The sequence below is a fragment of the Pseudomonas sp. PDM20 genome (genome assembly GCF_014852575.3).
Taxonomy (GTDB): domain Bacteria; phylum Pseudomonadota; class Gammaproteobacteria; order Pseudomonadales; family Pseudomonadaceae; genus Pseudomonas.
The window spans coordinates 1-56,323 of record NZ_CM181224.1 but is presented as its reverse complement, the minus strand read 5'-3'; the positions used below and the strand labels follow the sequence as shown (position 1 = coordinate 56,323).

At 66.4% G+C, this 56,323-nt stretch carries 49 protein-coding genes and 1 pseudogene; 22 read left to right on the top strand and 28 right to left on the bottom strand.

Annotation, left to right across the window (positions count from 1 at the left end):
• Window positions 1–5 precede the first annotated feature (5 nt).
• The gene (gloA2, locus tag IB261_RS00250; protein ID WP_081518941.1) at window positions 6–392 is read left to right on the top strand and encodes an SMU1112c/YaeR family gloxylase I-like metalloprotein; all 387 of its coding nucleotides are present in this window, start codon (window positions 6–8) and stop codon (window positions 390–392) included.
• Between the two features lie 201 nt (window positions 393–593).
• On the opposite strand, the gene IB261_RS00245 is transcribed toward gloA2, so the two are convergent.
• Window positions 594–1,535, bottom strand: a complete 942-nt coding sequence (locus IB261_RS00245) for an AraC family transcriptional regulator (RefSeq protein ID WP_081518942.1) — start codon at window positions 1,533–1,535, stop codon at window positions 594–596.
• A 322-nt stretch (window positions 1,536–1,857) separates the two neighbouring features.
• On the opposite strand from IB261_RS00245, the gene IB261_RS00240 reads away from it, so the two are divergent.
• A complete protein-coding gene (locus IB261_RS00240; RefSeq protein ID WP_081518943.1) occupies window positions 1,858–2,175 on the top strand; it encodes an antibiotic biosynthesis monooxygenase family protein in 318 nt (105 codons plus the stop codon).
• A 58-nt stretch (window positions 2,176–2,233) separates the two neighbouring features.
• On the opposite strand, the gene IB261_RS00235 is transcribed toward IB261_RS00240, so the two are convergent.
• The 5 genes from IB261_RS00235 to IB261_RS00215 all read right to left on the bottom strand — a co-directional run bounded on the left by IB261_RS00235 (window position 2,234) and on the right by IB261_RS00215 (window position 7,683).
• Entirely contained in the window at window positions 2,234–4,618 is a 2,385-nt protein-coding gene (locus tag IB261_RS00235; protein WP_192383475.1) for a TonB-dependent receptor, read from the bottom strand.
• A 285-nt stretch (window positions 4,619–4,903) separates the two neighbouring features.
• Entirely contained in the window at window positions 4,904–5,836 is a 933-nt protein-coding gene (locus tag IB261_RS00230) for a FecR family protein (RefSeq protein ID WP_151188869.1), read from the bottom strand.
• Window positions 5,833–6,354 (bottom strand): sigma-70 family RNA polymerase sigma factor, encoded by a 522-nt coding sequence (locus IB261_RS00225; protein WP_081518946.1) that lies wholly within the window; start codon window positions 6,352–6,354, stop codon window positions 5,833–5,835. Before IB261_RS00225 ends, IB261_RS00230 begins: the two co-directional genes overlap by 4 nt.
• A gap of 103 nt (window positions 6,355–6,457) precedes the next feature.
• Complete coding sequence (locus IB261_RS00220) at window positions 6,458–6,790, bottom strand: DOPA 4,5-dioxygenase family protein (protein ID WP_192383476.1); 333 nt, start codon at window positions 6,788–6,790, stop codon at window positions 6,458–6,460.
• The gene (locus IB261_RS00215) at window positions 6,787–7,683 is read right to left on the bottom strand and encodes a choline sulfate utilization transcriptional regulator (RefSeq protein ID WP_192383477.1); all 897 of its coding nucleotides are present in this window, start codon (window positions 7,681–7,683) and stop codon (window positions 6,787–6,789) included. The genes IB261_RS00220 and IB261_RS00215 overlap by 4 nt, the downstream gene beginning before the upstream one ends.
• A gap of 129 nt (window positions 7,684–7,812) precedes the next feature.
• Here IB261_RS00215 and betC point away from each other — a divergent pair, with 129 nt between their 5' ends.
• From betC to IB261_RS00200, 3 genes are read left to right on the top strand one after another with little or no spacing between them, the layout of a single operon-like run.
• On the top strand, window positions 7,813–9,330 hold the full coding sequence (betC, locus tag IB261_RS00210; RefSeq protein ID WP_192383478.1) for a choline-sulfatase: 1,518 nt from the start codon (window positions 7,813–7,815) through the stop codon (window positions 9,328–9,330).
• 30 nt (window positions 9,331–9,360) lie between these two features.
• Window positions 9,361–10,299, top strand: a complete 939-nt coding sequence (locus IB261_RS00205) for a choline ABC transporter substrate-binding protein (RefSeq protein WP_192383479.1) — start codon at window positions 9,361–9,363, stop codon at window positions 10,297–10,299.
• Window positions 10,300–10,306: 7 nt separating this feature from the next.
• Window positions 10,307–11,866, top strand: a complete 1,560-nt coding sequence (locus IB261_RS00200; RefSeq protein WP_192383480.1) for a SulP family inorganic anion transporter — start codon at window positions 10,307–10,309, stop codon at window positions 11,864–11,866.
• Window positions 11,867–12,122: 256 nt separating this feature from the next.
• On the opposite strand, the gene aroE is transcribed toward IB261_RS00200, so the two are convergent.
• The gene (gene aroE, locus IB261_RS00195; protein ID WP_151188862.1) at window positions 12,123–12,944 is read right to left on the bottom strand and encodes a shikimate dehydrogenase; all 822 of its coding nucleotides are present in this window, start codon (window positions 12,942–12,944) and stop codon (window positions 12,123–12,125) included.
• Between the two features lie 116 nt (window positions 12,945–13,060).
• The gene (hemF, locus tag IB261_RS00190; RefSeq protein ID WP_081518953.1) at window positions 13,061–13,975 is read right to left on the bottom strand and encodes an oxygen-dependent coproporphyrinogen oxidase; all 915 of its coding nucleotides are present in this window, start codon (window positions 13,973–13,975) and stop codon (window positions 13,061–13,063) included.
• Between the two features lie 182 nt (window positions 13,976–14,157).
• On the opposite strand from hemF, the gene IB261_RS00185 reads away from it, so the two are divergent.
• Window positions 14,158–15,135, top strand: a complete 978-nt coding sequence (locus IB261_RS00185; RefSeq protein WP_192383481.1) for an NADPH:quinone reductase — start codon at window positions 14,158–14,160, stop codon at window positions 15,133–15,135.
• Between the two features lie 37 nt (window positions 15,136–15,172).
• Here IB261_RS00185 and tsaC read toward each other — a convergent pair whose 3' ends face one another.
• The 3 genes from tsaC to IB261_RS00170 all read right to left on the bottom strand — a co-directional run bounded on the left by tsaC (window position 15,173) and on the right by IB261_RS00170 (window position 18,029).
• Window positions 15,173–15,730 carry an L-threonylcarbamoyladenylate synthase type 1 TsaC gene (gene tsaC / locus IB261_RS00180; protein ID WP_081518955.1) on the bottom strand — a complete coding sequence of 186 codons (558 nt, stop codon included), beginning with the start codon at window positions 15,728–15,730 and terminating at the stop codon, window positions 15,173–15,175.
• Between the two features lie 41 nt (window positions 15,731–15,771).
• Window positions 15,772–16,872, bottom strand: a complete 1,101-nt coding sequence (gene dprA, locus IB261_RS00175) for a DNA-processing protein DprA (protein WP_192383482.1) — start codon at window positions 16,870–16,872, stop codon at window positions 15,772–15,774.
• 131 nt (window positions 16,873–17,003) lie between these two features.
• Window positions 17,004–18,029, bottom strand: coding sequence for a LysM peptidoglycan-binding domain-containing protein (locus IB261_RS00170; protein ID WP_192383483.1), 1,026 nt, complete (start codon window positions 18,027–18,029; stop codon window positions 17,004–17,006).
• Window positions 18,030–18,166: 137 nt separating this feature from the next.
• On the opposite strand from IB261_RS00170, the gene def reads away from it, so the two are divergent.
• The 6 genes from def (at window position 18,167) to IB261_RS00140 (ending at window position 24,455) form a co-directional block, all read left to right on the top strand.
• Complete coding sequence (def, locus tag IB261_RS00165) at window positions 18,167–18,673, top strand: peptide deformylase (RefSeq protein ID WP_045213670.1); 507 nt, start codon at window positions 18,167–18,169, stop codon at window positions 18,671–18,673.
• A 72-nt stretch (window positions 18,674–18,745) separates the two neighbouring features.
• Window positions 18,746–19,690 (top strand): methionyl-tRNA formyltransferase, encoded by a 945-nt coding sequence (gene fmt / locus IB261_RS00160; protein WP_192383484.1) that lies wholly within the window; start codon window positions 18,746–18,748, stop codon window positions 19,688–19,690.
• A complete protein-coding gene (gene rsmB, locus IB261_RS00155; protein WP_192383485.1) occupies window positions 19,687–20,997 on the top strand; it encodes a 16S rRNA (cytosine(967)-C(5))-methyltransferase RsmB in 1,311 nt (436 codons plus the stop codon). Before fmt ends, rsmB begins: the two co-directional genes overlap by 4 nt.
• Window positions 20,998–21,147: 150 nt before the next feature.
• Window positions 21,148–22,521 (top strand): Trk system potassium transporter TrkA, encoded by a 1,374-nt coding sequence (gene trkA, locus IB261_RS00150; RefSeq protein WP_017518880.1) that lies wholly within the window; start codon window positions 21,148–21,150, stop codon window positions 22,519–22,521.
• Window positions 22,522–22,648: 127 nt separating this feature from the next.
• On the top strand, window positions 22,649–24,100 hold the full coding sequence (locus IB261_RS00145; RefSeq protein ID WP_192225640.1) for a TrkH family potassium uptake protein: 1,452 nt from the start codon (window positions 22,649–22,651) through the stop codon (window positions 24,098–24,100).
• 37 nt (window positions 24,101–24,137) lie between these two features.
• Window positions 24,138–24,455 (top strand): tetratricopeptide repeat protein, encoded by a 318-nt coding sequence (locus tag IB261_RS00140; protein ID WP_192383486.1) that lies wholly within the window; start codon window positions 24,138–24,140, stop codon window positions 24,453–24,455.
• Between the two features lie 130 nt (window positions 24,456–24,585).
• On the opposite strand, the gene IB261_RS00135 is transcribed toward IB261_RS00140, so the two are convergent.
• The 9 genes from IB261_RS00135 to ehuR form a co-directional block, all read right to left on the bottom strand.
• Window positions 24,586–25,965: an aspartate aminotransferase family protein gene (locus tag IB261_RS00135; protein WP_192225642.1), complete on the bottom strand. Its 1,380-nt coding sequence runs from the start codon at window positions 25,963–25,965 to the stop codon at window positions 24,586–24,588.
• Window positions 25,966–25,981: 16 nt separating this feature from the next.
• The gene (locus IB261_RS00130) at window positions 25,982–27,439 is read right to left on the bottom strand and encodes an NAD-dependent succinate-semialdehyde dehydrogenase (RefSeq protein WP_192383487.1); all 1,458 of its coding nucleotides are present in this window, start codon (window positions 27,437–27,439) and stop codon (window positions 25,982–25,984) included.
• 134 nt (window positions 27,440–27,573) lie between these two features.
• Entirely contained in the window at window positions 27,574–28,224 is a 651-nt protein-coding gene (locus IB261_RS00125) for a 7-cyano-7-deazaguanine/7-aminomethyl-7-deazaguanine transporter (protein ID WP_081518964.1), read from the bottom strand.
• Window positions 28,225–28,476: 252 nt separating this feature from the next.
• A complete protein-coding gene (locus IB261_RS00120; protein WP_192383488.1) occupies window positions 28,477–28,953 on the bottom strand; it encodes an Lrp/AsnC family transcriptional regulator in 477 nt (158 codons plus the stop codon).
• A gap of 18 nt (window positions 28,954–28,971) precedes the next feature.
• Window positions 28,972–29,988, bottom strand: a complete 1,017-nt coding sequence (gene doeB / locus IB261_RS00115) for a N(2)-acetyl-L-2,4-diaminobutanoate deacetylase DoeB (protein ID WP_192383489.1) — start codon at window positions 29,986–29,988, stop codon at window positions 28,972–28,974.
• Window positions 29,989–29,992: 4 nt separating this feature from the next.
• On the bottom strand, window positions 29,993–31,183 hold the full coding sequence (gene doeA, locus IB261_RS00110; protein WP_192383490.1) for an ectoine hydrolase DoeA: 1,191 nt from the start codon (window positions 31,181–31,183) through the stop codon (window positions 29,993–29,995).
• Window positions 31,184–31,421: 238 nt separating this feature from the next.
• Entirely contained in the window at window positions 31,422–32,414 is a 993-nt protein-coding gene (locus IB261_RS00105) for a cyclodeaminase (RefSeq protein ID WP_192383491.1), read from the bottom strand.
• Window positions 32,407–33,381: a hydroxyectoine utilization dehydratase EutB gene (eutB, locus tag IB261_RS00100; protein ID WP_192383492.1), complete on the bottom strand. Its 975-nt coding sequence runs from the start codon at window positions 33,379–33,381 to the stop codon at window positions 32,407–32,409. The genes IB261_RS00105 and eutB overlap by 8 nt, the downstream gene beginning before the upstream one ends.
• 348 nt (window positions 33,382–33,729) lie before the next feature.
• Complete coding sequence (gene ehuR / locus IB261_RS00095) at window positions 33,730–35,124, bottom strand: MocR-like ectoine utilization transcription factor EhuR (protein WP_192210492.1); 1,395 nt, start codon at window positions 35,122–35,124, stop codon at window positions 33,730–33,732.
• A 431-nt stretch (window positions 35,125–35,555) separates the two neighbouring features.
• On the opposite strand from ehuR, the gene ehuB reads away from it, so the two are divergent.
• The 4 genes from ehuB to ehuA all read left to right on the top strand — a co-directional run bounded on the left by ehuB (window position 35,556) and on the right by ehuA (window position 38,669).
• Entirely contained in the window at window positions 35,556–36,410 is an 855-nt protein-coding gene (gene ehuB / locus IB261_RS00090) for an ectoine/hydroxyectoine ABC transporter substrate-binding protein EhuB (RefSeq protein WP_081518971.1), read from the top strand.
• A gap of 77 nt (window positions 36,411–36,487) precedes the next feature.
• The gene (ehuC, locus tag IB261_RS00085) at window positions 36,488–37,144 is read left to right on the top strand and encodes an ectoine/hydroxyectoine ABC transporter permease subunit EhuC (protein ID WP_138213443.1); all 657 of its coding nucleotides are present in this window, start codon (window positions 36,488–36,490) and stop codon (window positions 37,142–37,144) included.
• Window positions 37,144–37,800, top strand: a complete 657-nt coding sequence (ehuD, locus tag IB261_RS00080; RefSeq protein WP_081518973.1) for an ectoine/hydroxyectoine ABC transporter permease subunit EhuD — start codon at window positions 37,144–37,146, stop codon at window positions 37,798–37,800. The genes ehuC and ehuD overlap by 1 nt, the downstream gene beginning before the upstream one ends.
• Before the next feature lie 23 nt (window positions 37,801–37,823).
• On the top strand, window positions 37,824–38,669 hold the full coding sequence (gene ehuA, locus IB261_RS00075; protein ID WP_081518974.1) for an ectoine/hydroxyectoine ABC transporter ATP-binding protein EhuA: 846 nt from the start codon (window positions 37,824–37,826) through the stop codon (window positions 38,667–38,669).
• A 126-nt stretch (window positions 38,670–38,795) separates the two neighbouring features.
• Here ehuA and IB261_RS00070 read toward each other — a convergent pair whose 3' ends face one another.
• The 3 genes from IB261_RS00070 to IB261_RS00060 form a co-directional block, all read right to left on the bottom strand.
• Window positions 38,796–39,062 carry a PilZ domain-containing protein gene (locus tag IB261_RS00070; RefSeq protein WP_081518975.1) on the bottom strand — a complete coding sequence of 89 codons (267 nt, stop codon included), beginning with the start codon at window positions 39,060–39,062 and terminating at the stop codon, window positions 38,796–38,798.
• 57 nt (window positions 39,063–39,119) lie between these two features.
• A complete protein-coding gene (locus tag IB261_RS00065; protein WP_192383493.1) occupies window positions 39,120–40,433 on the bottom strand; it encodes an Nramp family divalent metal transporter in 1,314 nt (437 codons plus the stop codon).
• A 98-nt stretch (window positions 40,434–40,531) separates the two neighbouring features.
• Entirely contained in the window at window positions 40,532–41,419 is an 888-nt protein-coding gene (locus tag IB261_RS00060; RefSeq protein WP_081519185.1) for a lysophospholipid acyltransferase, read from the bottom strand.
• A 157-nt stretch (window positions 41,420–41,576) separates the two neighbouring features.
• On the opposite strand from IB261_RS00060, the gene IB261_RS00055 reads away from it, so the two are divergent.
• Both IB261_RS00055 and xrtQ read left to right on the top strand, forming a co-directional pair.
• Window positions 41,577–43,553, top strand: a complete 1,977-nt coding sequence (locus IB261_RS00055; RefSeq protein WP_192383494.1) for a VIT and vWA domain-containing protein — start codon at window positions 41,577–41,579, stop codon at window positions 43,551–43,553.
• The gene (gene xrtQ, locus IB261_RS00050) at window positions 43,550–44,890 is read left to right on the top strand and encodes an exosortase Q, long form (protein ID WP_192383495.1); all 1,341 of its coding nucleotides are present in this window, start codon (window positions 43,550–43,552) and stop codon (window positions 44,888–44,890) included. Before IB261_RS00055 ends, xrtQ begins: the two co-directional genes overlap by 4 nt.
• Here xrtQ and IB261_RS00045 read toward each other — a convergent pair.
• The gene (locus IB261_RS00045; RefSeq protein ID WP_192383496.1) at window positions 44,887–45,441 is read right to left on the bottom strand and encodes a DNA-3-methyladenine glycosylase I; all 555 of its coding nucleotides are present in this window, start codon (window positions 45,439–45,441) and stop codon (window positions 44,887–44,889) included. The genes xrtQ and IB261_RS00045 overlap by 4 nt on opposite strands.
• Before the next feature lie 193 nt (window positions 45,442–45,634).
• On the opposite strand from IB261_RS00045, the gene glyQ reads away from it, so the two are divergent.
• The 4 genes from glyQ to IB261_RS00025 all read left to right on the top strand — a co-directional run bounded on the left by glyQ (window position 45,635) and on the right by IB261_RS00025 (window position 50,054).
• Entirely contained in the window at window positions 45,635–46,582 is a 948-nt protein-coding gene (gene glyQ, locus IB261_RS00040) for a glycine--tRNA ligase subunit alpha (RefSeq protein ID WP_081518980.1), read from the top strand.
• Window positions 46,582–48,636 carry a glycine--tRNA ligase subunit beta gene (gene glyS, locus IB261_RS00035; RefSeq protein ID WP_192383497.1) on the top strand — a complete coding sequence of 685 codons (2,055 nt, stop codon included), beginning with the start codon at window positions 46,582–46,584 and terminating at the stop codon, window positions 48,634–48,636. Before glyQ ends, glyS begins: the two co-directional genes overlap by 1 nt.
• A 100-nt stretch (window positions 48,637–48,736) precedes the next feature.
• Complete coding sequence (gmhB, locus tag IB261_RS00030) at window positions 48,737–49,267, top strand: D-glycero-beta-D-manno-heptose 1,7-bisphosphate 7-phosphatase (protein WP_192383498.1); 531 nt, start codon at window positions 48,737–48,739, stop codon at window positions 49,265–49,267.
• A 13-nt stretch (window positions 49,268–49,280) separates the two neighbouring features.
• A complete protein-coding gene (locus IB261_RS00025) occupies window positions 49,281–50,054 on the top strand; it encodes a lysophospholipid acyltransferase family protein (protein WP_081518983.1) in 774 nt (257 codons plus the stop codon).
• A 64-nt stretch (window positions 50,055–50,118) separates the two neighbouring features.
• Here the strand turns inward: IB261_RS00025 and gyrB are convergent, their stop codons facing one another.
• From gyrB to dnaA, 4 genes and pseudogenes are all read right to left on the bottom strand, one after another.
• Window positions 50,119–52,536, bottom strand: a complete 2,418-nt coding sequence (gyrB, locus tag IB261_RS00020; protein ID WP_081518984.1) for a DNA topoisomerase (ATP-hydrolyzing) subunit B — start codon at window positions 52,534–52,536, stop codon at window positions 50,119–50,121.
• Window positions 52,537–52,539: 3 nt separating this feature from the next.
• A pseudogene (recF, locus tag IB261_RS00015) lies at window positions 52,540–53,642 on the bottom strand (DNA replication/repair protein RecF).
• A 9-nt stretch (window positions 53,643–53,651) separates the two neighbouring features.
• Window positions 53,652–54,758: a DNA polymerase III subunit beta gene (dnaN, locus tag IB261_RS00010; protein WP_024765010.1), complete on the bottom strand. Its 1,107-nt coding sequence runs from the start codon at window positions 54,756–54,758 to the stop codon at window positions 53,652–53,654.
• Window positions 54,759–54,787: 29 nt separating this feature from the next.
• Window positions 54,788–56,323: a chromosomal replication initiator protein DnaA gene (dnaA, locus tag IB261_RS00005; RefSeq protein ID WP_192383500.1), complete on the bottom strand. Its 1,536-nt coding sequence runs from the start codon at window positions 56,321–56,323 to the stop codon at window positions 54,788–54,790.

Sequence of the window (56,323 nt, the reverse complement as noted above, 5' to 3'; positions counted from 1 at the left end):
TGCCCATGGCCCTGTTGCAAAGCCTCCATCACGTCGCCCTGATCTGCTCGGACTACCCCCGTTCCAAGCACTTCTACACCCAGGTGCTGGGCCTGAAGGTGGTGGCCGAGACCTACCGCACCGCCCGCGACTCCTGGAAGCTGGACCTGGAACTGGGCGACGCGCGGCTGGAGCTGTTTTCCTTCCCCGGCGCACCGACGCGACCGTCCTACCCGGAGGCGCAGGGGCTGCGCCACCTGGCGTTCGCCGTGGACGACCTGGAAAGCGCCGTGGCCCACCTGCAGAGCCACGGCATAGCCTGCGAGCCGATCCGCGATGACGAGCTGACCGGCAAGCGCTTCACCTTCTTCGCCGACCCGGATGACCTGCCGCTGGAGCTTTACGAGCGCTGATGCCTGGCTTCAGGTGCCTGGGCATGCCCTCACCCTAACCCTCTCCCTCAGGGAGAGGGGACTGTCCCGAGCGCTCTGAAAACTCGGTGCTCGCCGACTGACTCCGCCGTCTCGCTGCACGCCAAACGGCCCCCTCTCCCTGAGGGAGAGGGCTGGGGTGAGGGGGAAAACCAGCACACCGATGCAGAACGGGACACGCACTCAGGCCGGTACCGCCTCGCTGCCCAGGGCCCCGCGCAGGCTCGCCAGATCGCGCAGCGGCGGCGCGCCGAACAGGCGGCTGTATTCGCGGCTGAACTGCGACGGACTTTCATAGCCGACACGGTGCCCGGCCACCGCCACCTCCAGTCCCTCCGACAGCATCAGCCGCCGGGCTTCCTGCAGGCGCAGCTGCTTCTGGTACTGCAGCGGGCTGAGCGCGGTCACTTCCTTGAAGCGGTGGTGCAGGGTGGACACGCTGAGGTTCACCTCGCGAGCCAGGTCCTCGATGCGCAGCGACTTGTCATAGTTGCGGTTGAGCCACTCGATGGCGCGGGTGACGCGGTGGGTCTGGCTGTCGGTCATCGCCAGGTCGTGCAGCAGGTGGCCCTGCGGGCCGCGCAGCAGGCGGTAGAGGATTTCGCGGACGAACAGCGGCGCCAGCATCTCGATGTCGCGCGGGGTGTCCAGCAGACGCATCAGGCGCAGCAAGGCATCGAGCACGGTGCAATCCAGGCGCTGCAGGTAGATACCTCGGCTGGCCGGGCGCGGCGCGGTGCCGGCAAGGCCGGCCTCGGCGATCAGCCGGGTCAGCTCGCCGGGGTCGATGTCCAGGCGGATGGACAGGTAGGGCCTGTCCGGCGAGGCCTCGATGACCTGGCCGGAGACCGGCAGCGTCACCGACACCACCAGCAGGTTGAGTTCGTCGTAGCGATAGACCTCGCTGCCCAGGCGCACTTCCTTGCAGCCCTGGGCGATCACGCACAGGGCCGGGCGGTAGAGCGTCGGCATACGGCCTTCGTTGGGGCAGTCGCCGCGCGCGACCAGCAGCGAATCGATGGCGGTTTCGAAGAGACCTTCACCCTGGCAGTGACGCTGGATGATGTCGGCCAGCTCCTGGCGGCCGGCGGCGATGGGATCAAAGGCGGGAACGGACTGGGACATGCACAGGACCTCCAGTGGCGGCGCACGAAGCTTACGCCCACGACGCATGCGCGCGTGTGACAGTAAGGCAGCCGCTGGAGGATCAGGCAAGCAATCGGCAGGAATGGACAAGCGATCCCGGCATCGGGTCGCGCACCGTGGCGGTGCAAGGGCCGGAAATGGCGCGGAAACACCCGGTTTCAGACTGCGGCGAATGTCCCGCAGGATCAGGCAAGAAGGTGACAGCATCCGGATAACGCCCGGTGCTGGCCGCGCCGTAAGCTTCCTGTCAGTCGTCCGAGGAGCCACCTCGGGCTTCTTCCTGGAACGCGGAGGACAGGACATGCACTGGCAAACCCCCATCGAACACGAATTGCAGATCCACCCCCGGCTCGGGCACGAGGCGGAACTGGGCGCCCTGATCGACAACCTGGTCGACGGCGCCCGCCGCGCGCCGGGATGCCTGCGCTGCCAGTTGGTAGCCGGCGAGAACGGCCAGCCGTGGCTGCTACAGGGCAGCTGGAAGGACGAGGAAGCGCTGCTGGACTACTTCGCCACGCCCTCGTTGCAGCTGCTCGGCGAAGTGCTTTTATGCCACTGCCGAAGCCTCAGCGGCGGCATAGTGGAAACCCTCGATCAGGCCACCGGAAAGGTGGCCTGAGTCTTTTCAGGTAGAGAGATTTGGGTAGAGAGCTTTCTGGCTCTGAATTTCCAGGCCCTCAGTATTCCAGGCTCCAGCCCAGGGTGAAGGTACGCCCGCGACCCTGGTAGTCATACAGATAGGCCGGACCGTAGGTCGGCGAATAGAACAGCGCGGCGCGCTGGCCCCAGACGGTGCTGTACTGCTTGTCCAGCAGGTTCTGGATACCGGCGCTGAAGGTGCCGAAACCGGTCTTCTGCTCGCCCATCAGGTCGAAGGTGGTGTAGCCGTCGATCTCGTGGTCCGCATCGTCCTTCAGGTTGAAGGCGTGCTGGCCCTGCAGGCGGGCACTGCGGGTGCCGTCGCTCCAGCCGACGAACGCGGTGGATTTGGACAGCGACGCATAGCGCGCATCGCGCTTGATCCAGTCACCGTCGGCATCCTCTTCCTCCGAGCGCACCAGGTGCAGCGTGGTGCCGCCCTGCCAGCCACTCTCGAAGTAGCGGGTGACCGCGCCCTCGAAGCCGAAGTCGCGGCTTTTCTGGTCCTGCACGTCGATGGTCAGGGTCGCCTGGTCGGTGGTGATGATCTTGTCCGACCAGATGTAATACACCGCCGCCTGGGTCTGCCACTGCATGTCGCTGTAGCGCCAGCCGGTCTCGACCTGGCGGCTCTTGATGCCGGCCAGCGGGTTGTCGTCCACCGACAGGCCGGCCTTGCCGTAGTACTTGGCCGGATCGGGCAGGTCGAAGCCTTCGCTGTAGTTGGTCCAGACCTGATGGCCGTTCTTGAAGTCGTAGATCGCGCCGAGGTTGAACAGGTTGACCTGGTAGTCGTTGCTGCCGCCGGGCACGCCTTTGAAATCGTCCACCTCCACGTCCATCTTCTGGTGGCGGGCGCCGCCGGAAATGGTCAGGTTGTCGGTGGCCTTCCAGTCCAGCTGGCCGTATACCGACAGGCCGTCGACGATGTAGCTGGGGTAGCGCGGCGCACTGCTGGCGGTTTCCAGGTCCAGGCCGCCACTCTCGGAAGACAGGCGCTGGTCGAAGACCTTCTGCTCGGCGTTGAAGCGTTCGTGGTCGAAGTCCACGCCGTAGGTGAACTTCAGCGAATCCCACTGCTTGCTGAAGAGTCCCTTCAGGCCGCTGACCTCGAAGTTCTGCTGCGAGGCGGCGAAGTACACGCCCTTCGAGCCGGTTGGCTTGCCGGTGTTGTAGTAGGGGAAGGGATAGAAGTTGTCGTCTTCCTTGCGGTAGTACGCCTGCAGATAGAAGTCCTGGTCCAGCAGGTTGTTGTGATGGTAGTTGGCATTGAGCAGCACGCGGCGGGTGCGCGGCTCGAGGTCGGTGTCCATGCCGCTGCGGATCTGCGCATCTTCCAGGTCCGAGGGCGCCTGGTACTTCAGGTTGGGAAAGTAGATGCCGGTGCTGCCATCGTTGCCCGAGTCGTAGTACTGCGCCAGCAAGTCGAGGCTCTGCTCATCGGTGAACTGCGCGGTGAGGTTGCCCATCACGTCGACGGTGCGGTTGTACTGCAGGTCGGTCTGGGTGTTGTCGATGAAAATCTGGTTGCCGGCGCCGTCGTAGAAGGCTTCGTTCTTCTCCGCCGAGACGCCCAGGCGGCCGACCACGCTGTCATTGCCACCGCTGATGGATTGCGCGGCGCGGGTCGACAGGTCGTCGCTGTTGTTGAAGCCGCTGCTGGCGCCCAGTTGTGTTTCGAAGCGGGTATCGCCGGCCGCGCCCTTCTTGGTGATGATGTTGATGATGCCGCCGGTGGCGCCGCCGCCGTAGATGGCGCTGGCGCCGGAGAGCACTTCGATGCGCTCGACGTTGAACGGCGAGATGCTGTCGAACTGGCGCGACAGGCCGCGCGAGCTGTTCTGGCTGACGCCGTCGATCATCACCAGCACGTTGCGCCCGCGCATGTTCTGGCCGTAGTTGGTGCGGCCTTCCGGCGCCAGGTCGAGACCGGGGACCAGCTTGCCGACGGCTTCCTTGAGGCTCACGCCGGTGTCCAGCTGCTCGCGCAGCTGGGTCTGGTCCACCACCCAGACGGTGCCGGGGATCGAGCTGATATCGGTGGGCGTGCGCGCCGCCACGCTGATCTGCATCGGTGCCAGGCTCAGGGCCGCGGAATCGTCCTTCTCGCGCTTGAGCAGCACGGTGCGCTCGTCGGTGAAGCGCCAGCTCACGCCGCTGCCGGACAGCAACTGGTTCAGCGCCTCCTCGGTGCTGTAGGTGCCGTCCAGCCCTTCGCTCTGCAGGCCCTGGATGTCCTCGGAATTGAACAGCAGGTGCAGCCCGGCCTGGTCGGCGAACTGGGTCAGCGCGCTGTCCAGGCTACGCGGGGCGATGTGCAGTTCGACGGCGGCGGAGCCGGCCGCGTGGGCCAGGGGAGCGGCGGCGCCGAGCAGGGAAGCCAGCAACAGCGCGCGGTGCAGCGGGGAAGGACGGTAATGCATGCGGGTGAAATCCGTTCTTGTGTGGGCAGGGTCGCGTAGTGAGAATTTTTCGCGTTCCTGCCTACGACGAAACGGCCGGGCAAACCTTGCAGTGCTAAATGCAAAAAATTTTCATTTTCTTGTGTGAGCGATCGCGGGCATGGGCTAGGCGCCCCCGCCCGTCCTACAGGGTGCGGCCGAACTATCCGGCGGACCGTAGGATGGCGTGGAGCGAAGCGATACCCATCAATCCCGTGCGCGACCAGCATGGGTATCGCTCCGCTCCACTCATCCTACGAAGAGCTATCAGGCCTTCGGGGCGGGGCGGATCAGTACCAGCCAGGGCAGGTGGGTAACGCTCACCGGCTGCAACCGCTCCAGGGTCTTGAGCAGGGCGCCGGGGTCCTGCAGGTCGAACACGCCGCTGACCTTGTGCTGGCGCAGCGCGCTGTCGGTCAGCACGATGCGACCGGGCACGTAGCGCTCCAGTTCATCGAGCACCTCGCCCAGCGGGCGCTGGTTGAAGATCAGCTTGCCGCGCTGCCAGGCACTGGCGCTGGACAGGTCCAGCGGCTGCACCGGTTCGGGCGCGGCGCTGTCGCGGTAGCTCAGGCGCTCGCCAGCGGAAAGCCGCACCGGCTCGCTGCCGGCGCTGTTCACCTGGACCACCCCTTCGGTCACGTCCACGCGCACCTGCGGCCCGCGGCTGTCGACATCGAAGCGCGTACCCACGGCGCGCACTTCGCCGCCCCTGGCCTCGACGATGAACGGCCGCGACGGGTCCTTGGCCACCTCGAACAACGCCTCGCCGCCATGCAGGCGCAGGCGCCGCTGCTGCGGGCTGAAGTCGACGGACAACGCACTGTCGCTGTTCAGCCAGACGCGGCTGCCGTCGGCCAGCTCCAGCATCCTCCGCTCACCGGTGCGGGTGGCGTAATCGGAGTACAACCCGGCCAGCGGCTCGGGCAGGGCGATGGTCAACGCAACGGCCGCAACGCACGCAGCGGTGGCCAGCGCCAGCAAACGACGGGGGCGCCGCGCACGCTGGCGATAGCGCTGGGCGCTACGGGTTTCCGGCAAGGCGCCCCACAGGGCTTCGGCCTCGCGGGCGGCGAGTTCGTGCTCCGCGCTCTGCCCGCGCCAGCGCAGGAAGTCCATGCGCTCGGCGGCCCCGGCGCTGCCCGAATGCAGCTGCACCAGGCGCTCGATGGCCTCGTCGGAAAGGTCCACGCGGCTCATGGCGTGCCCTCCTGACGCTGCGCCCAGTCGCGGCAATGACGCATGGCCTGAACGATGTACTTGCCCACCATGCTCTCGGAAACCCCCAGGCGCTGGGCGATCTGCGCGTGGGTGAGGCCGTCGAGGCGGTTCATCAGCAGCGCCTCGCGGGCGTTCGTCGGCAACTGGTCGAGGGCGGCGTCCAGGTGCTCCAGCGCCTCATGGGCGAGCAGGCGGTGCTCCAGCCCGGACGCGGGATCGCTCAGGTCGTTGGCGGCGGTTTCGTCGACATGCAGCTCCGCCAGCCGGCCCTCGCGGCGCAGGTTGTCGATGGCGATGTTGCCGGCCACCCGGAACAGGTAGGCGCGCGGGTCCTGCACCTCGGTTTCGGCGGGGTGGTCGGCCAGGCGCAGCCAGGTGTCCTGGGCAACGTCGGCCGCGCGCTGGTTGTCCCCCAGCCTGCGGGCGAGGAAGCGCATCAGGTCCGCGTAGTGCGCCTGGAAGCTCTGCAGCAGGGAGGAGGAGGCGAAGCGCCGCATGATGGCCGAAATACCCTGGAAAATCGGCCAACGTCTGTCAGGCCGATACGAAGGGTGGGCAGCATACACCGAATCGAGAATTATTATCGAATGCAAAAAAATGTCAGCTCGTGAACTGCGAGAGGTCCAGCGGCCGCACGGCGCCCATCCACATGGCGTAGTCGCGGTGATCGCGCAGGTCGTTGCCGGTGTTGGGGTGGACGAACACCACCAGGCCGTCACGGTTCAGCGCCAGCCACGGCACCAGGGTGGCGAAGGTGGCGTTGTCGAAAGCCAGCTGGCAGCTCCAGTCCGGGTGCGGGCCGACCGGCCGCTCGTGGACGCGGCCCATTTTCGCGCCGAAGCGGCGCGCGGCCTCCTCACACAGCGCGCGGGCGCGCTCGATGCTGCCGGCGTCGAAATAGACGTGGGCGTGGAAGTCCTGAATCTCGCTCATCGGTCCTGCTCCAGTTCCGCCTGCAGCCAGTCGACGAAACGCTGCACCAGGCGCATCCGCCGTTTGCGCTCGGGCAGCACGGCGTAATAGCCGAAGCGCGACTGCTGCGATCCGGCGATGGGTCGGCACAGTAACCCCTGTTCCAGCAGTTCGTCGACCAGATGCCGCCAGCCGATGGCCACGCCCTGCCCGGCGATGGCCGCCTGCACCAGCAGGGTGTAGTTATCGAAACGCAGCCCGGCCGGCGCCGGTGCACCGTCGATGCCCAGCGCGCGATAGACACCGCCCCAGTCGAACCAGCGGCTGGAGGCCTCGGGCTTGAGGTGCAGCAGCGGCAATTCGGTGAGTGCCTGGGGCGACAGCGGCAGCTCGCGACCCTCGAGCAAGCGTGGACTGCACACCGGGAAGACCTCTTCGCTGAACAGGCGCAGCGCCTCGCCATGCTTGAAGCGCCCGTCGCCGAAGGCGATGGCCACGTCGATGTCGCTGCGCAGGGCAATCGGGCTACGGTCGCTGCTGATCAGCCCGACGTCCAGCTCCGGATGCGCCTGGCGGAAGCGCGGCAGGCGCGGCATCAGCCAGTACGCGGCGAAGGCGAAATCGGTGGCGACCTGCAGTACCTCGTGGGGATGCTTCGCGGTGACCGCGGCGATACCGGCGTCGATGCTCTCCAACCCGACCTGAACGTGCTGCTGCAGCACCTGTCCACTTTCGGTGAGGGCAATGCCCCGGTGAATGCGGTCGAACAGGCGCACGGCGAGGAGCTTCTCCAGGCGCTTGATCTGCTGGCTGACCGCCGGCTGGGTGGTGCCCAGCTCGCCGGCGGCGGCGGTGAAGCTGAGCAGCCGCGCGGCGGACTCGAACACGCGCAGCAGTTCCAGCGGCACGCTCATGGCTTGCTCTCGCATAAGCAGGTGTTATCCGAAGCATGCCGCGCCATGCGCTTTACCCCTAATCCAGCAGCCAACAGACTCGTACCGCACAGCATCCCATAACAGCGCCAACAGGATAAGCCCAACGCCATGAAGCGCCAGCGCCCGAACATCCTCTTCATCATGGCCGACCAGATGGCCGCGCCGCTCCTGCCCTTCTACGACGCCCAGTCGCCCATCAAGCTGCCCAACCTCTCGCGCCTCGCCGGTGAAGGCGTGGTCTTCGACTCGGCCTACTGCAACAGCCCGCTCTGCGCGCCCTCGCGCTTCACCCTGGTGAGCGGCCAGCTGCCGACGAAGATCGGCGCCTGGGACAACGCCGCCGACTTTGCCGCCGACATCCCCACCTACGCGCACTACCTGCGCCGCCTCGGCTACCGCACCGCGCTGTCGGGCAAGATGCACTTCTGCGGTCCGGACCAGCTGCACGGCTACGAAGAACGCCTGACCAGCGACATCTACCCCGCCGACTACGGCTGGGCGGTGAACTGGGACGAGCCGGACGTGCGCCCGAGCTGGTACCACAACATGTCCTCGGTACTGCAGGCCGGCCCGTGCGTGCGCACCAACCAGCTCGACTTCGACGAGGAAGTGGTGTTCAAGGCGCGCCAGTACCTCTACGACCATGTGCGCGAACACCCCGAGCAGCCGTTCTGCCTCACCGTGTCCATGACCCACCCGCACGACCCCTACACCATCCCGCGCGAGTACTGGGACCTGTACCGCGACGAGGACATCCCGCTGCCCTCGGTGCAGATCGCCCAGGACGAGCAGGACCCGCACTCCCGGCGCCTGCTCAAGGTGATCGACCTGTGGGGCCAGGAGATGCCTGAAGAGAAGGTGCGCGCCGCCCGCCGCGCCTACTTCGGCGCGTGCAGCTATGTCGACGCGCAGATCGGCACGCTGCTGAGCACCCTGGAGGATTGCGGCCTGTCCGATGACACCCTGATCGTGTTCTCCGGCGACCACGGCGACATGCTTGGCGAGCGCGGCCTCTGGTACAAGATGCACTGGTTCGAGATGGCTGCCCGCGTGCCGCTGCTGGTGCACGCGCCCAAGCGTTTCGCCGCGCATCGGGTCAGCCAGTCGGTGTCCACCGTCGACCTGCTGCCGACCCTCGTCGGGCTGGCCGGCGGGCAGATCGAGCCCGGCGTCGATCTCGACGGCCGCTCACTGCTACCGCACTTGCAAGGCACTGGCGGCCACGACGAAGTGATCGGCGAATACACCGCCGAAGGCACCGTCAGCCCGCTGATGATGATCCGCCGCGGCGACTTCAAGTTCATCTACTCCGAGCAGGACCCTTGCCTGCTGTTCGACGTCGCCAACGATCCGCGCGAGCTGCAGAACCTCATGGATTCGCCGGCCCACGCCAACCTGGTACGCGACCTGCTGGGTGAAGCCCGCGCGCGCTGGGATGTGCCCGCCATCACCCGGCAGGTACTGGCCAGCCAGCGACGCCGCCGCCTGGTGGCCGACGCGCTGACCCACGGCACGCTGAAAAGCTGGGATCACCAGCCCCTGGTCGACGCCAGCCAGCAGTACATGCGCAACCACATCGACCTCGACGATCTGGAGCGCCGCGCCCGCTATCCGCAACCGAAATAACAACCACAACACGCCGAAGGGGAAGGGAGCATGACCAAGCGCACCGTACGACAAGCATCCGCACTATTGCTGGCCAGCGCACTGGCGCTGGGCGGCCCGCTGGCCCGGGCCGAAGATGAAGCCTGCAGTACGGTGAAGCTGGCCGACCCGGGCTGGACCGACATCGCCGTCACCAATGGCATCGCCGCTTTCCTCCTCGAAGGCCTGGGCTACAAGGTGAAGATCGACACCCTGTCGGTGCCCATCACCTACGGCGGCCTGCGCGACGGCCAGGTCGACGCCTTCCTCGGCAACTGGATGCCGGCGCAGCAGGGCTTCCACGACCAGTTCATCGCCAGCCAGCAGGTCACCCAGCTGGCGAAGAACCTGCAGGGCACCGAATTCACCCTGGCGGTGCCGACCTACGTGTGGAACGCCGGGGTGAAGACCTTCGACGACCTCGACAAGCACGCCGAGCAGTTCAACAGGAAGGTCTACGGCATCGGCTCCGGCGCGCCGGCCAACCAGTCGATCCAGAAAATGATCAGCGCCGACGAGTTCGGCCTGGGCGACTGGAAGCTGGTGGAATCCAGCGAACAAGCGATGCTCGCCGAGGTCGGCCGCGCAGTGAAGCGCGAGCGCTGGGTGGTGTTCCTCGGCTGGACGCCGCACCCGATGAACGTGAAGTACGACATGAAGTACCTCACCGGCGGCGAGAAGTACTTCGGCAGCACCGGCAGCGTGTTCACCGTGACCCGCAACGGCTACACCGAGCAATGCCCGAACAGCGGCAAGCTGCTGGCCAACCTGTCGTTCGACCTGAAGATGGAGAACGCCATCATGGCCGAAGTGCTGGAGAAGAACGTGAAGAACCCCGACGCGGTGAAAGCCTGGATCAAGGCCAACCCGCAGAGCCTCGACACCTGGCTGCAGGGCGTGAAGACCCGCGACGGCGGCGACGCGCTGGCTGCCGTGAAGGCCAAGCTGTAGGCCGTCGATGGAGCGCCTGATCCGCCTGCTGCCGTTCCTCGCCTGGCTGCCCCAGGTCAGCGCGCGCGACCTGCGCCGCGACCTGGGAGTCGGACTCTCCGGCGCGGTGCTCGCCCTGCCGCAGTCCATGGCCTACGCACTGATCGCCGGGTTGCCGGCGGAATACGGGCTCTACGCGGCGATGCTGCCGGTGCTGATCGCCTGTCTATGGGGTTCGTCGAAACACATGGTCGGCGGGCCGACGGCGGCGATCTCGGTGGTGCTGTTCACCGCCATCGCCCCGCTGGCGCCGCCGGGCAGCGCGCAGTTCATCCAGTACGCGCTGCTGCTGACCTTCCTCGCCGGGCTGTTCCAGTGGCTGCTGGGCATGCTGCGCTTCGGCGTGCTGGTGAACTTCGTCTCGCACTCGGTGCTGCTCGGCTTCACCTGTGGCGCCGCACTGGTGATCGTGATCGGCCAGTTGCCGTACCTGCTCGGCATCAGTGCAGCGGGGCAGGCCACCGCGCTGACCAGCGCCGCCGCGCTCTGGTGGAAGCTGCCGCAGTTCCACGGGCCATCGCTGCTGGTGGGACTGTTCAGCCTGGTGCTGAGCCTGATCGTCAAACGCCTGTGGCGGCGCGGGCCGGCATTGCTGGTCGGCCTGTTCGGCGCTGGCGCGCTGGTCTGGGCGATGCCGACGACCTTTGCCGAGGTGGCCAGGGTGGCTGCCTTCCGCAGCGCGCTGCCACCGCTCAGCGCATTGTCGTTCGACCTCTCCGCCATCGCCCAGTTGCTCCCCGCCGCCGTGGCCTGCGGTATGCTCGGGCTGGTCACCAGCCTGTCGATTGCCCGCGCCCTGGCGGCGCGCTCGCACCAGGCGCTGGACGCCAACCAGGAAGTGCGCGCGCAGGGGCTGTCCAACCTGATCGGGCCGTGGCTGTCCGGCACACTGTCCGCCGGCTCCTTCACCCGTTCCGGACTGAACCAGGATGCCGGGGCACGCACGCCGCTGGCCGGGGTCTTCTCGGCGCTGTGGGTCGCGCTGCTGGCAGTGGCCGGCGCCGGCCTGATCACCCATATCCCGCTGCCGGCGATGGCCGCCGGCATCCTGCTGATCTGCTGGAACCTGATCGATCGCCCCGCGCTGCGCGCACTGTGGAAAGGCAGCCGAGCGGAATCCCTGGTGATGCTGCTGACCCTCGCCGCCACCCTGCTGCTGCCGCTGCAGAACGCCATCTACGCCGGCGTGCTGGCGTCGCTGTTCTTCTACCTCAAGCGCACCTCACAGCCGCGCGTGCAGCAGTGGGAGAAGGAGGACGAGGCAGTGTTGCGCATCGAAGGCTCGATCTTCTTCGGCGCCTGCGACTACCTGCAGAAACTGATGCAGCACAGCCGTGGCGAGCGCCTGGTACTGGACGCCCACCACGTGAACTTCATCGACTTCGCCGGTGCGCAGATGCTCCAGCAGGAAGCCCGCCGCCTGGCCAGCGAAGGCCGCAGCCTGGTGCTGCGCAACGCCCGGCCACGGGTGCGCGCGGAGCTGGAAAGACAGATGGGGAAGGGCGGGGTGTTGCTGGTCGAGGAGTAGGTGTGCGCTTTTGCTTCGCACCTTTGGGGTTGGGGTGCCCCGTTACAGGAGCGCCCGTCCTTCACCGGATGATTCCGTGCTGGCGCTGTCCCCCGCACCCCAGCCCTCTCCCTCAGGGAGAGGGAGCAAATCGTGCCGGCTGACGCTGTGGTTTCATCCGGCACCGAACGGTCCCCTCTCCCTCTGAGCGGGGCGCGCAGCCAGGGTTAGGGTGAGGGCTGATCCGAGCGCAGGAGTAACCCAGGGGGAGCCCCGATCAGCCCTTGAGCTGACGGCGCAACTCCTCCAGCACCGGCGCCGAATCCGGGCGCACGCCGCGCCACAGCAGGAAGGCTTCCGCCGCCTGCTCGACCAGCATGCCCAGCCCGTCGATGCAGCGCGCCGCACCGTGTTCGGCGGCCCAGCGGTTGAAGGCCGTCACGTCCTTGCCGTACATCATGTCGTAGCAGACGGTATGCCCCGGCTTGATCAGCGAAGGATCGATGGGCGGCAGCTCGCCGGCCAGGGAGGCCGAGGTGCCGTTGACGATCAGGTCGAAGGGCTCGGCGCGCAGGTCGAAGCCGCCACCGCTCACCGGGCCCAGGTCCTTGAAGGCTTCCGCCAGCTGTTCGGCCTTGGCCGCCGTACGGTTGGCGATGACGATGCCGGCCGGCTGCTGGCCGAGGAAGGGTTCGAGGATGCCGCGCACCGCGCCACCGGCGCCCAGCACCAGGATGCGCGCACCACGCAGGACGACGCCGTGGTTCACCGTGAGGTCGCGGGTCAGCCCGGCGCCGTCGGTGTTGTCGCCCAGCAGCCCGCCACCTTCAAGCTTCTTCAGGGTATTCACCGCACCCGCCCGGCGCGCGCGCTCGCTCAGCTCGGTGGCCAGGCGGTAGGCGTCTTCCTTGAACGGCACGGTGACGTTACCACCCAGGCCCTCGGCGAAGAACTCGCGGGCGTTCCCGGCGAAGTCGTCCAGCGGCGCCAGTCGCGTGTCATAGCTCAGCGCCTGGCCGGTCTGCTCGGCGAACAGACGGTGGATCTGCGGCGACTTGCTGTGGCCGATGGGGTTGCCGAAGACGCAGTAGCGGTCCATTCAGAATCCTGGGACAAAAATGATGGAAAGGCTCGGGATTGCCGGGTTTCTACCAGCGTACCCACCCTGTAGGAGCGGGCCCATGGGGCGCTCCTGCAGGTTCGCGAGAGTTCGACTCAGGCCTGCGCCAGCCAGTCCCGATCGGTGAGGAAGTACTCGGTCAGGCGCGCCTCTTCGCTGCCCGGCTCGGGTTTCCAGTCGTAGCCCCAGCGCACCTGCGGCGGCAGCGACATGAGGATCGACTCGGTGCGCCCGCCCGACTGCAGGCCGAACAGGGTGCCGCGGTCGTAGACCAGGTTGAACTCGACGTAGCGGCCGCGGCGGAAAGCCTGGAATTCACGCTGCTGCTCGGTGTAGGGGGTGTCCTTGCGCTTGCGCACGATGGGCAGGTAGGCGTCGATATAGGCATCGCCGATGGCACGCAGGAAGGCGAAGCTGGTGTCGAAGTCCCACTGGTTCAGGTCGTCGAAGAACAGGCCGCCGACACCGCGCGGTTCGTTGCGGTGCTTGATGTGGAAGTAACGGTCGCACCATTCCTTGTAGCGCGGGTAGACGTCCTCGCCGAAGGGCGCACAGGCGTCGCGGGCGACCTGGTGCCAGAGCACACAGTCTTCCTCATGGGCGTAGTAGGGCGTCAGGTCGAAGCCGCCGCCGAACCACCAGACCGCTTCCTCGCCTTCCTTCTCGGCGATGAAGAAGCGCACGTTGGCGTGGGAGGTCGGCACGTGGGGGTTGGTCGGGTGGATCACCAGCGACACGCCCAGCGCCTGGAAGCCGCGCCCGGCGAGTTCCGGACGGTGCGCGCTGGCACTCGGCGGCAAACCGGCGCCGAACACGTGGGAGAAGTTCACGCCGCCCTTCTCGATCAGCGCGCCATCGCCGATCACCCGCGTCCGACCACCACCGCCCGCCGGCCGCTGCCAGGCGTCCTCGACGAAACGAGCGCTGCCGTCCTCGGCTTCGAGTGCGGCGCAGATGCGGTCTTGCAGGTCGAGCAGGTAGGCCTTCACGGCCTCGATGCGGTCGGTCACGAGAATCACCTTGGAGCGGGAAAGCCACGCGTGGCGCGGGCCGGAGCGGGGTTCAGGTACGAAAACGGGGGCAAGCATACCATCGGAGCTGGCAAAGCTGGTCTTGACGCCCGTCATGCGTGCGGCTTGGATGAAAGTCTTTTCCCCGGCGAGGCAGAGCCTCGCGCCCTCAGGAGAGCGACATGGCCAAGCGTGTTCAATTCGCCAAGACCGGCGGCCCGGAAGTCCTCGAAATCGTCGACTACACCCCGGCCGAGCCGGGCCCGAACGAGGTCCGGGTGCGCAACCGCGCCATCGGCCTGAACTTCATCGACACCTACTACCGCAGCGGCCTGTACCCCGCGCCGAGCATGCCCGCCGGGGTCGGCACCGAAGGCGCCGGCGAGGTGGAGGCAGTGGGTAGCGCGGTGACCAACGTGAAGGTCGGCGACCGCGTCGGCTACGCCACCGGCCCGCTGGGCGCCTACAGCGAGCAGCACACGCTGCCGGCGGCCAGCGTGGTGAAGCTGCCGGATGCAATCACCTTCGAGCAAGCCGCCGCGGTCATGCTCAAGGGCCTGACCGTGCAGTACCTGCTGCGCCAGACCTACAACGTGCAGCCGGGCCAGACCATCCTCTGGCACGCGGCGGCCGGCGGCGTCGGGCTGATCGCCTGCCAGTGGGCGAAGGCCATCGGCGCGCACCTGATCGGCACCGTGAGCTCCGCCGCCAAGGCGGAGCTGGCGAAGTCCCACGGCGCCTGGGCAACTATCGACTACAGCCACGAGAACGTGGTCGAGCGCGTGCTCGCACTCACCGACGGCAAGAAGTGCCCGGTGGTCTACGACTCGGTGGGCAAGGACACCTGGCTGACCTCGCTGGACTGCACCGCCCAGCGTGGCCTGGTGGTGAGTTTCGGCAACGCCTCCGGCCCGGTGGACGGGGTAAACCTGGGCATCCTGTCGCAGAAGGGCTCGCTCTACGTCACCCGGCCGACGCTATTCGGCTATGCCAGTACGCCGGAGCGCCTGCAGGCGATGGCCGACGACCTGTTCGGCATGATCACCAGCGGCAAGGTAAAAGTGGAGATCAACCAGCGCTTCGCCCTGGCCGAGGCGGCCAAGGCGCAAACCGAACTGGCGGCGCGGCGCACCACCGGGTCGACCATCCTGCTGCCGTAAGGAATGTATCCGTAGGCAGGACGGGGCCCTTACAGAGTCAGGAGGGCCTGACGGTCTCGCCGGTACGCAGATCGCGGATCAGGCTCGGATTACGGCGCCCGCCCAGGGCGCCACCGAGCACACCATCCAGCTCGCCACGGAAATACTGCTCGACGCGCAGGCGGCTGCGCGCGGCAGGGCGGCCGGCGGGGTTGGCAGAGGTGGAGATCAGCGGGCCGGTGAAGCGGCACAGTTCGCGTACCAGCGGGTGGTCGGTGACGCGCAGGGCGACGGTCTCGTGCTCGCCGGTTACCCACTCGGGCAGGCGCCCCTGGTGCGGCACCAGCCAGGTATTCGGGCCGGGCCAGCTGTTGGCGAGCTTGTCCTGCCAGGCCTCGGGCAGGTCTTCGAGGAGGAAGTCGAACTGGCGGATGTCGCCGGCCACCACGATCATGCCCTTTTCCACCGGGCGCGCCTTGATCGCCAGCAGGCGGTACACGGCGTCGGCGCTCCATGGGTCGCAGCCCAGGCCCCAGACGGCTTCGGTCGGGTAAGCGATCACACCGCCGTCGCGCACGACCTGGGCCATGCGCTGGGTACGCCAGTTGCTGTACATCGTGAAGTCCTCGGATCTGCGATGCGCGGCAGTTTACGTGCTCAGGGGGCTCGATGCACCCAGACGCCGGCCTCGCAGGCCACCCGCCCGTCCAGCTCCAGCTCGGTGAGTTCCGCCAGCAGCTGCGGCAGCTGCAGGCCGCTGCGCAACGCCAGCTGCTCGCTGCTTTGCGGTGCCGCGCGCAGCAGGTCGACCAGTGGGTGAGGCGGCAAGGCTGGCGCGACCTCTACTGTCGGCGCAGCGTGCGTCCACCCCTGCAAGCCTTCGAGGATGTGCTCGACCGTTTCCACCAGCATCGCTCCCTGGCGGATCAGCTCGTGGCAGCCACGCGCGCCGGGATGATGGATGGAGCCGGGAATCGCATAGACCTCGCGGCCCTGCTCTGCAGCCAGCCGCGCCGTGATCAGCGACCCGCTCGAGGGGCTGGCTTCCACCACCAGGGTGCCCAGTGACAGGCCACTGATGATCCGGTTGCGCCGCGGGAAGTTCGAAGCCTGGGGTGCGCAGTCCAGCGGCAGTTCGGAGATCACCGCGCCGCCCTGCTCGACGATGCGTTTCGCCAGCCCGAGGTGGCGACGCGGGTAGAGGTGCTCCAGGCCCGTGCCCAGCACCGCCACCGTCTTTCCTGCGGCCTCCAGCGCCCCTTCATGGGCTGCACCGTCGATACCCAGCGCCAGCCCGCTGGTGATCACGAAGCCTCCGCCGGCCAGGCTGCGGGCGAACGCCCGAGCGGTATCCAGGCCCGGCTTGCTGGCCCGGCGGCTGCCGACCATCGCCAGTTGCGGGCGTTCCAGCAGCCCCGGATCGCCAGCCAGAAACAACAGCGGCGGTGCATCATCCAGCTCGGCGAGCAGAGCGGGGTAACCGGGGGCGTCCCACATGACCAGATGATGCTCCGGTGCTTCCAGCCAGCGCAGCGCCTGCGCCGCCTGTTCACGGATGGAAGCATCGCGGCGTGGCTCTGCGCAGACGGCGGGCAACCCCAGGGAGCGCCAGGCAGCCGCGGGCGCACTCATCGCGGCGGAAGCCGAGCCGAAGGCCTCCAGCAGGCGGCGAAAGCGCCGGGGGCCCAACTCAGGCAGGCCGTGCAGGCGCAGCCGTGCTTCGAGTTCGGACGGGGAGAGAGTCGGGTCTTGGGGCATGGCGCAGTCCTGGGCGTGGGGCAGACGCCCGGACTATGCCGCGCCAGCCGTAGCCCCCGCTGTCGGACCCTTCCGGATCGCGCCCACAAAAAACCCCGCCGGAGCGGGGTTTTCTTCAGGTCATGCGCGCATCATGGATTCTGAACGCGGTCGTTGACCTCGAGCGAACGGGTGGCGGTCAGCACCAGGCCGTAGCTCAGGCGGTTGTAGGTGCGGAAGATCATCACCAGGCCCGAGCGCTCGTCCGGGATCTTCACCATGTCTTCGGTGACGCGGTCGCGCACGGTTTCGCCCAGCTTGTAGATCGCCAGCACGTTGCCTTCGGCCAGACCATCGCGGGCGCCCTTGTCGATGGTCACCACGTCGTACTTGCCGATCTGCGTCACGCCGCGCGGCACGTCGATGATGGTGCCCTTGATCGGGGTGCTCGGCTCGCTGGGCATGAAGGTCGAAGTGATCGCGCGTTCCTCGGTGGGGAACAGGCGGTCGCCCGAACGGACTTCCTGGGTGGTGCGGGTCAGGTTCAGGGTAGCGATATCGCGTTCCTTCGCCGTGACGTTGGCGCTGCCGACGTCCATGGCGTCGACGCCCAGGACTTCGTTGGTTTCCGGGTCAGTGTAGACCTTGGCCTGGCGGAAGATGCCGTAGCTGCTCTCTTCGGACAGCGAGTTGCCGCGAGCGTAGGCGCGGTCGCCGGCGCCGCTGATCACGCTTTCGGCGTCACCCGCAACCACATAGGGGGCGTTGGCGAATTCGTCAGAGCTGTCGACGATGCGGTTGGACAGCAGGAAGGCGTTGATCTTGTCCAGCGGGATGGTCGGGATCGCCTCGGCGATCGGGGTGCTGCGTACCCGCGGCGACAGCTTGATGGTCCCGCGCGACTCGCCGCGGTTGAGCATCAGGCGTGGCTGGCCGTCGATGTAAGTGAGGCTCAGCACGTCACCCGGATAGATCAGGTGCGGGTTCTGAATCTGCGGATTCACCTGCCAGATTTCCGGCCACTTCCACGGCTTGCTGAGGAACTTGCCGGAGATGTCCCAGAGGGTGTCGCCCTTCACTACGGTATAGCGATCCGGATGGCCTTCCTTGAGCTGCACGGCAGCCTGCGCCACCCCGCCTGCGGCGAGCAGCAGCAGGGCGAGTAGTGTTTTCCTCATGCGGTGAATCCCTTTATTATGTGTACACATGAAACGCCTGGAAGCCGCCCCTACCGCGCTTTCCAGCGTTTTTCGATGCTGCTCAGCATATTAGCAGCCGATTTTGACTTTATTCCACAAGTGCATCACAAACGTATATGGCCATTCTGAACATTCTCGAATTCCCCGATCCGCGCCTGCGGACCATCGCCAAGCCCGTCACGGTCTTCGATGACGCCCTGCGCACGCTGATCGACGACATGTTCGAGACCATGTACGAGGCGCCGGGTATTGGCCTGGCCGCCACGCAGATCAACGTGCACAAGCGCGTCGTGGTGATGGACCTGTCCGAGGACAAGTCCGAACCCCGGGTCTACATCAACCCCGAGTTCGAATTCCTCACCGAGGAAATGGACCAGTACCAGGAAGGCTGCCTGTCGGTGCCCGGCTTCTACGAAAATGTAGACCGTCCGCAGAAAGTGCGGATCAAGGCCCAGGACCGCGACGGCAATCCGTTCGAGGAAGAGGCCGAAGGCCTGCTCGCAGTGTGCATCCAGCACGAGTGCGATCACCTCAACGGCAAGCTGTTCGTCGACTACCTGTCCAACCTCAAGCGCGACCGCATCCGCAAGAAGCTGGAAAAGCAGCACCGGCAACAGGCGTGACCCCATCCCCCAAAGGCTTGCCCCGGCAAGCCCCGCCAGCTCTTTCATAGAGAGCTTTTTTGTGAGCCCGATATGAGTCAGAGACTGCGCATCGTTTTCGCCGGCACCCCGGAATTCGCCGCCGAACACCTCAAGGCCCTGCTCGATACTCCCCATGAGATCGTCGCCGTCTACACCCAGCCGGATCGCCCGGCCGGCCGTGGCCAGAAGCTGATGCCCAGCCCGGTCAAGCAGCTCGCCCTGGAGAACGGCCTGCCGGTTCTGCAGCCGCCTACCCTGCGCGACCCCGCCGCCCAGGCCGAATTGGCCGCGCTCAAGCCGGACCTGATGGTGGTGGTGGCCTACGGGCTGATCCTGCCGCAGCTGGTGCTGGATATCCCGCGCCTGGGCTGCATCAACAGCCACGCCTCCCTGCTGCCCCGCTGGCGCGGCGCCGCGCCTATCCAGCGCGCGGTGGAAGCCGGCGACGCCCAGAGCGGCGTGACCGTGATGCAGATGGAAGCGGGCCTGGACACCGGGCCGATGCTGCTCAAGGTCAGCACGCTGATTTCCGCCGATGACACCGGCGGCAGCCTGCATGACCGTCTCGCCGAGCTCGGCCCGAAGGCCGTGGTCGAGGCCATCGCCGGCCTCGCCGCCGGCACGCTCAAGGGCGAGGTGCAGGACGACGCCCTGGCCACCTACGCGCACAAGCTGAACAAGGAAGAGGCGCGCATCGACTGGTTGCGCCCGGCCGACGAGCTGGAGCGCCGCATCCGCGCCTTCACGCCCTGGCCGGTCTGCCACACCACCCTCGGCGAAGCCGCGCTGAAAGTGCTCGGCGCCAAGCCGGCAGAAGGCAAGGGCGAGCCCGGCCAGATCCTCGACGCCAGCCGCGAAGGTCTGCTGGTCGCCTGCGGTGAAGGCGCGCTGCTGCTGACCCGCCTGCAACTGCCCGGCGGCAAGCCGCTGGCCTTCGCCGACCTGTTCAACAGCCGTCGCGAGCAGTTCGCGCCAGGACAGGTGCTGGGCGCATGAGTACCAATCCCCGTCTGGCAGCCGCCCGCGCGCTGGCCGCCGTGCTCGCCGGCCGCGCCTCGCTGGGCAGCTCGCTGCCGACCCAGTTGGAAAACGTCGAGCCGCGCGACCGTGGCCTGGTGCAGGAGCTGGCCTTCGGCAGCGCCCGCTGGCAGCCGCGCCTGTCCACCCTCGCTGCACGCCTGCTGCAGAAGCCGTTCAAGGCCGGCGACCGTGACGTCGAGGCCCTGCTGCTGGTCGGTCTGTACCAGATGCTCTACACCCGTATTCCCCCGCACGCGGCGATCGGCGAGACCGTCGGCTGCGCGGACAAGCTGAAGAAGCCCTGGGCCAAGGGCCTGCTCAACGCCGTGCTGCGCCGCGCCCAGCGCGAGAGCGAAAGCCTGCTGGCCGAGGTCGACAAGGACCCGGCCGCGCGCCTGGCGCACCCGCGCTGGCTGCAGAAGGCCCTGAAGAAGTCCTGGCCGGAACAGTTCGAAGCGATCTGCGCCGCCAACAACGCGCACCCGCCAATGACCCTGCGGGTGAACCGCCGCCATGGCAGTCGCGATGACTATCTGGAAGAGCTGAACCGCGTCGGCTTCGAAGCGACCGCCTGCGCGTTCAGCCGCGACGGCATCAATCTTGTGCAGCCGTGCGACGTGCGCGAGCTGCCCGGCTTCGCCGAAGGCCGCGTCAGCGTGCAGGACGAGGCCGCGCAACTGGCTGCCGACCTGCTGGAGCTGGCGCCGAACCAGCGCGTGCTGGACGCCTGCTGCGCCCCCGGCGGCAAGACCTGCCACCTGATGGAAGCCGAGCCGGCGCTGGCTGGCGTGGTTGCCGTGGACCTGGAAGAAAGCCGCCTGGTGCGCGTACGGGAGAACCTTGCCCGCCTGCAGCTTTCGGCCGAACTGTTCGCCGCCGACGCCCGCGATACCGCCAAGTGGTGGGACGGCAAGGCGTTCCAGCGCATCCTGCTGGACGCACCGTGCTCCGCCACCGGTGTGATCCGCCGGCACCCGGACATCAAGCTGACCCGCACCGCCGAGGACATCGAGGCGCTGGCACAGCTGCAAGGCGAACTGCTCGACGCGCTGTGGGCGACCCTCGAAGTCGGCGGCGTGCTGGTCTATGCGACCTGCTCGGTGATGCCGCAGGAGAACAGCGAGCAGATCGCTGCGTTCCTCGGTCGCACCCCCGGTGCCCGCGAGCTGGACCTGCCCGGACCGTGGGGCGTCAAGCAACCCCATGGCCGCCAGCTGCTGCCGCAGGACGGCGGGCATGACGGCTTCTATTATGCCAAGCTCATCAAGATCTCGGCGCGCTAAGCAACACGGGCTGCTGCGCGTCGACGATACGTCGTCAGAGCACGGTTTCGAATGCTCATTTACATTCGTAAACTCCGCTTCCAAACCGCACTCTTCCTAGTCTCGTTCTAGCTCGCAATCCCTCCGTTAAGGAGTCAACAAAGAGCTCTCATGAAAATCATCATCCTCGGTGCCGGCCAGGTCGGCGGCACTCTGGCCGAGCACCTCGCCAGCGAAGCCAACGACATCACGGTCGTCGATACCGACGGCGAACGCCTGCGCGACCTCAACGACCGCCTGGACATCCGCACCGTCCACGGCAAGGCCTCGTTCCCCACCGTGCTGCGCCAGGCCGGCGCCGACGACGCCGACATGCTGGTGGCGGTGACCAACAGCGACGAGGTGAACATGGTGGCCTGCCAGGTCGCCTACACCCTGTTCAACACTCCCACCCGCATCGCCCGCGTGCGCGAGGCGGCGTACCTGACCCGCGCCGGGCTGTTCGACAACGAGGCGATCCCGGTCGACGTGCTGATCAGCCCCGAACAGGTGGTGACCAACTACATCAAGCGCCTGGTGGAGTACCCCGGCGCCCTGCAGGTGATCGACTTCGCCGAGGGCAAGGCACAGCTGGTGGGCATCCGCGCCTACTATGGCGGCCCACTGGTGGGGCAGGAGCTGCGCCAGCTGCGCGAGCACATGCCCAACGCCGATACCCGCGTGGCGGCGATCTACCGGCGCAACCGGCCGATCATTCCCCAGGGCGACACGGTGATCGAGGCCGACGACGAGGTCTTCTTCATTGCCGCCAAGGCCCACATCCGTGCCGTGATGGGCGAGATGCGCCGGCTCGAGGACAGCTACAAGCGGATCATCATCGCCGGCGGAGGCAACATCGGCGAGCGCCTGGCCGAGGCCATCGAGAGCCGCTACCAGGTGAAGATCATCGAGATGAACCCGGCCCGCTGCCGGCACCTGTCCGACAGCCTGGACAGCTCCATCGTGCTGCAGGGCAGCGCCTCGGACCGCGACCTGCTGCTGGAGGAGAACATCGGCGACACCGACCTGTTCCTCGCCCTGACCAACGACGACGAGGCCAACATCATGTCCTCGCTGCTGGCCAAGCGCCTGGGCGCGCGCAAGGTGATGACGCTGATCAACAACCCCGCCTACGTCGACCTGGTGCAGGGCGGCGAGATCGACATCGCCATCAGCCCGCAGCTGGCCACCATTGGCACCCTGCTGACCCACGTGCGTCGCGGCGACATCGAGAGCGTGCACTCCCTGCGCCGCGGCGCCGCCGAGGCCATCGAAGTGGTCGCCCACGGCGACGCCAAGTCGAGCAAGGTGATCGGCCGCAAGATCAACGAGGTGCAGTTGCCACCGGGCACTACGATCGGCGCGGTGATCCGCGACGACGACGTGCTGATCGCCCACGGCGAGACGAAGATCGAATCCGGCGACCACGTGATCCTCTTCGTGGTGGACAAGAAGCGCATCCGCGACGTCGAGCGGCTGTTCCAGGCCGGCCTGACCTTCTTCTGATCCTGGGGCGGGCCACCCTTGGGTGGCCCGCCAGATCAATCCGAGGCGGTTTCAGACAGGTCCTACTGCGCCAACCCGCTTCCCTTGTCACCCTGCGCGGCCTGTTCCAGCTTGCCTGCCTCCGGTCATGCGCTACTCCTCCATCGGTCGAATCCTCGGCGTGCTGCTGATGCTGTTCAGCGCCACGCACCTGCCGCCGCTGCTCGTGGACCTTCATTACGCCGAGCGTTCGTGGCAGCCCTTCGCGCTGTCGTTCCTGGTCACGCTGCTGACCGGCTTCGCCATCTGGTGGCCGTGCCGTCGGCACAAGCAGGATTTGCGCATCCGCGACGGCTACCTGGTGACGGCGCTGTTCTGGATAGTGCTGGGCTCGTTCGGCGCCTTGCCTTTCGCCCTGTCGGACGCACCGCACATGGGTGTGGTCGATTCGCTGTTCGAGTCCTTCTCCGGCCTCAGCACCACCGGCGCCACCGTGCTCACCGGGCTCGATACGCTGCCGCACGCGATCCTCTACTACCGCCAGCAGCTGCAATGGCTGGGGGGCATGGGCATCGTGGTGCTGGCCGTGGCGGTGATGCCGATGCTGGGCATCGGCGGCATGCAGCTGTACCGCGCGGAAATGCCCGGCCCGCTGAAGGACCACAAGCTCTCGCCGCGCATCGCCGATACCGCCAAGACCCTGTGGTTCCTCTACTGCGGCCTGACCCTGGCCTGCGCGCTGGCCTACTGGGCGGCCGGCATGAACCTGTTCGACGCGGTCGGCCACAGCTTCTCGACCATCGCCATCGGTGGCTTTTCCACCCATGACGCCAGCATCGGTTACTTCGACAGCCCGCTGATCGAGCTGATCTGCATGACCTTCCTGGTGATTTCCGGGATCAACTTCAGCCTGCACTTCCTCGCCTGGCGCCAGCGCAGCCTGCGGCACTACCTGAAGGACACCGAGTGCCGGGCCTACCTCGGCATCCTGCTGGTGCTGTTCCTGATCACCGCGGCGACGCTGATCCTCAAGCACCACTACGACTCGCCGCTGCAGTCGATCCGCTACGCCGCGTTCATGGTGGTCTCGGTGGCGACCACCACCGGCTTCGGCCTGGCCGACTTCAGCAGCTGGCCGACCCTGCTGCCCTACCTGCTGCTCTACAGCACCTTCATCGGCGCCTGCGCCGGCTCCACCGGCGGCGGCATGAAGGTGATGCGCATGCTGCTGGTGTACCGCCAGGGCATGCGCGAATTCCTGCGCCTGCTGCATCCCAACGGGGTGTTCCTGGTGAAGCTGGGGCGGCGCACCGTGCCTGATCGCGTGGTGGAGTCGGTGTGGGCGTTCTTCTCGATCTACCTGCTCACCTTCGTCAGCCTGATGCTGGTGCTGCTGGCGCTGGGCGTGGATCAGCTCACCGCGTTCTCCACGCTTGCTTCCTGCCTGAACAACCTGGGCCCGGCACTGGGCGAGGCCGCAGTGCACTACGGCAGCCTGCCGGCCAGCGCCAAGCTGGTGCTGAGCCTGGCCATGGTGCTGGGGCGACTGGAGGTGTTCTCCCTGCTGATCCTGCTGACGCCCGCCTTCTGGCGCACTTGAATGAGGCACAATGGCGGCCTGCTGACGGAGGCTCGCCATGATCGACTCGCTGGAAAAGATGCTCGCCAAGGGCGTGGACAACTCGCTGCTGCGCTTCGGCCTGGGCAAGGGCTACCTGGACGCCGGCGACGCCGCCAGGGCCGCCGAGCACCTGCGCCGCTGCGTGCAGCAGGACCCGAAGTACTCCGCCGCCTGGAAGCTGCTGGGCAAGGCGCTGCAGGCCCAGGGTGACCTGGATGGCGCGCGCACGGCCTGGACCGATGGTCTGGCCGCTGCACAAGCCCATGGCGACAAGCAGGCGGAGAAGGAAATGACGGTGTTCCTGCGCAAGCTGGATAAGACAAAGGGCGCGTAAGCGCCCTTTTTATCGCCGCCAATTCAAGGCGACAGGGAGCGTAGGAGCGGACTTCGTCCGCGATCGATTGCCGGCCGCTCCGAGCTGGCCGGTGGCACATCGCGGATGAGTCCGCTCCTATGAAGAGCCTTTACAGCACCTCCGCAGCCACCGCATCCACCGCCGCCTTGGCGATACCGACGACCTCGTCCGCTTCGGCGCGGGTCAGCACCAGCGGCGGGGCGAAGCCGAGGATGTCGCCGTGGGGCATGGCGCGGGCGATCATGCCGCGTTCCAGGCAGGCCGCCGAAACCTTCGGGCCGACTTTCAGGGACGGGTCGAAAGGCTTGCGCGCCTCGCGGTCGGCCATGAACTCCAGCGCCGCCAGCATGCCGTCGCCGCGCACCTCGCCCACCAGCGGATGGCCCTCGAAGGTCTGGCGCAGCTGCTGGTTGAGGTAGCCGCCGACTTCCGCCGCATTGGCGGTGATGTTCTCGCGCTCGAGGATGTCCAGGTTGGCCAGCGCCGCCGCCGCACAGATGGGGTGACCGGAGTAGGTCCAGCCGTGACCCATGGCGCCTTCGCGGCTCGACGCGCTGTCGATCACGTCCCACACCCTTTCGCCGACTATCACCGCCGACAGCGGCGCATAGGCGCTGGTCAGGCCCTTGGCGGTGGTGATCAGGTCCGGACGCATGCCGTAGCGCTGGCTGCCCATCTTGTCGCCGACGCGGCCAAAGGCGCAGACCACCTCGTCGGCGATCAGCAGCACGTCGTACTTCGCCAGCACCGCCTGGATCGCCTCCCAGTAGCCCTTGGGCGGGACGATGATGCCACCGGTGCCCATCACCGGTTCGCCGATGAAGGCCGCGACCGTGTCCGGCCCTTCGGCGAGGATCAGGTTCTCCAGTTCCTGGGCGCAATGACGCACGAAACTGGCTTCGTCCATGCCGGCCGGGGCCTTGTAGAAGTGCGGGCAGAGGGTGTGCTTGACGCCCTCCACCGGCAGGTCGAAGTGCTGGTGGAAGCTCGCCAGCCCGGTGAGGCTGCCGGTGACGATGCCCGAGCCGTGGTAACCGCGCTGGCGCGAGATGATCTTTTTCTTCTGCGGCCGGCCCAGCACGTTGTTGTAGTAGCGCACCAGCTTGACCTGGGTCTCGTTGGCGTCGGAGCCGGAGAGTCCGTAGTAGACCTTCTTCATGCCCGCTGGCGCCCAGTCGCGGATGATCCGCGCGGACAGCTCGATGATCGCCTCGGAGGAGTGGCCCACATAGGTGTGGTAGTAGGCCAGCTGCGTAGCCTGCGCATGGATCGCGTCGGCGACTTCGGTGCGGCCGTAGCCGATGTTCACGCAGTACAGCCCGGCGAAGGCGTCAAGCAGCTCGCGGCCCTGGTGGTCGCGGATGCGCACGCCCGAGGCGCCGGTGATGATCCGCCCCGGCAACGCGCCGCTGGCGTGATCGTGGGCGTGGGTCGAGGGGTGCATGAAGTGCGCGCGGTCGTCTTCGAACAGCTTGGCGTAGTCGGTCATGGCGGTGGTCTCCCGGTCAGATGGCGCCGTGGTGCAGGGCGAAGTACTTGGTTTCGACGAAGGGCTCGAAGCCCTCGCTGCCGCCTTCGCGGCCCAGGCCAGAAGCCTTCATGCCGCCGAAGGGAATGGGGTGGCCGGTGAACCTGGCGCCGTTGACCGCCACCATGGCGAACTCCAGGCGCCGCATCAGCGGCCAGATGTGATCCAGGCGTTGCCCACAAAGGTAGGCGGCCAGGCCGTACTCGGTGTCGTTGGCCTGCCGGACGGCTTCGTCCAGGTCGTCGTAAGCGCTGATGCCGGCGATGGGGGCGAAGTTTTCCTCGCGCCAGATGCGCATCTGCGGCGTGACATCGGCCAGCACGGTCGGCTGATGGAACCAGCCTCCCAGCGCATGGGGCTCACCGCCGGCAAGCAGGCGCGCGCCCTGGGCGATGGCGTCCTGCACGCGCTCGCAGGTGACGTCGAAGGCGCCCCGGTGCATCAGCGGGCCGATCTGGCTGCGCGAGTCGCTGGCCGGGCCGACGCGCAGGTCACGCACCGCGCGGGCGAAGCGCTGCAGGAAGGGTTCGTAGAGGTCGCGGGCAACCAGGATGCGGTTGGCCGCGCAGCAGTCCTGCCCGGAGGTCTGGAACTTGGCGTCGAGGGCGAACTGCACCGCCTGCTCCAGATCGGCGTCAGGCAGCACGATGAAGGGCGCGTTGCCGCCCAGTTCCAGCGCGACTTTCTTCACGTCCCGGGCGGCGGCCTGCAGCACGAGTTTCCCCACCCGGGTCGAGCCGGTGAAGCTCACGGCGCGCACGCGGGTGTCGCCGACCAGGGTTTCCATGGCCATCTGCGGCTCGCCCAGCACCACGTTGAACACCCCGGCGGGGAAGCCGGCTTCTTCCGCCAGTTGCGCCAGGGCGAAGGCGGAGTAGGGCGTCTCGTGGGCCGGCTTGACCACCACGGTGCAACCCGCGGCCAGGGCGGCAGCGGCCTTGCGGGTGATCATCGCGCTGGGGAAGTTCCACGGCGTGAGCAGGGCGGCGACGCCGACCGGCTCGACCACCGTACCCAGGTGCGCGTTGGGGATGTGACTGGGAATGTTGCGGCCGTTCAGCCGTCGCGCTTCCTCGGCGAACCAGGGAATGAAGCTGGCGGCGTAGTCGATCTCGCCGAGGGCTTCGGCCAGCGGCTTGCCCTGTTCCAGGCTGAGGATCTGCGCGAGGTCCTCGCGATGCTGGCGAATCAGCTCGGCCCAGCGGCGCAACAGTGCGCCGCGTTCGTCCAGCGTGCGGGCTCGCCAGGCGGGGAAGGCGGCAGCGGCGGCGTCGACTGCGGCGACTATCTGCTCGCGGTCGAGCAGCGGCACATGGCCAATGGCTTCGCGGGTGGCGGGGTTGTCGACGGCGATGCTGGTGCCACTGGCGCTGTGCAGCCAGTGGCCATTCACATAGCAGAGCGACTTGAACAGCAGGGGATGGGCGAAGGACATGGCGGCGGCTCCCGGACGGTTGGCATGGAGACCATGCTAGGGGCCGGAGGCGCGCGGTTTTTTCCTAAGCGGGGGATGGCGGCGGCAAATCTTTTCGCAGTTCTGCCGCCGCTGTTGGGCTTTTTCGGGTGGCGTCAGACGACAGCGGTCTGGCGCCGCAGGTTACGGGTGATGGCGCTGAGCAGCATGCCGTAGAGCGGCACGAAGAGCATCAGCATGACCGCCAGCTTCACACCGTAGTCGACCCAGGCGATCTCCACCCAGTGCTCGGCCATGAAGGCGTTGTCGCTGTGCCAGAAGGCGATGGAGAAGAAGGTGAAGGTGTCCAGCAGGTTGCCGAACAGGGTCGAGACCACCGGGGCGATCCACCACTGGCGCATGCGCCGCAGGCGGTCGAAGACCTGGATGTCGAGGATCTGGCCGAACACGTAGGCCAGGAAGCTGGCCAGGGATATCCGCGCGACGAAGGTGTTGAATTCGCCCAGGGAGGCGAGCCCTCTGAAGGCACCTTCCTGGAAGATCACCGAGATCACGTAGGAAGCCAGCAGCGCCGGGATCATCACCCGCGCGATGACCAGCCGTGCCGGGCGCTTGCCGAGCAGGCGGACGGTGAGGTCGGTGGCCAGGAAGATGAACGGGAAGCTGAACGCGCCCCAGGTGGTGTGCCAGCCAAATAGGGTCATTGGCAGCTGCACCAGGTAGTTGCTGGCGATGATGATCAGGATGTGGAACGCGACCAGGCCGGCGAGTGCGCCGCGCCTTGCCGCCGGAAGGGATGCCGACATGCTTTGGGCCTTTTTCGTCGATGGGGTGAGGGAACCCATGCCCGGCACCATGCCGAGCGGCGCGCATTGTATACGATCCGGACCTGGAAGTCAGGATTTGTTGCGCAAATTTTGTTCAACCACCGACGGGCGTTTATGTAGGAGCGAGCTGCCCGTAGGGCGCATAACGCGTCAGCGTTATCCGCCGCATGGATTTCCGCCGGATGGAAACGGCGGATAACCTGTTCCAGGTTATTCGCCCTACGAAAAGCTCTACTCCAGCGCCTCGGCGGGGATCGCCGCCTCGTGCGTCTTGATCACCTTGGTGACGATGTAGGTGAAGTAGCGCTCGATGCCCACGTCCTCCAGCAGCAACTGGTCGATGAAGCGCTGGTAATGGTCGATGTCACGGGCCTGGATCATCGCGATGTAGTCCACCCCGCCGCCGGTGGCGTAGCAGAAGCCCACCTCCGGCGCCTGATGCAGGCGCTGCTCGAAGCGCTTCATGTCCTGCGCGGTGTGGCGCGCCAGGGTGATTTCCACCAGCACCTGCTGCTGTTTGAACAATGCCGACCAATCGATCTGCGCGCGGTAGCCCTTGATCAGCCCGGCTTCCTCCAGCTTGCGCACGCGCTCCCAGGCCGGGCTGACCGAGAGGTTGATCGCCTCGGCCAGGCTCGACTTGGTGATGCGCCCATCGCCGGCGAGGATGCGCAGGATCTTCAGGTCATAACGGTCGAGCTTGATCATGCTTGCCTCCCGAACGGCTCAGTCGAGCACCTCGGCAACCACCGCGAGGGTGTCGCCGCTCTGCACCAGGCCGGGGAAGTGCCGCGCGGCAAGGATGCCGCTGCGTCTGGCGCGGTACTCCACGGGTGCCGCGCCGGTGCGCAGCACGTCGTGCACCCGCGCCAGCACTTCGCCGCGTTCGACCTTCTCGCCCAGGTTGCGACACATCTCCAGCAGCCCGCCGTGTTCACTGGCGACGAAGCAGTCGCCGTCGGGCATGTCGAGCATCACCGACTGCGCCGGCTCCAGGTCGCCGCGCAGGATGCCGGCCTGCACCAGCACGTTGCGCACGCCGCGCCGGGCGATGGCCACGGTGTGTGCGCTGCTGCTACCACCACCACCCAGTTCGGTGGTGACGAACAGCTTGCCCTGCTCCTCGGCGGCGCTGTCGTACATGCCCACCGCGTCCAGCTCCAGCATGCGCATGGAGAAGGGCGCGGCAAAGGCACGCATCAGCGCCTCGCTGGCTTCCTGCTGGGCCTTGTCCGGCAGCACATGGCAGGCGGCGAAGGGCAGGAAGTCGAGGGTGCGGCCGCCGGAATGGATATCCAGCACCACGTCCGCCAGCGGCAGCAGGGTGCGCTGGAAGTAGTCGGCGATCTTCTGCGTCACCGTGCCGTCCGGGCGGCCGGGGAAACTGCGGTTGAGGTTGCCGGCGTCGATGGGCGAGGTGCGCTTGCCGGCGAGGAACGCCGGGGTGTTCATGAACGGTACGATGATCACCCGGCCGCGTATGTCCTCGGCGCGCAGCTCCTGGGCCAGGCGGCTGAGCGCCACCGGGCCCTCGTACTCGTCGCCATGGTTGCCGCCGGTGAGCAGCGCGGTGGGACCATCGCCGTTCTTCACCACGCAGATCGGGATCATCACGGCGCCCCAGGCCGAATCGTCCCGCGAGTACGGCAGCTTGAGGTGGCCGTGCTGCACGCCGTCGCGCAGGAAATCGACGCTGGCGGCGATGGGGTTTTCGCGCAGCGGCTTGTCGAGTGCTTGGGTCATCGCCTCACTCCTTCACGAACAGCTGGCGCGGGTAGTCGCAGAAGGTCTCCACGCCGCGCTCGGTGATGAGGATGCTTTCAGTGATCTCCAGTCCCCAGTCGTCCATCCACAGGCCGGGCATGAAGTGGAAGGTCATTCCTGGCTCGAGCACGCTGTTGTCGCTCGGGCGCAGGCTCATGGTGCGTTCGCCCCAGTCCGGCGGGTAGCTGATGCCGATGGGGTAGCCGCAGCGGCTGTCCTTGTGGATGCCGAACTTCTCCAGCACGCCGAAGAAGGCGCGGGCGATGTCGCCGGTGGTGTTGCCGGGCTTGGCTGCGTCCAGGCCAGCGGCGATGCCCTCGACCACGGCTTTTTCCGCGTCGAGGAAGTGCTTGGGCGGCTTGCCCAGGAACACCGTGCGCGACAGCGGGCAGTGGTAGCGCCTGTAGCAGCCGGCGATCTCGAAGAAGGTCCCGGCGCCGCGTTCAAAGGGCGTGTCGTCCCAGGTCAGGTGTGGTGCGCTGGCGTCGGCGCCGGTGGGCAGCAAGGGGACGATGGCCGGGTAGTCGCCGCCATGGCCGTCGGCGCCGAGGATGCCGGTGCTGTATATCTCGGCCACCAGCTCGTTCTTGCGCATGCCCGGTTCGATGCGCTCGACGATGTGCGTGTGCATCTTCTCGACGATGCGCGCGGCGATGCGCATGTACTCGATCTCGCGCGGCGATTTCACCGCGCGCTGCCAGTTCACCAGGGCGGTGGCGTCGACAAACCTGGCAATCGGCAGGTTGGCCTGCAGGGAGCGGAAGGCGGCGGCGCTGAAGTAGTAGTTGTCCATCTCGACGCCGATCGTCCGGCCGGCCCAGCCGCGCGCGGCGATGACCTCGCGGGACAGGTAGTCCATCGGATGGCGCTCGGTGGACTGCACGTAGTGGTCGGGGTAGCCGACGATGTTGTCCGCCTGCATGAACACCGTGCGCCGCGCACCGTTGGCGTCCTGGCCGCGGCCGAACCAGACCGGCTCACCCTCCAGCGCCAGCAGCACGCACTGGTGCACGTAGAAGGACCAGCCGTCATAGCCGGTGAGCCAGGCCATGTTCGACGGGTCGGTGACCAGCAGCAGTTCGATGCCGCGCTCAAGCATGCTGGCGCGGACCTTGGCGATACGCTGGGCGTATTCCTCCCGGCTGAAGGGGAGGTTGACGACGATTTCGGACATGCGGAAATCCTCTTGGGGGAATCTGTTTCGGGCTTCATCCGGACAACCCGTGCCTGTGCAATCCCCTCACCCCAGCCCTGGCTGCGCGCCCCGCTCCTCAAGCGGGAGAGGGAACCGATCGGAGCCAGCTGACGCCGCAATGTCAGCCGGCTCGGACTGCCCCCTCTCCCTCAGGAGCGGGGCGCGCAGCCAGGGTTAGGGTGAGGGCGCTCTTCCCGCGAAGCGGGACGAAATTTTTTCAGCTGCTGAAGCGGAACCCCTTGCCCATCCGCTGCGCCCGCTGGAAAGCCAGGCCGGCGATGGCGGTGTCCTGCGCGCCGGTGCCGGTGAGGTCGCAGAGAGTGATGTCTTCGGCACGGCGGCGGCCTTCGCGCTGCCCGGCGATGACCTGGCCGAGCTCGGCGAAGTCGGCATCCCGGCTGACGTTGCCGGCCTGCACCGCGTGGCGCAGCTCGCCCAGCACCAGGGTCTGGCTGACGCGGTCGGCGACGTAGCAGTCCACCGCCGCCAGGGCGTCGGCGGCGATCTCGTTCTTGTGCTCGGCGTCCGACCCCATGGCGGTGATGTGCAGGCCGGGGCGCAGGTGCTTTTTCTGGATCAGCGGCTCACGGCTGGGCGTGCTGGTGATGGCGATGTCGGCGCCTTCCAGCGCTTCGTCGATGCTGGCGCAGGCGCTGACCGCAATGCCCAGGCTGGCGCTCAGTTCCTGCGCGCAGTGCCGCGCCTTGTCGAGATCCCGCGCCCAGACGCTGGCGGCTTCGATGGGCCGCACCAGGCACAGCGCCTTGAGCTGCAGCCGCGCCTGCTCGCCGGCTCCGATCAGCGCGACCTGCCGCGACTCCTCGCGGGCCAGCCACTTGGCTGCCACCGCGCCGGCGCACGCGGTGCGCACGGCGGTGAGGTAGCCGTTGTCCAGCAACAGCGCGTCGAGCAGGCCGGTGCGCGAGGAGAGCAGCATCATCATGCCGTTGAGACTGGGCAGGCCGAGCTTGGGGTTGTCGAAGAAGCCGGGGCTGACCTTGATGGCGAAGCGCGGCAGGCCGGGCAGGTAGGCGGTTTTCACGTCGACTTCGCCGTTGTGCTCGGGCACGTCCAGGCGAAGGATCGGCGGCATCGCCACCGGCGCGGTGGCGAGCAGGCGGAAGGCCTGTTCGACGGCGTCGAGGCTCTCCCGGTCGATGGCCACGCAGGCGCGCAGGTCGGCTTCGCTGAGCAGGGTGACGTCAGCCATGGGCGGATTCCTCGAGGATTTGCTGGTGTTGTTCGATGGCGATGTTGCGGCCGCTGACGATCACCACCACCGGGCCGACCGGGGCGATCAGGCCGTCCAGCAGGGCGGCGATGCCGACGGCGGCGGCGCCTTCCACCACCTGCCGTTCCTCGCGGTAGGCGTGGCGGATGCCGGCGGCGATGGCGGGCTCGTCGAGCAGGTGCAACTGGTCGCAGTAGTCACGGGCCAGGGCGAAGGTGTAGCGGTTGTCCAGGCCGATGCCGCCGCCGAGGGAGTCGGCCAGGGTCGGCAGCTCTTCCACTTCCACGGGGTGGCCGGCAGCGAGGCTGGCGGCCATGGCGGCGCCACGGCGCATGCTGATGCCGTGCACGCGGATGCTCGGGTCGACGTGCTTGAGTGCCAGCGCCACGCCGCCGAACAGGCCGCCGCCGGAGAGCGGCACCAGCACCTGGCGCACGTCCGGCAGCTGTTCGAGGATTTCCAGACCGAGGGTGCCCTGGCCGGCGATGATCTGCGGATGGTCGAAGGGCGGCAGCAGCGTCGCGCCCTGCTCGCGGGCAATCCGCTCGGCTTCGGCCTGGGCGTCGTCCTGGCTGTGACCAACGATGCACACCTCGGCACCCAGCTCGCGAATTGCCTGGACCTTGTTCGCCGGCACCAATTGCGACAGACAGATGGTGGCGTGCACGCCGAGCACCCGCGCGGCATGGGCCAGCGCCCGGCCGTGGTTGCCGGTGGAGGCGGCGACGACGCCCCTGGCCTTCTGCTCGTCATCGAGCTGGGCTATCGCATTGCTCGCGCCGCGCAGCTTGAAGCTGCCGGTGATCTGCTGCGATTCGAGCTTGAGATACACCGGGGCGCCGAGCAGGCGCGACAGGCTGGGCGAATGCTCCAGCGGCGTCTGCCGCACCAGGCCCTGGATGCGCTGGCGTGCGCGGTACAGCTCGACGGGGGAAATCGGCTCCATCTCGGCCTCCGGGGAATGCAGTGGGGCCGAGTGTAGGGGCGGGAAATTGTCGCGATGAATGTACTAGGACGATGTCGTGGGCGGAGGTGTCTATTGTTGCTGCTGGAATCTCATGCCCACCTCCGCTGCGGACTTTGCCCTCACCCTAACCCTCTCCCGGAGGGAGAGGGGACCGCTCGGCGCAGGAGATACACCACGGCATCAGCCGGCACGTACGGCTCCCTCTCCCCCTGGGAGAGGGCTGGGGTGAGGGCGATCCCGAGCACCGAAACTTCCTGTAGGCCGTAGGGCGGATAACGCTGGCGCGTTATGCGCCCTACGGCTACAAGCGCGGGCCCGGCGTAGGGCTTAGAAATCGTGGATCTTCGGGTACTGCCCGAACAGTTCGCGCATGTCTTCCAGAGCGCTCGCCATGCGCTCGTCGCTGCATTCAGCGCCCATGCACAGGCGCACCGCACGCGGCCTGGGGGTGCCGCGCACCATGAACGGATCGGGCGGCGTCACGGCAATGTGTCGATGACGCAGCTCGCGCACCAGGCTGTCCAGTTCCCAGTGTTCGGGGATGCCGATCCACGCGCTCAGCGAATGCGGATCACACCCGCGCAGATGCTCGCCGAGGTACTCGCGCACCAGCCCCTGGCGCTTCTCCAGCACTCGGCGCTGCAGGCCGATCAGCGCGGCGGCGTTGCCGTTGTGGATCCAGCGCGCCGCCACTTCCGCCAGCAGCGGCGTGCCCATCCAGCTGTTCACCCGCAGGATGCTCTCGGTGCGCAGCGCCAGCCGTCGCGGCATGGCCAGGTAGCCGATGCGCAGGCCGGTGAGCACGCTCTTGGTGAAGCTCGTGCAGTAGAACGACAGGTCCGGCAGGTAATGGCTGAGCGGCGGCGGGCGGCGCTCGCCGAGCAGCGGGCCGTAGACGTCGTCCTCGATCACATACACGCCATAGCGCTGGGCAATGGCAGCAATCTCGCGGCGGCGCGTGTCGGGCATCAGGCAGGAGGTCGGGTTGTTCAGGTTGGGCGTGCACACCAGCGCGGTGATGCGCTCGTTGGCGCAGAGGTCTTCGAAGTGCTCCGGGTCGATGCCTTGCTTGTCGATCTCCACGCCCTTGAGGGTGAAGCCGAGCACCTGGGAATTGCCGATCACGCCGTGGTCGGTGAGCTGCTCGCAGAGCACCACGTCGTCCGGCCCGGCGAGGGAGGCGAGGGCAAGGAAGATGCCGTGGGCCGCGCCATTGGTGATCAGCACGTCATCGCGCTCACGCTTGAGGCCCAGTTGCGCCAGCCATTTCACCCCGGCGTCGCGGTGCGTATCGAAGCCGGCCACCGGGCGGCAGGCGCGCATCCACGGCTGGTCGGTTTCCTGCGCCAGCTCACGGCAGCTGTCCTGCCACAGGCGGTCGTGCTCGCGGGTGTGGACGATGCTGGCGATGGAGAAATCCACCAGCGCGCGCTCGGGGTGATCGACCATGTAGTGGGCCATGCCCTCGGTCATCCGCCGCGTGACGAAGCTGCCGCGGCCGACCTCGCAACGCACCAGACCCTGGCGTTCCAGTTCCTTGTAGGCGTTGGTCACGGTCTGCACGCTGATGCCCAGGCCATCGGCGACGTGGCGCTGCGGCGGCAGGCGCTGGCCGTCGCTCAGGCGGCCCTGCTCGATGTCGCCGGCAATGGCCTGCACCAGGGTCTTGTACTTGGATTCGCCGACCCGCAGGTCGGCCAGGGCGCGACGCCAGGCTTCCATCTTCAGCGCTCCGTCTGGTCAGGGGTCCAGAGTGACGGACCGGCACACCGGCGGCAATTGTCCTAGTGCAATGTCGACCGTTCCGACCCTTTTGTATGCTCGGGCACAGGACATATAGCCGCGCACCTGTCAGTACATCGGGCAGCACATCGGGCCGCATTGTCAGGCCCGCGCAGAAAAAACCTGCGGATGCGTTCGTCGCGACGGTGGCTTTTTCCCGCCGCGGGGTTGTCGATCAGGAACAGCCGCAAGGCGCCGCGGCTTAGTCTGGCGTCGAGCTTGTCGCCGTCGCCATCGACAGCGGCGCAAGAACTTCGGAAGGCCCCACCCGGGGCCCGACCTACAAGAACAACAGTCGTACGACATTGCTACCTGCCATCCATCGCCGCGCGCCCACCGCGTTCGGCAAGCGAAGATCAGGAGATCCGAAGATGAGTACCGCCCCTGTTTTCCTGCGCCGCCTGAGTCTTGCCTGCACCCTACTGGCCTGCGCCGTCGCCAGCGCTGGCAGCTATGCCGAAACCACCCTGGAACGCATCAAGAGCACCGGCACCGTGCGCATCGGCTACGCCAATGAAGCGCCGTTCGCCTACACCGAGACCTCCGGCAAGGTCACCGGCGAGTCCCCGGAAATCGCCACGCAGATCTTCACGAAAATGGGTGTGAAGAAGATCGAGCCGGTGCTGACCGAATGGGGCGCACTGATCCCCGGCCTGCGTGCCGGGCGTTTCGACGTCATCGCCGCCGGCATGTACATCACCCCGCCACGCTGCCAGCAGGTGATCTTCACCGACCCGCACTACCAGATTCCCGACTCGCTGCTGGTGAAGAAGGGCAACCCGAAGAACCTGCACAGCTACGCCGACGTGAAGAACAACCCGGACGTGAAGCTGGCGATCATGTCCGGCACCGCCGAGCTGGGTTACGCCCGCGCGGAAGGTGTGGCGGAAGAGCAGATCGTCCAGGTGCCCGACACCACCGCGCAGCTGCAGGCCGTGCGCGCCGGCCGCGCCGACGCCAGCGTCGGCACCGCGCTGACCATGAAGGGCCTCGCGGCGAAAGGCGGCGACTCGGTGGAAGCCATCACCGACTTCAAGGACGACCCGTCGCACATCGGTTACGGCGCCCTTGCCTTCCGCCCGGATGACAAGGACCTGCGCGATGCCGTCAACGCCCAGCTCAAGCAGTGGCTGGGCGGCGCCGAGCACCTGGCGACGGTCAAGCCGTTCGGCTTCGACAAGTCCAACGTCACCGACAAGACCGCCGCCGAACTCTGCAAACAGTGACCGTGCGGGGCGCGTCGCTGGCATAGGGCGCGCCTGCCCGGCCGTTTGGTCGAACCTGTCGCAACGGGATACGTACCATGGGTGAATTGCTTCCTCTGCTGCTGGAGGGCGCCTGGATCACCGTCCAGGTGACCGTCTTCGGCTCCCTGCTGGCGGTCGCCGCCGCCATCATCGCCGCACTCGGCCGGCTCTCGCCGTGGCCGGCGGTGCGCTGGGTGTCCATCGCCTACATCGAGCTGTTCCGCGGCACCTCGCTACTGGTGCAGCTGTTCTGGCTGTACTTCGTGCTGCCGCTGCCGCCGTTCAACCTGGAGATGAGCGCCTACAGCGTGGCGATCATCGGCCTGGGCCTGCACATCGGCGCCTACGGCGCGGAAGTGATGCGCGGCGCCATCGGCTCGGTGCCCAAGGGGCAATACGAAGCTTCGCTGGCGCTGAACATGTCGCCCTTCACGCGCTTCCGCCGGATCATCCTGCCGCAGGCGCTGCTCTGCGCGATCCCGCCCGGCACCAACCTGCTGATCGAGCTGCTGAAGAACACCTCGCTGGTGTCGCTGATCACCCTCTCGGACCTGACCTTCCGCGCCCGCCAGCTGGACCAGGCGACCTTCGAGACCATGAAGATCTTCCTGCTCACCCTGGTGCTGTACTTCGTCATGGCCCAGGTCATCGTCTTCCTCATGCGCCGCCTCGAACGCTGGCTGGGGCACGGCCGAATCCGCGGAGGCCTGTGATGAAATTCTTCGACTGGGACTTCGCCTGGCAGATTCTCCCGCAGCTGCTGCACGCCTCGCTGCGGACCATCGCCATCACCCTGGTGGGCTTCGCCCTGGCGGTGGTGTTCGGCCTGCTGTTCGCCATCGCCCGGCGCAGCCGGCACATCTGGCTGTCGTGGCCGGCGGCCTGGCTGATCGAGTTCATCCGCAGCACGCCGCTGCTGATCCAGGTGTACTTCCTGTTCTACGTCCTGCCGACCTACGGGCTGAGCATGACCGCCCTGGTGGCCGGCACCCTCGGCATCGCCCTGCACTACGCCTGCTACACCGCCGAGGTGTACCGCGCCGGCCTGGAAGCGGTGCCGCGCGGGCAGTGGGAAGCGGTCACCGCGCTGAACTTCTCGCCGTTCAAGGCCTACCGCGAGGTGATCCTGCCCCAGGCCATCCGCCCGGTGCTGCCGGCACTGGGCAACTACCTGATCGCCATGTTCAAGGACACCCCGGTGCTCTCCGCGATCACCGTGGTGGAAATCATGCAGCAGGCGAAGAACATCGGCTCCGACAGCTTCCGCTACCTGGAGCCGATCACCCTGGTCGGGGTGTTCTTCCTGCTCATCTCCATCGGCCTGGCGGGTGTCGTGCGCCAGGTGGAAAAACGTACGGCGCTGCCATGACTGACTCTTCTGGAGGTACTCCGATGTCCGTTCACTCCCTACAGACTGCGCCACGCGTGGCCAGCCAGGATGCCCCGGCCGCGCGCGCCGAGACGGCCCAGCCGATGGTCAGCTTCCGCAACGTGTGCAAGAGCTACGGCAGCTTCAGCGTGCTCAAGGACCTCAACCTGGAGGTGAAGGCCAACGAGAAGGTCGCCATCATCGGCCCCAGCGGCTCGGGCAAATCGACCCTGCTGCGCGCACTGATGACCCTGGAAACCATCGACAGCGGTCTGATCGAAGTCGACGGCGAGCCGCTGACCCACCTCAAGCGCAACGAGACCCTGGTGCGCGCGCCGGAGAGCCACGTGCGCAAGGTGCGCAGCAAGATCGGCATGGTGTTCCAGTGCTTCAACCTGTTCCCGCACATGAGCGCGCTGCGCAACGTGATGGAGGCACCGGTGCAGGTGCTCGGCATGCGCCGCATTGAGGCCCGCGAGCGCGCGGTGGAGTTGCTGGAAATGGTCGGCCTGGGCAACAAGCTCGACCACTATCCGTCACAGCTTTCCGGCGGCCAGCAGCAGCGCGTGGCCATTGCCCGCGCGCTGGCGATGCGGCCCAAGGTGATGCTGTTCGACGAGGTGACTTCGGCGCTGGACCCGGAGCTGTGCGGCGAGGTGCTCAACGTGGTGCGCAAGCTGGGCGCCGAGCACAACCTGACCATGCTCATGGTCACCCACCAGATGGGTTTCGCCCGCGAATTCGCCGACCGCGTGTGCTTCTTCCACCAGGGCAGCATCCTCGAGCAGGGCAGCCCGCAGCAGTTCTTCGGCCATCCGCAGCATGAGCGGACGCGGGCCTTCCTGAGTGCGGTGAACGAGGCGAATTGATCGGCTGGGGCTCTTCGTAGGACCGAGGGGGCGCCTGGCCCTTGCTCGCGAACAAACTCCGCTGCGGGTCTCGGGTTCGCGAGCAAGCTCGCTCCTACAGAAAAGCAGTTCGCAGCGCAGCGGGGATCAGGCGTTGCCGACGAAGCGGAAGCCCGCGCCCTCGGCGTCGGTGCGCATCACTTCCATCTCCAGGATCGGCGCATCGAAAGGCATGTCCTGCACCTGGCCGGTCACGCGGGTTCCGGCGGGCAGCGCGGCGAGCACTTCATGACGGACGTAGACGCCGCCATCGGACAGATCACGGGTATGGCCGAACACATCACCGAAGCTGGCATGGCTGATCTTGATCCGGCACTTCATCGGGGTACGCGGGTACTGCCTTTGGTTCGACATGAATGGCATCCGTCCTGAATGTCAGCGCACTAATGGGCCTGAAACCCGGGGGTCAGGTCAAGCCAGCAATTGCGCGAGCAGCCAGAGATTGGCGGCGCTGATGACGCAGAACAAGCCCCAGGCCAGCACGCGAGTGAGCAGGCTGTTGGCGAACTCGCCCATCAGCGCGCGATCGCTGGTGAAACGGATCAGCGGCCAGAGCGCGAACGGCAGTTGCAGGCTGAGCACCACCTGGCTGAACACCAGCAGCTTGCCCACCGCCTTGTCGCCCAGCATCACCACCCCGATCAGCGCCGGGATCAGTGCCAGGGCGCGGGTGATCAGGCGGCGTTGCCAGCAGGGAATCTTCATCTGCAGGAAGCCGTCCATGATCACCTGCCCGGCGATGGTGCCGGTGAAGGTGGAACTCTGCCCGGAGGCGAGCAGGGCGACGCCGAAGAGGATCGCCGCAAGGCCGGTGCCCACCAGCGGTTCAAGCAGGCGGTAGGCGTCCTGGATCTCGGTGACGCCGGTGTTTCCGGTTTCGTGGAAGGCCGCGGCGGCGAGGATCAGAATCGCCGCGTTGACCAGCAGTGCGAGGCTCAGCGAGACCACGGTGTCGATCCGCGTCAGGCGGATCGCCGCGGCCTTGCCGTTGGTGCCGCTGACCTGCCGCGTCTGCACGATGGAGGAGTGCAGGTAGAGGTTGTGCGGCATCACCGTGGCGCCGAGGATGCCGATCGCCAGGTACAGCGGCTCGCGCTGGGTCACCGCGTCCCAGCTGGGCAGGAAGCCGGCGGCGACGTCGGGCCAGTAGGGCTTGATGAGGATCAGCTCAACCAGGTAGCAGCCGCTGATGGTGACGATCAGGCCGAGCATGATCGCTTCCAGGTGGCGGAAGCGCTGGCCCTTGAGGCCGAGCACGATGAGCGTGTCGAAGGCGGTGAGGATCACCCCGGTGACCAGGTCGACGCCCAGCAGCAGGTGGAAGGCCAGGGCGCAGCCGAGCACTTCGGCGAGGTCCGTGGCGACGATCGAAAGCTCCGCCAACAGCCATTGCAGGCGCGCCGTGCCCAGGCTGTAGCGACTGCGCGAGAGCTGCGCCAGGTCCTGGCCGGTGACGATGCCCAGGCGCATCGCCAGGCACTGCAGGACCATCCCCGCAAGGCTGGAGAGCAGCACCACGAACAGCAGCTGGTAGCCGAAGCCCGAGCCGGCTTCGATGGCGGTGGCCCAGTTGCCCGGGTCCATGTAGCCAATGGAGACCAGCAGGCCGGGGCCGGCGAACTGCAGGATGCGCTTGAACAACGGCGCGCCGGCCGCGACCTGGATGCTGCCTTTGACTTCCGAGGGACAGAACGGCGCAGTGGCGGTAGTCGGCAGGCCGAGCATGGGGAGGGATTCCGGGAGCGTGGAACGTTCAGCCTGACGCCCCTGGCGTCAACAATCCAGGGGCGCCGTGCCTATCGGGTCGATTGAGCCGGGCGTGCTCAGTACCAGCGGGCCTCGCCCTCGGGACGCTTCTTGAAGCGCTTCATGGTCCACATGTACTGGCTGGGATAGGCGCGTACGTACTTGGCCAGCTCGCGGCTGAGCGCAGCCACCGACACTTCCATGTCCTTGTCGTACATGTCCGCCGGCGCGGCTTCGAGGATCACCTTGTAGCCGCTGCCATCGGGCAGGCGCACGGCGTGGAAGAACACCCCGCGGGCCTTGCCGCGCGAGAGCAGGGAGGGCACGAACTTGCTGGTCAGCGCGGTGGTGCCCAGGTAGGGCACGAACAGGCCCGAGCCCAGGTCCGGCTCCGGGTCGCAGGGGATGCCGACACAGCCGCCGTTCTTCACTTCCTTGATCACGCTCTTGATGCCTTCGGGCGTCGAGGGCGCAACGCGGTTGCCCAGTTGCACGCGCTGCTTCTTCAGCAGATCGTCCACCGCCTTGAGCTTGGGCGGGCGGTAGAAAATGATCGGCTTGGCGTAGGAGCAGTAGAAGTGGTTGAGCACTTCCCAGTTGCCCAGGTGGCTGGTGATGCCGACCAGGCCATCGCCGGAGGCCAGCGCTTCTTCCAGCACTTCCATGCCTTCGACTTCGCGGATGTACTGCAGCGACTTCTGCGGCGACCACATCCAGGCGCAGGCGCTCTCGGTCAGCGTGCGGCCGATGTCCATCAGGCTCTGGCCGACGAGCTTCTCCAGTTCAGCCCCGGACAGTTCGGGGAAGCAGTGCGACAGGTTGATCCGCACGATCTCGCGGGACCGGTTGGGCAGTTTCCACATCAGCCAGCCGATGCCGGCGCCCAATGCGCCCACCGCGCGCCACGGCAGCATGGCGAACAACCGCAGGAAGCCCACCACCAGTGCGCCCTTGAATTTCTCCACGGAAAACTCCTTCAAGCAGATGGCGGCCATTGTAGCCGCTCGCGCCGGTAAATCGGGCGCCATCGCGGCTCCACACAATCTCCACTTGGCGAGCACATTGCGCCCACAGCGCGCGCGCAACCTGCGGCCATTCGATCCACTGGCCCGGAGGCCCGCGATGCGTATCCCAACCTTCCTTGCACGGCTGTGCTGCCTGCTGCTGGCGATGAGCGCCAGCCTGGTGGCGCTGGCTGCAGAGGACAGCAGCTCCAGTCCGTACTTCTTCGTCGAGAATGCCGATCCGGCCGTCGATGCCCTGCCGCTCAAGGCGACCCGCGTGGAGGCCCGCGTGCTGGGCAACATCGCCGAGGTGACGGTGACCCAGGAATACCGTAACCAGGGCAAGACGCCGCTGGAAGCACGCTACGTGTTCCCCGCCTCGACCCGCGCCGCCGTCCACGGCATGACCGTCCACCTGGGCGACCGGGTGATCCAGGCGCAGATCCGCGAGAAGCAGAAGGCCAAGGCCGAGTACCAGCAGGCCAAGCAGGATGGCAAGACCGCCGCGCTGCTGGAGCAGGAGCGCGAGAACGTGTTCCAGATGAACGTCGCCAACATCCTTCCCGGCGACGTGGTGCAGGTGGAGTTGCGCTACAGCGAGCTGCTGGTGCCCACCGACGGGCGCTTCCAGTTCGTCTTCCCCACGGTGGTCGGGCCGCGCTACAACGGTCGCGGTGAATCCGGCAGCGGCAGGCAGCAGTGGATCGAGTCACCGTACCTGCCGGCCGGACAGCCTTCGGCCACGACCTTCGCCCTGCAGGTCGAACTGCTGGCGCCGGTGCAGATCGGCGAGATCGCCTCGCCTTCCCATCGCCTGACCATTCAGCGTGACGGCCGGCGCGCCACCGCGCAGATAGCGGCTGACGATGCCACCGCCAGCAACCGCGACTTCATCCTCGATTACCAGCTCGGCGGTGAGTCCGTGCAGAGCGGCCTGCTGTTGTCGCGCGGCGAGCAGGAGAACTTCTTCCTCGCCATGGTCGCCCCGCCGCGCGCGCCGGACGCCCGGCTCATCGTGCCGCGCGACTATGTCTTCGTGGTGGATGTCTCCGGTTCCATGAACGGCTTCCCACTGGACACCACCAAGACCCTGCTGCGCGACCTGATCGGCCGCCTGCGCCCCAGCGACACCTTCAACCTGCTGCTGTTCGCCGGCGACAACCGCAAGCTGGCGGAGCGTTCGCTCCCCGCCACGCCGGAAAACATCCGTCTGGCCATCGAGCTGCTGGACAGCCAGGTCGGCGCCGGCGGCACCGAGCTGATGCCGGCCCTGCGCGAGGCGCTGGCAATGCCCACGGACCCGGAGCGCTCGCGCAGCTTCGTGGTGGTCACCGACGGCTACGTCACCGTCGAGAGCAGCGCCTACAAGCTGGTGCGCGAGAACCTGAGCAAGGCCAACCTGTTCGCCTTCGGCATCGGCAGCGCGGTGAACCGCAGCCTGATCGAAGGACTGGCGCGGGCGGGGCAGGGCGAGCCTTTCGTGGTGACCGATGATGAGCAGGCGAACAAGGCGGCGCAGCGCTTCCGCAAGATGATCGACAGCCCGCTGCTCAAGGGCATCCACGCCCGTTTCGAGGGCCTCGATGTCTACGACGTGGAGCCGCTGCAATTGCCCGACCTGTTCGCCAATCGCCCGCTGGTACTGTTCGGCAAGTGGAAGGGCGAGCCGCGCGGTGAGTTGCGTCTCGACGCCCACGCCGCCGACGGCCCGTTCCAGGTACGGTTGCCGATCAGCACCGGCAACCTCACTGACAACGGTGGTGCGCTCGCCCACCTGTGGGCACGCCAACGCCTCGCCAGCCTGATGGACCAGGAGGCGCTCGATGGCGGCTTCGAGTTCAGCTCGCAGATTCTCGACCTCGGCCTGAAGTACCAGTTGCTGACGCCCTATACCTCGTTCATCGCCGTCGACCAGCAGGTGCGCAATGCCGATCCGCAGTCGAGCAAGACGGTCGACCAACCGCTGCCTATGCCCCAGGGCGTGAGCAACAACGCCATCGGCAGCACGGTGCCCGGCACGCCGGAACCGGGCGTATGGGCCATGTTGCTGCTGGCCGCGCTGGGGGCCTGGTTCTGGCGGAGGAAGGCCGCATGATCCGCCGCATGCCCGGCTGGAGCTGGCTGTTGTTCGCCGCACTGGCGGCCTGGCCGAGCTGGCTGTGGGCGGCACGGCGGCTAGGTGATGGCTCGGATGATCCGCTGGGAATCATCGCGCTGGCGGCACTCGGAGTACTGCTTTGGCGCGACCGTCACAGCCTGCGCACGCAACCACGCCTGCACTGGCTGGGTGCGGCAGCGCTGTTGCTGATCTCCGGCGCGCTCTTCCAGTCGATCCTGCCGCCGCTGCTGCGCGGGCTGCTCTCGGTGTTGGCGCTGCTGCTGGTAATCCTCAGCCTGCGCGCGTCCGGCCAGCCCTGGCTGTCCTGGCTGGGGCTGGGCGTGCTGTCGTTGCCGCTGCTGTCTTCGCTGCAGTTCTTCGTCGGTTATCCATTGCGCGTCGTCACTGCCGAGGTCAGCGCGTGGTTGCTGCGCCTGGGGAGCTGGACAGTGGAACGGCAGGGTAGTGCGCTGTTGGTGGACGGCCAGTGGGTGATGGTCGATGCGCCGTGCTCGGGCATCCAGATGGCCTGGGTCGGCTACTTCACCGCCTGCGCGCTGGCGGCCTGGCTGCGGCTGCCGGACTGCCTGCTGCTGCGCCGCCTGCCGCTGGTGGGACTGCTGGTGCTGGGCGGCAACATTCTGCGCAACACGCTGCTGGTGTGGGGCGAGAGCGGCGCGAGCGGGTTTCCCGGCTGGGCCCATGAGGCGGTCGGGCTACTGGTGTTCGTCGGAGTCTGCGGGATGATTTTCCGGGTGATCGGGCGGCGTGCATTTGTACCGTCGCCGGCGGTGGAAGCTACCGGACCTGGCACTTCTGCGCGTTTCGCCGGCAGCCTGCTTGGTGCCCTGCTGCTGGCGATGCTCTGGCCTTTCCTGTCGCCGGCTACCACCGCGTCAGAGGCCGCTCGCGTCGCCCATGAATGGCCGGTGCAATTCGAAGGTCGTGCCTTGCGCCCGCTGGCGCTTTCGCCGGTGGAGCAGCGCTTCGCCGCGGACTTTCCCGGCCAGCTCGGCCGTTTTACCGATGGCCAGCGCAGCATCGTACTGCGCCAGGTGCTGCGGCCGACGCGCAAGCTGCACCCGGCAGAGGATTGCTTCCGCGCGCTGGGCTATCGCATCGAGCAGACGCAGCTTCGGCAACGGGTTGGCACGCAAGGCCTGCAACACTGCTTCGTGGTCGAACGCGAGGGAGTGCGACTGCAGGTCTGCGACTACATCGAGGACGCCATCGGCCAATCCTTCTCCGATACCTCGGCGTGGTACTGGTCGGCACTTTCCGGGCGCTCCACCGGGCCTTGGCAGGCGATCACTGTGGCCAGCCCGCTGCCCTAGGCGCGGGTCAGCTGGGCGTAGCGGTCACAGTCAACGGTGTGGTCCATCACCATGCCGGTGGCCTGCATGAAGGCGTAGCAGATGGTCGGGCCGACGAAATTGAAACCGGCCTTGCGCAGCGCCTTGCTCATGGCCTCGGCCTCGGGTGTCACCGCCGGCACGTCGCCGCGGCCACTGAAGTGGTTGACCTTGGGCTGGCCGCCGACGAAGGACCAGAGGAAGGTCACCGGGTCCTCCAGCTTCAGCCAGGCCTGGGCGTTCTGCCGCACGGCCTTGAGCTTGGCGAAATTGCGAATGATGCCCGGGTCCTGCATGCGCTCCTCGATTTCCTCGTCGGTCATGCGTGCCAGGCGTTCCGGATCGAAGCCGAACAGTACTTCGCGGTAGCGCTCGCGCTTCTTCAGCACGGTGATCCACGACAGGCCGGCCTGGGCGCCTTCAAGGATGATCATTTCGAACAGTGCGCGAGCGTCGCGCTGGGGCACACCCCACTCGGCATCGTGGTAGGCGATGTACAGCGGGTCGTCGTTACACCAGGAGCAGCGGGACATGGCAGTCGGCCTTCGAAACGGGAAGGTTCTGACTATAGACAAATAACTGTACAAAAATACAGTCATCAATACGGTTTTTTGCCCCTTCGAGGGCCTACGAACGGTCGCGCAAAAAACGCTGTGAAGCCCAAGCTGCAAGCGTCTTGGGGTATACTGCCGGGTTTTAGTCGCATATCCAGCACAGGTGAAATTCGTGAGCCAGACTACGCCCGCCGTGCCCACCTTCCAGGACCTGATCCTCGCCCTGCAAAAATACTGGGCCGATCAGGGCTGTGTGGTGCTGCAGCCCTACGACATGGAAGTAGGCGCAGGCACCTTCCACACCGCCACCTTCCTCCGCGCCGTGGGCCCGGAAACCTGGAACGCGGCGTACGTGCAACCGAGCCGCCGTCCTACCGACGGCCGCTACGGCGAGAACCCCAACCGCCTGCAGCACTACTACCAGTTCCAGGTGGTCCTCAAGCCCAACCCGGAGAACTTCCAGGAGCTGTACCTGGGCTCGCTGCAGGCCATCGGCATCGACCCGCTGGTGCACGACATCCGTTTCGTCGAGGACAACTGGGAATCGCCGACCCTCGGCGCCTGGGGCCTGGGCTGGGAAATCTGGCTGAACGGCATGGAAGTCACCCAGTTCACCTACTTCCAGCAGGTCGGCGGCATCGAGTGCTACCCGGTCACCGGTGAAATCACCTACGGCCTGGAACGCCTGGCCATGTACATCCAGGGCGTCGACTCGGTCTATGACCTGGTGTGGGCCGACGGCCCATTCGGCAAGGTCACCTACGGCGACGTGTTCCACCAGAACGAGGTGGAACAGTCGACCTACAACTTCGAACACGCCAACGTCGAGAAGCTGTTCGAGCTGTTCGACTTCTACGAAAGCGAAGCCAACCGCCTGATCGAGCTGCAACTGCCGCTGCCGACCTACGAGATGGTCCTCAAGGCCTCGCACACCTTCAACCTGCTGGACGCCCGCCGCGCCATCTCGGTGACCGAGCGTCAGCGCTACATCCTGCGCGTGCGCACCCTGGCCCGCGCCGTGGCGCAGAGCTACCTGCAGGCCCGCGCCCGCCTCGGCTTCCCGATGGCCACCCCCGCATTGCGTGACGAAGTACTGGCCAAGCTGAAGGAGGCCGAATAATGAGCGCGAAGGATTTCCTCGTCGAACTGGGCACCGAAGAGCTGCCACCCAAGGCGCTGAAAAGCCTCGGTGAAGCCTTCCTGGCCGGCATCGAGAAGGGCCTCAAGGCCGCCGGCCTGACCTACGCCGCCGCGCGCTGCTACGCCGCGCCGCGCCGCCTGGCCGTACAGATCGACCAGCTCGCCGTGCAGCAGCCCGACCGCACCGTGAACCTCGACGGCCCGCCGCTGCAGGCTGCCTTCGACGCCAGCGGCAACCCGACCCAGGCCGCCCTCGGCTTCGCCAAGAAGTGCGGTGTGGACCTGGAGCTGATCGACAAGAGCGGCCCGAAACTCAAGTTCAGCCAGACCATCGCCGGCCAACCGGCCGTAGGTCTGCTGCCGGGCATCGTCGAAGCCTCGCTGAACGAGCTGCCGATTCCCAAGCGCATGCGCTGGGCAGCCCGTCGTGAAGAGTTCGTGCGTCCGACCCAGTGGCTGGTGATGCTGTTCGGCGACGACGTCGTCGACTGCGAGATCCTGACCAAGAAGGCCGGTCGCGAATCCCGCGGCCACCGCTTCCACAACCCGGCCAACGTGCGCATCTCGGCACCGGCCAACTACCTGGAAGACCTGCGCAGCGCCCACGTGCTGGCCGACTTCGCCGAGCGCCGCGAGATCATCTCCAGGCGCGTCGCCGAACTGGCTGCGGAGCAGAAGGGCAGCGCCATCGTCCCGGCCGACCTGCTGGACGAAGTGACCGCGCTGGTCGAGTGGCCGGTGCCGCTGGTGTGCTCCTTTGAGGAGCGCTTCCTCGCGGTGCCGCAGGAAGCCCTGATCACCACCATGCAGGACAACCAGAAGTACTTCTGCCTGCTGGACGCCAACGGCAAGCTGCTGCCGAGCTTCATCACCGTGGCCAACGTCGAGAGCAAGGCGCCGGAGCACATCGTCTCCGGTAACGAGAAGGTCGTTCGCCCGCGCCTGACCGACGCCGAGTTCTTCTTCAAGCAGGACCAGAAGCAACCGCTGGAAGCCTTCAACGCCCGTCTGAAGAACGTGGTGTTCCAGGCCCAGCTGGGCACTGTCTACGAGAAGGCCGAACGGGTTTCCAAGCTGGCCGCCTACATCGCCGAGCGCATCGGTGGAGATGCCACCAACGCTGCCCGCGCCGGCATCCTCTCCAAGTGCGACCTGGCCACCGAAATGGTCGGCGAGTTCCCGGAGATGCAGGGCATCGCGGGTTACTACTACGCCACTGCCGGTGGCGAAGCCAAGGACGTCGCCCTGGCGCTGAACGAGCAATACATGCCGCGCGGCGCTGGCGCCGAACTGCCCGGCACCCTGACCGGTGCGGCGGTCGCCGTTGCCGACAAGCTCGACACCCTGGTCGGCATCTTCGGCATCGGCATGCTGCCCACCGGCAGCAAGGACCCGTACGCCCTGCGTCGTGCTGCCCTGGGCGTGCTGCGCATCCTCATCGAGAAGCAGCTGGACCTGGACCTGGTCGACGCCATCGGCGTGGCCGTGGCCCAGTACGGCGACAAGGTGAAGGCCGAGGGCCTCTCCGAGCAGGTTCAGGACTTCGTCTTCGACCGCCTGCGCGCCCGTTACGAGGATGAAGGCGTCAACGTAGCCGTGTACCAGGCCGTACGTGCACTCAAGCCGACCGCTCCGCTGGACTTCGACCAGCGCGTGCAGGCCGTACAGGCGTTCCGTCAGTTGCCCGAAGCCGAAGCCCTCGCCGCCGCCAACAAGCGCGTGTCGAACATCCTGGCCAAGGCCGAAGGCGACGTGCCTGCCGCCGTCAACGCCAGCCTGTTCACCGAGGCTGCCGAGAAGGCCCTTGGCAGCGCCGTGGCAGCCGCCGAGAGCGAAGTGGCTCCGCTGGCAGCGGCTCGCGACTATCGCGCCGCCCTGGCCCGTCTGGCAGCCCTGCGCGCGCCGGTGGACGCCTTCTTCGAGGAAGTCCTGGTCAACGCGGACGACAACGCCGTGAAGGCCAACCGCTACGCGCTGCTGGCGAAGCTGCGCGGGTTGTTCCTCGGCGTCGCCGACATCTCGCTGCTGGGTTGATGCCCACCTGAAAGCCGGGAGTTCGCAACGGTTCGCCGTGACGGACTCCCGGCTTTTTCATTTCCGACTTATCGAAAGTGTCTGACTTGCCGAATCCCCCATGAAGCTACTGATCCTCGACCGCGACGGTGTCATCAACCAGGACTCCGACGCCTACATCAAATCCCTCGACGAGTGGATTCCAATCCCCAGCGCGGTCACCGCCATCGCCCGCCTGAGTAAGGCCGGCTGGACCGTGGCCGTGGCCACCAACCAGTCGGGCATCGCCCGCGGCTATTACGACCTGGCCACCCTGGAGAGCATGCACCAGCGCCTGCGCGAACTGGTGGCAGAGCAGGGCGGTGAACTCGGCGTGGTCGTCTACTGCCCCCACGGCCCCGACGAGGGCTGCGACTGCCGCAAGCCGAAACCCGGTATGCTGCGGCAGATTGCCCAGCACTACGGCGTGGAATTACGCGGCACCTGGTTCGTGGGTGACAGCCGGGGTGACCTGGACGCCGCGCTGGCCGTCGATTGTCAGCCAGTGTTGGTAAAGACCGGCAAAGGCGAGCGAACCCTGACCAAGCCGTTGCCTGAAGGCACGCTGGTATTCGACGATCTGGCGGCAGTAGCCGACCAACTTCTTTCCTGAGGACCCATCTCCCATGTCGATAGTGCAGGCCATCAGAACCGTTCTTTTCTACCTGCTGCTGTCGTTCAGCGCTTTCGTCTGGGGCACCCTGAGCCTGCTCATTGCGCCCTTCCTGCCGTACCGCGCGCGCTACCGCTTCATCGCCCAGGCCTGGTGCAAATTCGCCGTCTGGCTCGCCAGCTGGGTGGTCGGCGTGCGCTACGAACTCAAAGGCGCGGAGAACATCCCCGACCAGCCCTGCGTGATCCTGGCCAAGCACCAGAGCACCTGGGAGACCTTCTTCCTCACCGGCTACTTCGAGCCGCTGGCGCTGGTGCTCAAACGCGAGCTGCTGTTCGTACCTTTCTTCGGCTGGGCGATGGCACTGCTCAAGCCCATCGCCATCAACCGCGAGCAGCCCAAGGTGGCCCTCAAGCAGATCGCCAAGCAGGGCGATGAGTGCCTCAAGAAGGGCGCCTGGGTATTGATCTTCCCCGAAGGCACCCGCGTTCCCACCGGCCAGATCGGTAAGTTCTCCCGCGGCGGCGCCTCCCTGGCGGTCAACGCCAACCTGCCGGTACTGCCGATCGCCCACAACGCGGGCCACTGCTGGCCGAAGAACGGCTGGGCGAAATACCCGGGGACCATCCAGGTGGTAATCGGCCCGGCCATGTACGCCGAAGGGGAGGGCGCACGCGCCATCACCGAGCTCAACCAGCGCGCCGAGAACTGGGTCATCCAGACCCTGCGCGAGATGGGCGAACTGCCGGCCGACGCCACGCCTCAATCGGTGGCCGAGGCGTCCTGACACAGCGCCTTCCCCGCAGACAAAAGAAAAGGGCCCCGAAGGGCCCTTTCTTTTTGCCTGCAGGTCAGACGTCCAGGTTGGACACCGCCAGGGCGTTGCTTTCGATGAAGTCGCGGCGCGGCTCCACGGCATCGCCCATCAGGGTGTTGAACAGCTGGTCGGCCGCGATGGCGTCCTCGATGGTTACCTTCAGCATGCGCCGCACGTTCGGGTCCATGGTGGTTTCCCACAGCTGATCCGGGTTCATCTCGCCCAGACCTTTGTATCGCTGGATGCTGTGGCGCTTGGTGCCTTCGGTCATCAGCCAGTCGAGGGCTTCCTTGAAGGTGCTGACCGGCTTCTTGCGCTCGCCCTTCTGTACGTAGGCACCTTCTTCCAGCAGGCTGTTCAGCTTGCTGCCCAACTCGGTGACCGCGCGGTAATCGTTACTGGCGAAGAAGTCGCGGTTGAAGGTGATGTAGCTCGACAGGCCGTGAGCGACCATCTCGACTTCCGGCAGCCACAGGTGGCGCTCGCGGTCTTCGCGCAGGCTGACCTTGTACACCAGGCCGGATTTCTCGCTGCTCTTCAGGCGCTCCTGGTACTGGTCCAGCCAGCTCTGCATGGCAGCCTGGTCACCCAGTTGCTCGGTTTCGATGCGCGGCAGGTAGACGAAGTGCTCGGTCAGGTCCTGCGGGTACAGACGGGACAGGCGCTTGAGGGTGCGCATGACGGCGCGGTACTCGTTGACCAGCTTTTCCAGCGCCTCGCCGGACAGGCCCGGAGCGCTTTCGTTGACGTGCACGCTGGCCTCCTCAAGGGCCGACTGGGTCATGTACTCATCCATGGCCACGTCGTCCTTGATGTACTGCTCCTGCTTGCCGCGCTTCACCTTGTACAGCGGCGGCTGGGCGATGTAGATGTAGCCGCGCTCGACCAGTTCCGGCAGCTGACGGAAGAAGAAGGTCAGCAGCAGGGTACGGATGTGCGAACCGTCGACGTCAGCATCGGTCATGATGATGATGTTGTGGTAACGCAGCTTGTCGATGTTGTACTCCTCGCGACCGATACCGCAGCCCAGCGCGGTGATCAGCGTGCCGACCTCCTGGGAGGACAGCATCTTGTCGAAGCGAGCCTTCTCGACGTTGAGGATCTTGCCCTTGAGCGGCAGGATCGCCTGGGTCTTGCGGTTACGGCCCTGCTTCGCAGAACCGCCCGCGGAGTCACCTTCCACGATGTACAGTTCGGAGAGGGCGGGGTCCTTCTCCTGGCAGTCGGCGAGCTTGCCCGGCAGGCCGGCGATGTCCAGCGCGCCCTTGCGGCGGGTCATCTCACGGGCCTTGCGCGCAGCCTCACGGGCACGGGCGGCATCGATCATCTTGCCGACTACGGCCTTGGCTTCGTTCGGGTTCTCCAGCAGGAAGTCGGCGAAGTATTTGCCCATCTCCTGCTCCACGGCGGTCTTCACCTCCGAGGAAACCAGCTTGTCCTTGGTCTGCGAGCTGAACTTCGGATCCGGCACCTTCACCGAAATGATCGCGGTCAGGCCTTCGCGGGCATCGTCGCCAGTGGTGGCGATCTTGAACTTCTTCGCCAGGCCTTCCTGCTCGATGTAGTTGTTCAGGTGACGGGTAAGGGCAGAGCGGAAGCCTGCCAGGTGGGTACCACCGTCACGCTGGGGAATGTTGTTGGTGAAGCAGAGAATGTTCTCGTTGAAGCTGTCGTTCCACTGCAGGGCGACTTCCACGCCGACGCCGTCTTCTTCACGCTGGCAGTTGAAGTGGAAGACCTGGTTCACCGCGGTCTTGTTGGTGTTCAGGTACTCGACGAAGGCGCGCAGGCCACCCTCGTACTTGAACAGCTCTTCCTTGCCGGCACGTTCGTCACGCAGAACGATGCCGACGCCGGAGTTCAGGAACGACAGCTCGCGAATCCGCTTGGCCAGGATGTCCCAGCTGAAGTGGATGTTGTGGAAGGTTTCCGGAGACGGTTTGAAGTGCACCTCGGTACCCGAGCCATCGGTGTCGCCCACCGGGCGCAGCGGGAACTGCGGGACGCCGTGGTGGTAGACCTGTTCCCAGACCTTGCCTTCACGGCGAATGGTCAGACGCAGCTCGTGGGAGAGGGCGTTCACCACCGACACACCCACGCCGTGCAGACCGCCGGATACCTTGTAGCTGTTGTCGTCAAACTTACCGCCGGCGTGAAGGACGGTCATGATGACCTCGGCCGCGGAGACCCCTTCTTCCTTGTGGATATCCACCGGAATGCCGCGACCGTTGTCGCGCACGGTGATGGATTCATCGGTGTGAATGGTGATGCTGATCTCGCTGCAGTAGCCCGCCAGCGCTTCGTCGATCGAGTTGTCCACGACCTCGAAGACCATGTGGTGCAGGCCTGTGCCGTCGTCGGTATCACCGATGTACATGCCCGGACGCTTACGTACGGCATCCAGCCCCTTCAGTACCTTGATACTGGAAGAGTCGTAGGTGTTCTCGCTCATTCTTCACTCCCGATGGTAGTGTCCTGAGAGACGCGCCCATGTTCCACGTGGAACATCGACACCGGCGTTTCCGTTTGCCAGCCGTCTTTCAATAAGTGCGGGTCGACGCAGGTGATGAACACCTGACAACCCAGATCCTCGAGAAGCCGGCACAAAGACAACCGATGCTTCTCATCCAATTCGGAGGGGAGGTCATCCACCAGGTACACGCATTGCCCGCGCTTGGCCTGGTTGATCAAGTGCCCCTGGGCGATCCGCAAAGCGCAGACCACCAGTTTCTGTTGGCCACGGGAAAGAATCTCCGCAGCATTGTGTCCCCCCAGACGAATTCTCAGGTCCGCCCGTTGCGGCCCCGCCTGGGTGTGTCCCATCTGCTGATCGCGCAGCAGGCTGGAAGACAGTACTTCACTCAGGTTGCGGTCCTTGTCCCATCCCCGGTAGTAGCTGAGCGTCAGGTCATCGATCTGGATCAGCTCGGCCAGGGTCCGCTCGAATTGAGGCTTGAGAGCCTGGATATAGGACCGTCGATAAGCGTCGATTTCGTCGCTCGCCGCGCACAATTCGCGGTCCCACGCAGCCTGCGAAGCACCGTCCAGTCTACCATGTCGGAGCCACGAGTTCCGCTGCCGCAGGGCCTTCTGCAGCCTCTGCCAGGCGACCATGAAGCGTTGTTCCACGTGGAACACTCCCCAGTCGAGGAACTGCCGGCGAATCTTCGGCGCCCCCTCCAACAGACGGAAGCTATCCGGATTGATCAACTGCAACGGCAAGGTCTCGGCAAGTTGAGCAGCGCTTCGAGCATTCTGCCCGTCGATGCGAATCTCGAACTCGCCCTGACGATCACGTGAAACCCCCAGGCTGCTATCGAAGCCATTGCCCAGGCGAACCTGTCCGAAAACCGTGCAAGCCGGTTCTTCGTACTGGATAACAGGTTGCAGGCGCATGCTGCGGAAGGAGCGGGCGAGACCGAGCAGGTAGATGGCTTCCAGCACGCTGGTCTTGCCGCTGCCGTTTTCGCCGTAGAGGATGTTGATGCGGGGGGAGGGGGAGAAGGTCACCGGGTGCAGGTTGCGCACCGCGGTGACCGAAAGGCGGGTAAGGGACATCGATACGCGTCAGAGGCGCATCGGCATGACGACGTAGGCAGAATCGTCGTTGTCCGCTTCCTGCAGCAGCGCACTGCTGTTGGAGTCGGAGAGAATCATGCGCACCTGCTCGGTCCCCATGACACCCAGGACGTCCAGCAGATAGCTGACGTTGAAGCCGATTTCCAGGCTGCCGCCGTTGTAGTCGACCTGCACTTCTTCTTCCGCCTCTTCCTGCTCCGGGTTGTTCGCCTGGATTTTCAGGAGGCCGTTGGAGAGTTGCAGACGAATGCCGCGGTACTTCTCGTTAGACAGGATCGCGGTACGGCTGAACGCTTCGCGCAGCACCTGGCGATCACCGATGACCAGCTTGTCACCGCCCTTGGGCAGCACGCGCTCGTAATCCGGGAACTTGCCGTCTACCAGCTTGGAAGTGAAGGTGAACTCGCCGGTGGTTGCACGGATATGGTGCTGGCCGAGGACGATGGACACTTCGCCATCCTGCTCGGTGAGCAGGCGAGCCAGTTCCAGGATGCCCTTACGCGGCACGATCACCTGGTGGCGATCCTGCGCTTCAGGCACGCCGTTGCTCAGCGAGCACATGGCCAGGCGGTGGCCGTCAGTAGCCACTGCACGCAGGGTGCCGCCACCCACTTCCAGCAGCATGCCGTTGAGGTAGTAGCGAACGTCCTGCTGCGCCATGGCGAAGCTGGTGCGATCGATCAGGCGACGCAGCTTGCTCTGCACCAGGCTGAAGGTCAGCGAACCCGGGCCTTCCTCAACAGTGGGGAAGTCGTTGGCCGGCAGGGTGGAAAGGGTGAAGCGGCTGCGGCCGGCCTTCACCAGGAGCTTCTGTTCGTCAACGCGGATGTCGATAACGGCGTCGCTGGGCAGGCTCTTGCAGATGTCCATCAGCTTGCGCGCCGGTACGGTGATTTCGCCCGGCTCGGCAGCGTCTTCCAGGGTGACGCGACCTACCAGCTCGACTTCCAGATCGGTGCCGGTCAGCGACAGTTGCTGGCCTTCGACAACCAGCAGGACGTTGGAAAGAACCGGCAGCGTCTGGCGGCGCTCGACAACGCCAGCGACCAGTTGCAGGGGTTTCAACAGAGCTTCGCGTTGAATAGTGAAATGCATGGTCTAGTCCCTTGCCTCGTGAGGCTGCGTCAGGTGGTCAGAGTACGCAGCAGGTTCTTGTAGTCCTCGCGGATATCCGCGTCGGATTCCTTGAGTTGAGCGATCTTACGACAGGCATGCAGCACCGTGGTGTGATCCCGACCGCCGAAGGCCACGCCGATCTCCGGCAGGCTGTGGTTGGTCAGTTCCTTGGAGAGTGCCATGGCAACCTGACGCGGACGTGCCACCGAGCGCGAACGGCGCTTGGACAGCAGGTCGGCGATCTTGATCTTGTAATACTCGGCGACGGTGCGCTGGATGTTGTCGATGCTGACCAGCTTGTCCTGCAGGGCCAGCAGGTCCTTCAGCGACTCGCGAATCAGCTCGATGGTGATCGGCCGGCCCATGAAGTGGGAGTGGGCGATCACGCGCTTGAGCGCACCTTCCAGCTCACGCACGTTGGAGCGGATGCGCTGGGCGATGAAGAATGCAGCGTCGTGCGGCAGCTCGACCTTGGCCTGCTCGGCCTTCTTCATCAGGATCGCCACGCGGGTTTCCAGCTCCGGCGGCTCCACGGCCACCGTCAGGCCCCAGCCGAAGCGCGACTTCAGGCGCTCTTCCAGGCCTTCGATTTCCTTCGGGTAGCGGTCGCTGGTCAGGATGACCTGCTGGCCGCCTTCGAGCAGGGCGTTGAAGGTGTGGAAGAATTCTTCCTGGGAACGCTCCTTGCGGGCGAAGAACTGGATATCGTCGATCAGCAGTGCATCCACCGAACGGTAGAAGCGCTTGAACTCGTTGATGGCGTTCAGCTGCAGCGCTTTCACCATGTCTGCGACGAAACGCTCCGAATGCAGGTACACGACCTTGGCATTGGGGTTCTTCTTCAGCAGGTGGTTACCCACAGCGTGCATCAGGTGGGTCTTGCCCAGGCCGACGCCGCCATAAAGGAAGAGCGGGTTGTAGCCGTGCTTGAGGTTGTCCGCGACCTGCCAGGCGGCCGCACGGGCCAGCTGGTTGGATTTACCTTCGACAAAGTTCTCGAAGGTGAAGGTGCGGTTGAGGTAGCTGGTGTGCTTGAGCGCACCTTCTACCTGCACGTTGCGCTCGGTGCGCACAGCTGCGGCCGGCATGGCAGCAGCCATCGGATCGATGCCCGGACTGGATTCGTCGAGATCGACGATGGTCTGCACCGGCGCGGCCTGGATAGGCTGCGGCTCGGGCATGGAGAGAGCCACCGGCGCAGGTGCAACCACTGGCGCAGGCGCAGCGGCAACAGGAGCGGGCTGAACATGTACCTGCGGCGTGGGAACCAGGGCAGGGCGTGGAGTGCGGCTGCGGCGGCTGCCAATCAGCAGCGAAATCGCCGGAATCTGGCCATTGCCGCGTTCGCTCAGCAATTCGAGCAGGCGCCCCATGTACTTCTCGTTGACCCAGTCGAGTACGAAGCGGTTGGGTGCGTAGACGCGCAGCTCCTCACCCTCGGCCTCGACCTCGACCTGCAAAGGTCGGATCCAGGTGTTGAACTGCTGGGACGGCAGCTCGTCGCGCAGAAGCTCCACGCACTGCTGCCAAAGTTCCACGGACAC

Excerpts from the sequence above, each read along its gene's own strand:
- IB261_RS00215 (WP_192383477.1), bottom strand. The coding sequence starts at position 7,683 with ATGAGCGTGCCGCTGGAACTGCTGCGCGTGTTCGAGTCCGCCGCGCGG.
- doeA (WP_192383490.1), bottom strand. The coding sequence starts at position 31,183 with ATGTCCGAAATCGTCGTCAACCTCCCCTTCAGCCGGGAGGAATACGCC.
- IB261_RS00130 (WP_192383487.1), bottom strand. The coding sequence starts at position 27,439 with ATGTCCTTCGCCCATCCCCTGCTGTTCAAGTCGCTCTGCTATGTGAAT.
- def (WP_045213670.1), top strand. The coding sequence starts at position 18,167 with ATGGCCATTCTGAACATTCTCGAATTCCCCGATCCGCGCCTGCGGACC.
- glyS (WP_192383497.1), top strand. The coding sequence starts at position 46,582 with ATGAGCGCGAAGGATTTCCTCGTCGAACTGGGCACCGAAGAGCTGCCA.
- IB261_RS00220 (WP_192383476.1), bottom strand. The coding sequence starts at position 6,790 with ATGAGCGAGATTCAGGACTTCCACGCCCACGTCTATTTCGACGCCGGC.
- dnaN (WP_024765010.1), bottom strand. The coding sequence starts at position 54,758 with ATGCATTTCACTATTCAACGCGAAGCTCTGTTGAAACCCCTGCAACTG.
- IB261_RS00235 (WP_192383475.1), bottom strand. The coding sequence starts at position 4,618 with ATGCATTACCGTCCTTCCCCGCTGCACCGCGCGCTGTTGCTGGCTTCC.
- eutB (WP_192383492.1), bottom strand. The coding sequence starts at position 33,381 with ATGGAGCCGATTTCCCCCGTCGAGCTGTACCGCGCACGCCAGCGCATC.
- IB261_RS00200 (WP_192383480.1), top strand. The coding sequence starts at position 10,307 with ATGGAGCGCCTGATCCGCCTGCTGCCGTTCCTCGCCTGGCTGCCCCAG.
- gmhB (WP_192383498.1), top strand. The coding sequence starts at position 48,737 with ATGAAGCTACTGATCCTCGACCGCGACGGTGTCATCAACCAGGACTCC.
- IB261_RS00120 (WP_192383488.1), bottom strand. The coding sequence starts at position 28,953 with ATGATCAAGCTCGACCGTTATGACCTGAAGATCCTGCGCATCCTCGCC.
- IB261_RS00045 (WP_192383496.1), bottom strand. The coding sequence starts at position 45,441 with ATGTCCCGCTGCTCCTGGTGTAACGACGACCCGCTGTACATCGCCTAC.
- tsaC (WP_081518955.1), bottom strand. The coding sequence starts at position 15,730 with ATGTACAGCAACTGGCGTACCCAGCGCATGGCCCAGGTCGTGCGCGAC.
- betC (WP_192383478.1), top strand. The coding sequence starts at position 7,813 with ATGAAGCGCCAGCGCCCGAACATCCTCTTCATCATGGCCGACCAGATG.
- gyrB (WP_081518984.1), bottom strand. The coding sequence starts at position 52,536 with ATGAGCGAGAACACCTACGACTCTTCCAGTATCAAGGTACTGAAGGGG.
- ehuC (WP_138213443.1), top strand. The coding sequence starts at position 36,488 with ATGGGTGAATTGCTTCCTCTGCTGCTGGAGGGCGCCTGGATCACCGTC.
- IB261_RS00055 (WP_192383494.1), top strand. The coding sequence starts at position 41,577 with ATGCGTATCCCAACCTTCCTTGCACGGCTGTGCTGCCTGCTGCTGGCG.
- xrtQ (WP_192383495.1), top strand. The coding sequence starts at position 43,550 with ATGATCCGCCGCATGCCCGGCTGGAGCTGGCTGTTGTTCGCCGCACTG.
- IB261_RS00245 (WP_081518942.1), bottom strand. The coding sequence starts at position 1,535 with ATGTCCCAGTCCGTTCCCGCCTTTGATCCCATCGCCGCCGGCCGCCAG.
- rsmB (WP_192383485.1), top strand. The coding sequence starts at position 19,687 with ATGAGTACCAATCCCCGTCTGGCAGCCGCCCGCGCGCTGGCCGCCGTG.
- ehuB (WP_081518971.1), top strand. The coding sequence starts at position 35,556 with ATGAGTACCGCCCCTGTTTTCCTGCGCCGCCTGAGTCTTGCCTGCACC.
- dprA (WP_192383482.1), bottom strand. The coding sequence starts at position 16,872 with ATGCCCCAAGACCCGACTCTCTCCCCGTCCGAACTCGAAGCACGGCTG.
- IB261_RS00225 (WP_081518946.1), bottom strand. The coding sequence starts at position 6,354 with ATGCGGCGCTTCGCCTCCTCCTCCCTGCTGCAGAGCTTCCAGGCGCAC.
- trkA (WP_017518880.1), top strand. The coding sequence starts at position 21,148 with ATGAAAATCATCATCCTCGGTGCCGGCCAGGTCGGCGGCACTCTGGCC.
- IB261_RS00135 (WP_192225642.1), bottom strand. The coding sequence starts at position 25,965 with ATGACCGACTACGCCAAGCTGTTCGAAGACGACCGCGCGCACTTCATG.
- ehuR (WP_192210492.1), bottom strand. The coding sequence starts at position 35,124 with ATGGAAGCCTGGCGTCGCGCCCTGGCCGACCTGCGGGTCGGCGAATCC.
- IB261_RS00105 (WP_192383491.1), bottom strand. The coding sequence starts at position 32,414 with ATGGCTGACGTCACCCTGCTCAGCGAAGCCGACCTGCGCGCCTGCGTG.
- IB261_RS00185 (WP_192383481.1), top strand. The coding sequence starts at position 14,158 with ATGGCCAAGCGTGTTCAATTCGCCAAGACCGGCGGCCCGGAAGTCCTC.
- IB261_RS00170 (WP_192383483.1), bottom strand. The coding sequence starts at position 18,029 with ATGAGGAAAACACTACTCGCCCTGCTGCTGCTCGCCGCAGGCGGGGTG.
- gloA2 (WP_081518941.1), top strand. The coding sequence starts at position 6 with ATGGCCCTGTTGCAAAGCCTCCATCACGTCGCCCTGATCTGCTCGGAC.
- IB261_RS00025 (WP_081518983.1), top strand. The coding sequence starts at position 49,281 with ATGTCGATAGTGCAGGCCATCAGAACCGTTCTTTTCTACCTGCTGCTG.
- IB261_RS00230 (WP_151188869.1), bottom strand. The coding sequence starts at position 5,836 with ATGAGCCGCGTGGACCTTTCCGACGAGGCCATCGAGCGCCTGGTGCAG.
- aroE (WP_151188862.1), bottom strand. The coding sequence starts at position 12,944 with ATGGACCGCTACTGCGTCTTCGGCAACCCCATCGGCCACAGCAAGTCG.
- fmt (WP_192383484.1), top strand. The coding sequence starts at position 18,746 with ATGAGTCAGAGACTGCGCATCGTTTTCGCCGGCACCCCGGAATTCGCC.
- IB261_RS00125 (WP_081518964.1), bottom strand. The coding sequence starts at position 28,224 with ATGTCGGCATCCCTTCCGGCGGCAAGGCGCGGCGCACTCGCCGGCCTG.
- IB261_RS00145 (WP_192225640.1), top strand. The coding sequence starts at position 22,649 with ATGCGCTACTCCTCCATCGGTCGAATCCTCGGCGTGCTGCTGATGCTG.
- ehuA (WP_081518974.1), top strand. The coding sequence starts at position 37,824 with ATGTCCGTTCACTCCCTACAGACTGCGCCACGCGTGGCCAGCCAGGAT.
- doeB (WP_192383489.1), bottom strand. The coding sequence starts at position 29,988 with ATGACCCAAGCACTCGACAAGCCGCTGCGCGAAAACCCCATCGCCGCC.
- IB261_RS00240 (WP_081518943.1), top strand. The coding sequence starts at position 1,858 with ATGCACTGGCAAACCCCCATCGAACACGAATTGCAGATCCACCCCCGG.
- IB261_RS00070 (WP_081518975.1), bottom strand. The coding sequence starts at position 39,062 with ATGTCGAACCAAAGGCAGTACCCGCGTACCCCGATGAAGTGCCGGATC.
- IB261_RS00205 (WP_192383479.1), top strand. The coding sequence starts at position 9,361 with ATGACCAAGCGCACCGTACGACAAGCATCCGCACTATTGCTGGCCAGC.
- IB261_RS00065 (WP_192383493.1), bottom strand. The coding sequence starts at position 40,433 with ATGCTCGGCCTGCCGACTACCGCCACTGCGCCGTTCTGTCCCTCGGAA.
- IB261_RS00140 (WP_192383486.1), top strand. The coding sequence starts at position 24,138 with ATGATCGACTCGCTGGAAAAGATGCTCGCCAAGGGCGTGGACAACTCG.
- ehuD (WP_081518973.1), top strand. The coding sequence starts at position 37,144 with ATGAAATTCTTCGACTGGGACTTCGCCTGGCAGATTCTCCCGCAGCTG.